This is a genomic window from Paenibacillus tabacirhizosphaerae (assembly GCF_040812395.1).
Lineage (GTDB): Bacteria > Bacillota > Bacilli > Paenibacillales > NBRC-103111 > Paenibacillus_E.
In genome coordinates this window covers 1-57,671 of the sequence record NZ_JBFNXH010000015.1, presented here as the reverse complement: position 1 = coordinate 57,671, position 57,671 = coordinate 1, and the positions used below count along the sequence as shown (strand labels likewise).

27 protein-coding genes and 1 pseudogene are annotated in these 57,671 nt (G+C 46.6%); 1 reads left to right on the top strand and 27 read right to left on the bottom strand.

Translation table 11 applies throughout. The annotated features are described in order from the left end of the window. Position 1 precedes the first annotated feature (1 nt). The 5 genes from ABRS97_RS21860 to ABRS97_RS21840 all read right to left on the bottom strand — a co-directional run bounded on the left by ABRS97_RS21860 (position 2) and on the right by ABRS97_RS21840 (position 5,070). Positions 2–1,162, bottom strand: coding sequence for a sulfite reductase subunit alpha (locus ABRS97_RS21860; protein WP_367817524.1), 1,161 nt, complete (start codon positions 1,160–1,162; stop codon positions 2–4). A 216-nt stretch (positions 1,163–1,378) separates the two neighbouring features. After that, on the bottom strand, positions 1,379–1,981 hold the full coding sequence (locus tag ABRS97_RS21855; RefSeq protein ID WP_367817522.1) for a class I SAM-dependent methyltransferase: 603 nt from the start codon (positions 1,979–1,981) through the stop codon (positions 1,379–1,381). A 115-nt stretch (positions 1,982–2,096) separates the two neighbouring features. Then, a complete protein-coding gene (locus ABRS97_RS21850) occupies positions 2,097–2,849 on the bottom strand; it encodes an SDR family NAD(P)-dependent oxidoreductase (protein WP_367817520.1) in 753 nt (250 codons plus the stop codon). Positions 2,850–2,944: 95 nt separating this feature from the next. Next, the gene (locus tag ABRS97_RS21845) at positions 2,945–3,400 is read right to left on the bottom strand and encodes an SRPBCC family protein (RefSeq protein WP_367817518.1); all 456 of its coding nucleotides are present in this window, start codon (positions 3,398–3,400) and stop codon (positions 2,945–2,947) included. A 32-nt stretch (positions 3,401–3,432) separates the two neighbouring features. Continuing rightward, positions 3,433–5,070, bottom strand: a complete 1,638-nt coding sequence (locus tag ABRS97_RS21840; protein WP_367817516.1) for an FAD-binding protein — start codon at positions 5,068–5,070, stop codon at positions 3,433–3,435. A gap of 269 nt (positions 5,071–5,339) precedes the next feature. On the opposite strand from ABRS97_RS21840, the gene ABRS97_RS21835 reads away from it, so the two are divergent. Continuing rightward, the gene (locus tag ABRS97_RS21835) at positions 5,340–5,990 is read left to right on the top strand and encodes a TetR/AcrR family transcriptional regulator (RefSeq protein WP_367817515.1); all 651 of its coding nucleotides are present in this window, start codon (positions 5,340–5,342) and stop codon (positions 5,988–5,990) included. Positions 5,991–6,173: 183 nt separating this feature from the next. Here the strand turns inward: ABRS97_RS21835 and ABRS97_RS21830 are convergent, their stop codons facing one another. The 22 genes and pseudogenes from ABRS97_RS21830 to ABRS97_RS28235 form a co-directional block, all read right to left on the bottom strand. Further along, positions 6,174–7,118, bottom strand: coding sequence for an alpha/beta hydrolase (locus ABRS97_RS21830; RefSeq protein WP_367817513.1), 945 nt, complete (start codon positions 7,116–7,118; stop codon positions 6,174–6,176). Continuing rightward, a complete protein-coding gene (locus ABRS97_RS21825) occupies positions 7,115–10,087 on the bottom strand; it encodes a type I polyketide synthase (RefSeq protein ID WP_367817511.1) in 2,973 nt (990 codons plus the stop codon). Before ABRS97_RS21825 ends, ABRS97_RS21830 begins: the two co-directional genes overlap by 4 nt. Before the next feature lie 34 nt (positions 10,088–10,121). Beyond that, a complete protein-coding gene (locus ABRS97_RS21820; protein WP_367817509.1) occupies positions 10,122–10,367 on the bottom strand; it encodes a hypothetical protein in 246 nt (81 codons plus the stop codon). 12 nt (positions 10,368–10,379) lie between these two features. After that, the gene (locus ABRS97_RS21815; RefSeq protein WP_367817507.1) at positions 10,380–11,162 is read right to left on the bottom strand and encodes a class I SAM-dependent methyltransferase; all 783 of its coding nucleotides are present in this window, start codon (positions 11,160–11,162) and stop codon (positions 10,380–10,382) included. Positions 11,163–11,168: 6 nt separating this feature from the next. Next, positions 11,169–12,578, bottom strand: coding sequence for an AMP-binding protein (locus ABRS97_RS21810; RefSeq protein ID WP_367817505.1), 1,410 nt, complete (start codon positions 12,576–12,578; stop codon positions 11,169–11,171). A 113-nt stretch (positions 12,579–12,691) separates the two neighbouring features. Then, entirely contained in the window at positions 12,692–13,867 is a 1,176-nt protein-coding gene (locus ABRS97_RS21805) for a phosphoribosylaminoimidazolecarboxamide formyltransferase (RefSeq protein WP_367817503.1), read from the bottom strand. Positions 13,868–14,000: 133 nt separating this feature from the next. Further along, complete coding sequence (locus ABRS97_RS21800) at positions 14,001–18,614, bottom strand: beta-ketoacyl synthase N-terminal-like domain-containing protein (RefSeq protein WP_367817501.1); 4,614 nt, start codon at positions 18,612–18,614, stop codon at positions 14,001–14,003. A gap of 31 nt (positions 18,615–18,645) precedes the next feature. Next, on the bottom strand, positions 18,646–24,297 hold the full coding sequence (locus ABRS97_RS21795; protein WP_367817499.1) for a beta-ketoacyl synthase N-terminal-like domain-containing protein: 5,652 nt from the start codon (positions 24,295–24,297) through the stop codon (positions 18,646–18,648). Between the two features lie 31 nt (positions 24,298–24,328). After that, complete coding sequence (locus ABRS97_RS21790; protein WP_367817497.1) at positions 24,329–40,096, bottom strand: SDR family NAD(P)-dependent oxidoreductase; 15,768 nt, start codon at positions 40,094–40,096, stop codon at positions 24,329–24,331. An 18-nt stretch (positions 40,097–40,114) separates the two neighbouring features. Next, positions 40,115–40,864: a polyketide synthase gene (locus ABRS97_RS21785; RefSeq protein WP_367817495.1), complete on the bottom strand. Its 750-nt coding sequence runs from the start codon at positions 40,862–40,864 to the stop codon at positions 40,115–40,117. A 58-nt stretch (positions 40,865–40,922) separates the two neighbouring features. Continuing rightward, positions 40,923–42,182 carry a hydroxymethylglutaryl-CoA synthase family protein gene (locus tag ABRS97_RS21780; protein WP_367817494.1) on the bottom strand — a complete coding sequence of 420 codons (1,260 nt, stop codon included), beginning with the start codon at positions 42,180–42,182 and terminating at the stop codon, positions 40,923–40,925. Positions 42,183–42,198: 16 nt separating this feature from the next. Next, a complete protein-coding gene (locus ABRS97_RS21775; protein ID WP_367817492.1) occupies positions 42,199–42,960 on the bottom strand; it encodes a 4'-phosphopantetheinyl transferase family protein in 762 nt (253 codons plus the stop codon). Between the two features lie 25 nt (positions 42,961–42,985). Further along, positions 42,986–43,756 carry an enoyl-CoA hydratase/isomerase gene (locus tag ABRS97_RS21770; RefSeq protein WP_367817491.1) on the bottom strand — a complete coding sequence of 257 codons (771 nt, stop codon included), beginning with the start codon at positions 43,754–43,756 and terminating at the stop codon, positions 42,986–42,988. Then, the gene (locus ABRS97_RS21765; protein WP_367817489.1) at positions 43,756–45,015 is read right to left on the bottom strand and encodes a hydroxymethylglutaryl-CoA synthase family protein; all 1,260 of its coding nucleotides are present in this window, start codon (positions 45,013–45,015) and stop codon (positions 43,756–43,758) included. The genes ABRS97_RS21770 and ABRS97_RS21765 overlap by 1 nt, the downstream gene beginning before the upstream one ends. A 15-nt stretch (positions 45,016–45,030) precedes the next feature. Next, positions 45,031–46,338 carry a beta-ketoacyl synthase N-terminal-like domain-containing protein gene (locus ABRS97_RS21760; protein ID WP_367817487.1) on the bottom strand — a complete coding sequence of 436 codons (1,308 nt, stop codon included), beginning with the start codon at positions 46,336–46,338 and terminating at the stop codon, positions 45,031–45,033. Then, a complete protein-coding gene (locus ABRS97_RS21755; protein WP_367817485.1) occupies positions 46,313–46,564 on the bottom strand; it encodes an acyl carrier protein in 252 nt (83 codons plus the stop codon). The genes ABRS97_RS21760 and ABRS97_RS21755 overlap by 26 nt, the downstream gene beginning before the upstream one ends. Then, positions 46,565–47,341, bottom strand: a complete 777-nt coding sequence (locus ABRS97_RS21750) for an alpha/beta hydrolase (RefSeq protein ID WP_367817483.1) — start codon at positions 47,339–47,341, stop codon at positions 46,565–46,567. It abuts the gene before it with no gap. Positions 47,342–47,344: 3 nt separating this feature from the next. After that, entirely contained in the window at positions 47,345–48,331 is a 987-nt protein-coding gene (locus ABRS97_RS21745; RefSeq protein WP_367817481.1) for an acyltransferase domain-containing protein, read from the bottom strand. A gap of 23 nt (positions 48,332–48,354) precedes the next feature. Further along, positions 48,355–49,041: an MBL fold metallo-hydrolase gene (locus tag ABRS97_RS21740; protein WP_367817479.1), complete on the bottom strand. Its 687-nt coding sequence runs from the start codon at positions 49,039–49,041 to the stop codon at positions 48,355–48,357. Positions 49,042–49,091: 50 nt separating this feature from the next. Beyond that, positions 49,092–50,333, bottom strand: a complete 1,242-nt coding sequence (locus tag ABRS97_RS21735) for a phosphopantetheine-binding protein (protein WP_367817477.1) — start codon at positions 50,331–50,333, stop codon at positions 49,092–49,094. A 5-nt stretch (positions 50,334–50,338) separates the two neighbouring features. Next, on the bottom strand, positions 50,339–53,095 hold the full coding sequence (locus tag ABRS97_RS28240) for a type I polyketide synthase (protein ID WP_483312512.1): 2,757 nt from the start codon (positions 53,093–53,095) through the stop codon (positions 50,339–50,341). Between the two features lie 834 nt (positions 53,096–53,929). Beyond that, positions 53,930–57,421 (bottom strand): annotated as a pseudogene (locus tag ABRS97_RS28235) (SDR family NAD(P)-dependent oxidoreductase); the annotation flags it as partial. Between the last annotated feature and the right edge of the window lie 250 nt (positions 57,422–57,671).

Here is a 57,671-nt window from a genome sequence, read left to right as displayed (position 1 = left end):
ATTAATAAACATCACGTTGGTAACGCCCTTGCTCTTGCATATCATTTAGATAAGCTTCAGCTGTTTCGCGGGTCATCCTACCTTCTTTTTCAATGACATCAATAAGTGTGTTGTGGACATCTTTTGCCATGTTTTGCTTATCTCCACAAACGTAGAAGCATGCTCCATTTTCCAGCCATTCAAACAATTCTTTGCTGTTCTCAGTCATTTTATGTTGTACATATACTTTTTGCTCCGAATCACGAGAGAACGCAGTCTCTATTCTTGTCAATACCCCATCTTTTTGGTATTTTTCTAACTCGTTCTGATAAAGGAAATCCGTCTCTGAACGCTGGTCCCCAAAAAATAGCCATGATCTGCCTGCTGCTTTACTCACTGCACGTTCCTCGATAAAGGAACGGAAGGGTGCAATCCCAGTCCCTGGACCAACCATAATAATATCTTTATCTTGAGACTCCGGCAGATGAAAGTGTTTATTGAGTTGAACAAATACTGGAAGTGTATCCCCTTCTTGAAGGCGTTCTGAAACGTAAACAGAACAAACTCCCTTTCGTTCGCGTCCGTGAGCCGTATAGCGTACAGCGCCGATAGTTAGATGCACTTCCTCAGGATGCGCGGCAATGCTGCTTGCAATTGAATAGAGCCGTGGTGTCATTTTTCTTAAAAGAGCGACCATTTCCCCAGCCGAAGCTTTCCATGGTCCGAAATCGCGCAACATATCAAGCAAATCACGCCCATTGGTATATTCTTTCAGTTGATCTGCCTGTTCAGCTAACAAAAGGTTTTGCAGCTTTTCATTCTCTGTGAATGCCACTGCCTGCTGTAAAATCTTTTTCGACAGTAACGTAATTTCGAAGTAAGTGGTTAACGCTTCCTTCAATGGAAGTGTATCACCTTCCTTATTTATTGTTACTATCGATAATTCATCCCATTTCATTTCCCCAAGAATGGAAGTCACTAGTTCAGGATCATTTTGGGGAATAACACCGAGAGCATAGCCTGGGAGATAGGAAAGGCCAGATCCATGTAAAGATAACTCGATATGTCGGGTTTCTTTACTGGAACCTGCTCCATTTAAATTTACATTTTTGATAACTTTCGCTTGAAACGGATTTGTCCTTGAAAATGTTGTTGGCACCTTTTTGGCATCTGTAGTTTGCATGTTCTTCACCTCAAAAATAATATTTATTTAGAATAGCACATAAAGTAAAAGCAATATATGCTTTTTTGTTTTTTTCATTAAAAATTCTAATACGGCAATAGAAATATCTTAACATTTATTATTGAACAGATCATCACTTGAATCCAAACCGTGATGACATAGAGAAAAATGAATGCATGGGATGGGGCGAATCCGTTCAACCTTTCTCTCTACGGTTTATAGCGAATTCTTGGCCAGAATGACTTGGATCACATGCCCCATTCCGCTATGATATAGACCTTCGTCTCTCCTTTGTTCTCCGTAAAAAAAATGCGGCAACTCATAACCCTTAGTCCATGCCAGTACATCTACAGGATTATAGAGCATATCGACTGATTTTGGGCCGCCGGTTTGATAACGAATCTGTTCTTCCGAATAGACCTCCAACATGACAATGCCACCTTGTTTTACGACACCGAGCAATTTGTCAAGTACTTTCCTTTGATCTGCTTTTGGAAAGTGACCAAATATCATAATGGCACCATCATAAGACTCCGAAGGTACTGGATCATGCAGTAAATCCTTTAGCCCGGTTTCCACCTTCACTTGGTATCGTTCCGCCAGCATTTCTGTTTTCTTCAACCCATTCACCGCATAATCCCATGCCGTCACCTGATATCCCTGCCTTGCCAGAAATACCGCATTCCTGCCCTCTCCTTCCGCAAAAGCGACGATTCGCTTCCCTTTCAATCGGTGTGCTTGATCTTTGACAAAGGCATTTGGTTCCTCGCCATATATGTACTCGTTCGATCCAAATCGCTCATTCCACTGATCCATCAATTTTCTTCTCCTTAGGGCGGTCAATTAAACCACCATGTTATAAAATCTGCGCCCCCAGCAGCAGAAAGGGCTTTTCCAATGTGTGGAAAAGCCCCATTTGTTGTTCCGCTATAATTTATTTTGCAATTACGCCGCCATCAACAGGCAATTCGACACCCGTAATATAGGCAGAAGCATCAGATGCAAGGAACAGAACGGCCTGAGCAACTTCTCGTGCTTGTCCAATTCGGGGCAGCGCGGTTTGCGATAAGAACCATTCCCGCATTTGATCATTATTCACGAACTCAGCGCTCATCGGGGTTTCAATGAAACCAGGATGCACGGAATTAACGCGAATATTGTCCTTGCCGTAATCCACTGCAGCAGCCTTGCTCAGCATGCGAACAGCGCCTTTGGAAGCCGTATACGCCCCAGCGCCGCTGCTGCCAACTAGGCCCGCGATCGACGAAATGTTGACGATCGATCCGCCTTTATTTTGCTGCATATGCGGAACTACCTGCTTCATTCCAAGGAATACGCTCGATAAATTAATGCTCATGACACGATCCCATTGCTCGATGGAAGTATCCAGCATTCCTTGTGCAAAAGATATGCCTGCGTTGTTAACCAGCACATCGATTATATTGTATTTTGCAATAGTTCCTTCTACGACTCTTTTCCAATCTGCTTCGGATGCAACATTGTGTGCGAAAGCGATCGCCTCGCCGCCTGCTGCTTGAATTTCGCTCACAACAGCCTGTACAGCGGCTTCATTGATATCGGTCGCTACAACCTTAGCTCCCTCTTTGGCAAACAAAAGCGCTTCTTCACGCCCCATGCCGCTCCCTGCCCCGGTAATAATAGCTACTTTATTCGCCAATTGTGCCATGTTCTTATCTCCTTTGTTTCTGTATATGGTTAACGTCCGGCCCAGCTCATTGGGATGAACCCTGCTTGGAATTCAGATTAGTATTCGCTCCCGAATCATCCTTTAACCGTCTCAATTTCAATAATCTTGGAAGAAATAGCCTGGGTAAGCTCCTCAGCGGTCTTCGGCACGAAGGATTTCAAGATCGTATTGATCATTGGTCCCATCGCGCCTTTTGCTGTGATATCCAGATGGCCTGTCATTCTTGTGTGGGTGTCGTCGATGGCTTCCGCTTCAAAATAGCCTCCCCCAGTAAAATTATCGGAAATTCCCTTCAGATCGAACGTCACTTTGGTCGGTTCAATCCAATCCGTAATATCGATCTTTAATTTAACCGTCTTCTTCATAAAGCCAAGGTCTCCCTTAAAGGACCACGTCGATTGGCGATCATTCAGAATCTCATGCTCGATATATCCTGGGACCAACGGAGCCCATTTGTCCATATCGCTTACAAAACCCCATATGTTCTGAATGGAGACGGGAAGCTCCAACGTATGCGTGCCATTTGGCATGTGTCTCACCCTACCTTCCGTAGTATTCGATCTTAGATGCTCTTCGATGCAGATTTCCCAACTGCGATTCCGGCCAAATAGCCGAACGTCATCGCTGGACCAATCGTTCCGCCTGCGCTCATATAGGACTGTCCCATAACTCCCATCGCTGCATTGCCCGCTGCGTACAGACCGGAGATCGGTTTGCCGCGAAGGCTCATTACTTGGCCATCGGCATTGATTCTAGGACCGCCGCTTGTACCTAGCGATCCGAAATAAATCGGCAGTGCATAGAATGGCCCCTTCTCAATTGGGCCCAGGTTCGCTTCCGGCGATCCTCCGCCTCCCGCTAAATTCTCGAAGAATGTTGTCCCGCGATGGAAGTCGGGATCCATCCCCTTCTTCGCATTCTCATTATAGCGTTGGACGGTCGCTTCAAGGCCGCCTGCGTCTACGCCGATTTTCTCAGCCAGCTCTCTGATCGTATCTGCTCGATCCACCCATTCCGGGGTATCCTCGCCAGGCATCATCGTAATGATCATTTGGCTGTCCTTCAACTGCTGGTCGAAGACCATCCATACCGGTGGTTCATTCGGCCACTCCAGCGCAACGGGATCATATTCATAGAAAGCTTTAGGAAGGTCGTTATACGTGGTTCCTTCGTGAACGAAGCGTCTGCCGTGGCGATTGACGATAATGCTGTTTGGTCCCATACGTCCGCCGCCGAGCTGGTTCATTACGCGATCTTCGTATTCGAAGGTTGGATCCTGCATAGCCGGATACCACCAAGCCTCACTCATATTCCCCAGGGCAGCGCCCGCTTCCATCGCCATGATAAGCCCATCACCATCGTTGCCTGCCGGAGACATCGGATGGGTAATTTCCCCCTTGAGGAACGTCTTCACGAGTTCCTTGTTCCACTCGAAGCCGCCGGATGCAAGAACTACCCCTTTTCTCGCACCGATATACAGCTTCTTGCCGTCTTGTTCGGCGACAACACCGATGACTTCGCCATCATCGTTCAGCACCAGTTCCTTGCCAGGAGTTTCAACCAGGGTTTCAACACCACGGTCCAAAAGCCCCTTAAACATCGAAGCAATGAGCGAGCGGCCCATCGTTACAATGTTATTCTCCATGCGTTCTGCAATTTTACCGAAATCGATGCCTCCTACAGCTCCGCCTTCCTCAAGGGTAAGTGGAGGGAAAATCGGGTTCTGGCGAATCTTATCGCCCCATTCACCAATTTCATTCATGTCGTAAGGCACGGGGTCGAGCGAACGGCCGCTCCTGGCTCCCGGCAGATACCCGTAATAAGAAGGATAGGACAATGGTACCGCAAATTTTAACGGTGTATGCTCATGCATGTAATCGATCATTTTGTGGCCATTGTCGACAAAAACCTCTAACAACGCTGGATCCGGTTCTTTACCTCCGGTCAGACGCCGGATATAGGTCAGCGCTTCCTCGCGGCTGTCCTCAACTCCCGCTTCTTTCATATAACGGTTTAACGGAATCCATGGAATACCGCCCGAGAAAGCCGTTGTTCCGCCAATTTGCGACGCTTTCTCCAAAACGAGGACTTCCGCGCCCTGATCATGAGCCATAATAGCGGCTACCAGCGCGGCACCCCCGGTTCCCATAACAACAACATCTACTTCACGATCCCACTGTGCTGGTCTTTTTACTGGCATGGCTGCATCTCCATTCTGTTCCCATTTATTCATTACACCTGGCAAATATATATAAGGTCTCACAAGCAAGTGCTGTCGGCTTCCGATGTAAGCGCTATCTAGTGTAGAAATGCACCGCCTCCTCACTACTACTTAGGCGCCGACTGCCAGGAATGATAGATAGTCTATCAACCTGATATTCATCATATCAAACCGCGCGCATAAATACAAATACTTGTTCAATATGTTATAATACAAGCCATTGAAGAATAAGAAACGAGAGGTCTCAAATGGAACCTAAAGTAAGATACGAGAAAGAAATACAGAGTTCAAGACATAATCGGACACTCCATATTATGGAGGCGGCAGAACGCGTATTTATTGTAAAAGGGATTGAAAAAGCCACCATGCAGGACGTAGCGAGGGAAGCCAATCTCGGCGTCGCCACCGTCTTTCGTTTTTTTCCAAGAAAAGATAAACTGATCGTCGCGGTCGCCACGAGTATCCTCCAAAAGATTCTTCAAGCCTTCCAATCCTTCGCCGCCATGCCGATCCCCTGTCTAGAGAAAATTGAGCTGCTGTTCGATCGTTCCATATCCCTTCTCCAGAACCAGAATAGCTCCGCCGTCAAGCTCATGGAGAACTTCGAAAACTATGCCGCTCACTACACCGAGCCTCTCGAAGACATGGAAGCCTTTAACTCCGTGTACCGGGAGATATCGAAGGTGTTCTCTTCAATTATCGAGCAGGGTGTCCAAGACGGATCCATTCGTCCTGGCCTGCCCATACAGGAAACTCTAGTTACTTTTATCAATACGTTCAGCATTTTCGCCCGAAAGCTATCCCTGCAGAAAAACATTCTTCTTTTAGAGCAGGATCTTCCTGCAGAGAATCAGCTTGCTATCCTTAAGATGACCTTAATTGAGTATTTAAGGAATTGAGGATCTACGAACAGATTCAGGATAGGATTCTGCATGCACAACAAAAAAATAGCCGAACCCCAATGTACGGATGGGTTCGGCTATTGTCGCTGAAATATTAGGTTCCGTCATCTTAATCGGCGAAAAGTCAGGCTCTTACCGACAAGGAATTGGGTTTTAGTATTGAGATCTTTGGTCGACATTTCAATCATTGTTGGGATTTAAGGCACGTGCAAGTGCATTTATGTATTCATTTCTCGCCTGTTTACTAATCTCCGTGTCGTGAAAAATTTTCTCAAAACCATGGAAACATCCCGGGTACAGATGGAATTCAACCGGAATGCCTGCCTGAACCAATCGATTCACATATTCTATCGTTTCGTCTCTAAAAAGATCCAACTCTCCGACACAAGTATACGCAGGCGGCAGTCCGCTCAAATCATTGGCACGTGTAGGAGCTGCATATGGCGTAACCTCATCGGAAGTCATGTTGCCAAGATACATACTCCAGGCAAGCTGATTCTGTTCCCTGTTCCACAATTTCGGGAAAATTTCGTTATTAATCTCATAGCTTGATGCTGTTATATTGCGATCGTCAATCATCGGGCATAGTGGCATCTGAAACGCAATCTTCGGTCCTCCTTTATCACGAGCCTGAAGAGTAAGGGCCGCAGTCAATCCACCGCCTGCACTTGTGCCGGCAATCGCTATTCTAGACGTATCAATATGTAACTCTTCTGCCTGAGCCACCATCCACTCCAACCCCGCATAACAATCCTCAACAGCCGCCGGATAAGGGAATTGCGGTGCAAGCCGGTAATCAATGGAGACTACAACACAGTGGGCCGCTAATACAAACTGTTCACACAGACCATCATCTAATTCATAATTACCCAGTACGTAGCCTCCTCCATGAATCCATAGCAACGCTGGTAACGCTGCACTAGTTCTGTTCACAGGCTCATAAATTTTAATCTTCAGTTCCGACTCCGGGCCTTGAATACCGCGCTTCGTACTCTTCACAAGAGGTGATTTATCGACCTTTGGGATCTCTACCCCCTTCGGAATCTGTGGATTATGCAAATCAAAGACAGGGAGCCTGTCCATTATCTTTCTTAATTCCGGAAGCACATCATTTACACGTTTCATCGTAATCTCCATTCCGCCGCTGTAGCTGTAATATTAATTTGATATAATGCTTGTTCAGCCTTTTCTATGTCTATAGTCCCTTGATAAACTTGTTCTAACACCTCATGTAAAAATTTTTCAGAAACCGGACTTGAAGGCGCATTTTGTAATACTTTTCCGGGTCCGTTCATTTCCTTTTCTAAAAAACCTGCGAATTCACGGATGGTTGGGTAATCATACACCATAGTTGCCGTAATTGAAGTACCATGCTGTTTATTGATGCCCCTTATCCATTCTACCGCTATAATCGAATCCAGCCCTACGTCAATAAATTTTTTGTCGATATCTATATCGTTCTGATTCACATATAAAACATCCGCAAGACTTTTTGCTAGTTCTTTTTGCAAAGTTTCCAAGGATACGCCCTTCTGTTCGGCAATAGTGGGCTTTATTTCACTATCAGACCCGCTTTGCGGCAATACCACGCTTACCGGCGGCAATGTGATCGGCCGCCTGGTTTGCAAGATCGGCTCAGTTGCTTGTAATTCCTGCCCGTTTAATTCCTTTTCCAAAAAACTTACGAACTCGCGGATGGTTGGGTAATCATACACGATAGTTGCCGAAATTGAAGTCCCATATTGTTTGTTGATGACCCTTATCCATTCTACAGCTATAATCGAATCCAACCCTACGTCAATAAACTTTTTGTCGGAATCTATATCGTCCTGATCCACATATAAGACTTCCGCAAGACTTTTTGCCAGTTCTTTTTGCAAAGTTTCCAAGGAGATACCCGTCTGTCTGGCAATCGCGGATTCAAGTTCACTAACAGCCACGCTTTGCGGCAATGCCATGCTTGCTGGTGATAAAGTAAGGAGTCGCCTAGTTTGCAAGTTCGGTTCAGCGGCTGAACTTTTCTTATCCGATAGGGGTTGCGGCAAAGTCCCGTTCTCCTTGCTAGGATTGGAACCCCGTATCCCAGTATCTATTGCCAGCTGGACGGAAGGTGGGGAGGCTGGCACGCTTTCCTGTTGTAAAAGATGAGTTGGAGCAGCATCCTCACTGTTCTCTGCCCCGCTGGTTTCACGTTTGATCTCAGTTATCCAGTGGCGTTCCCTGGCAAAAGGATATGTGGGTAAGCTAATGCGTTGGACGCCGCTTCTCCCATAGAGCATTTCCCAATCTATTTGATAACCCTTCACCCACAATTCAGCTATTTTCCCAACCTTTCCTCTGGCAACCCATTTATGAACCAACTCCTGCAAATCCTCATCTTCAGCCAAAAAGTTGACAATTTCCTTTCCCTGCTTGATATTCCCCTTCCAGTAGTTTCCAAGCCCTTTTTTCCCTTGTAGGAAGTGTTCCATCTGTGCAATCAACTCCCGGGAATCGCCAGCTAAGAATATCACGCGTTCATCCATCGCTTCTCGCCCTACCTGAAGAGTGTAAGCAAGATTTCGTAATTTGCGCCCCGCATTAGAGGATCCTTCTTCCTCCATACAAAATCCCTTGATATATTCTAAATGCATGCGTACATATTCATTAAGGCGTTCAGAGTTCCGGGCAGATACCGGAATTAATAACTTGTCATCTGCGGCATGAATCCCCGTTTGATGAGATTCCTGTAACCGATCCGGAATATGTTCCTCCAAAATGATATGCGCATTACTACCACCGAAACCGAAGGAACTAACGCCTGCCCGTCTGGGAAATGAGGAATCACTATGATTAACCTCCCATGATGTTGTTTTGTCGACAATATAAAATGGACTATCGCTCATGTTGATTACAGGATTAAGCTGCTCGAACTGAACACATGCAGGTAATGTCCTGTGTTTCATTGAAGCAATAACTTTAATAACTCCCGCAATACCTGCCGCAGACTCTAAGTGCCCGATATTGGTTTTGACCGACCCCAAACCGCAGGTTGACTTTTCCATCTTCTTATTAAAGGTAGTATATAATTGATGAAAAGCCATCTTCAGACCATGGATTTCGATCGGATCACCGAGCGGCGTACCCGGACCATGAGTTTCAATATAGCTCACTGTATCAGGACTAATCCCGGCTTTTTTGTATAAATCTGATATTAAATCCGCGTGTGCTTTAGGATTTGTAATGGTTAGAGAATTGGTTCTTCCTCCGTGATTCGTGCCTACTCCTTTAATAACGGCATAGATATGGTCCTGGTCCTCCACTGCTTTATCCAAAGGCTTAAGCAAAAGAATGGCTCCGCCCTCGGCGCGGACATAACCGTCAGCTTTTTCATCAAAGGCTCTGGACCTTCCTTCTTTGGAAAGCATACCTCCCTGGCTGAGTGCAATAAATCGCCTTGGAGACCAGCAAATATTCACGCCTCCAGCCATAGCATAGTCACATTCATCGTTTTCAAGCGAACGAACGGCCTGATGAATCGCAACCAGTGAACTGGCACAAGCTGTATCAAGTGTGATACTGGGTCCGTAAAAATCAAACCAGTACGAAATCCGATTGGAAATGATTGCATTGGAGGTGCCGGTGGGTATATATGCATCAACCTCTTGAACGTATTTTTCAATAAGTTCGGTATAATCCGTGTTGCAAACTCCCATGAAGACGCCAGTCTTCGAACCCTTCAACGAGCTGGCTTTGTAGCCTGCGTCTTCGATAGCCTTCCATGCAAGTTCAAGGGCAATTCTCTGCTGCGGATCCATTGTCGTGGCTTCCCGGGGAGAAACATTAAAAAAAGACGCATCAAAACAATCAGCGTCGTCAATAAATCCTCCCCAAACACTATTCGTTTTGTTAGCCTCACTCCTTGGGTCACCGAAAAACTTCGCTTTTTCCCACCGATTCGAGGGTATTTCCGTAATAAGGCATTTTTCGGATGCCAAGTGCTCCCATAATTCATCCATATTTTCGGACTTAGGAAAACGAAGACTTACTCCAATAATTGCAATCCCATTCTTATCCTGTGTTTTGTGATTTGTATTGTTATTTTCTGCTCCCATAGTTCCCCCTTCCGGACTGTATCCATCCAAGCGGCTATTCGCCCTGTTTTTTTTCAACAAAGTCAACAATATTGGTCAACGAAGCAAACACATTCATGAACAGGTCTTCATCCGTCATCTGAATATGTAAATCGTCTTGTAAAAACCGGATAATCCCCATGTATCCTTTCGACTCGATGACCCCCGCCTTAAACAGGTCCGTGTCCTCTGTTATATCCTCGCCAAAATTAACTAAAAACCGTTCTTCAAGAAATAATTTTACTTTCTCTGCATGATCCATTTGTTCAAGCTCCTATTCATTTATTTTTTCATCCCTGTGCCCAATAATGGTACACACTTTCCTTTTCCATAATAGACGTCCATTCTGTTCCTCGAAGCAGGACGCTATCTCTGGATCCTCAAGTCCCATTTCAAGCAATTCCTTAATTTTTTGGCTGCTCGATTCACTCTGTACTACATGGTCCACATAATCATAAAAATCCAGTTTGGATTCAGATTCAAAAACGCTTGAAAGCTTTAAGCCGCTTTCTTTAAAAAGATTGAAAAATTCACGTTTCGAGTACGTTTTATAATGACTAGCGTCAATGAGCAGTTCCATTTGTTCAAAAAAACGGTCCAGCTTTTCGTTATCATAAGCCATAATATCCTGTATACAAATGCGCCCCCCTTCTCGGCAATAATGTACCATGCAGGAAAACACTTTTTGATAATTTCTCATATGATGGAAAGCTGATCTTGAAACAACAATCGAAAATAGATGATTCTCAAGATCAATGTTTTCTACATCCTGGCAATGAAAACTTACGTTGTTCAGATTTCGTTTCATTGCATTTTCACGGGCGATACCTATCATCCCTTCTGAGATGTCAACCCCTTTTACACGCTCAACCGTCCTGGCGGAAAACAGCGAAAATGCCCCTGTGCCGCATGCGACATCCAACATACGGTCCTCTTGTGATAAGCCACAAAAGTCGGAAAGCCCTTTCAACATTTTTTCATCTTGTGTGACCGACCAGCTATCGAAATTTTGTGCGCCTTTATTAAACTGTTCTATAATAATTTGATTTTCGCTCATATCAGCTCACCCTATTTTATAGTCAGAAAAAATCTCCTTATATCTGATTTTCCCGCTTGAATTTTTTTTGATTTCTTCTACCTCGAATATACGAGTATTTTCATAATCAATCTTAAATTTCTTGATCATAATTTCCCTGATTTTTCGTGTACACTCAGGGTTGGTTACCGCAATCAGCAGCAAATCGTCAGATCCGCCAACAGCACAATCAAAGCCCTTCTGCCACAAGTATTGTTCAACTTCATCCAGACTGATCCGTTTCCCAACAATTTTAATAAACCGGCTGTTTCTGCCGACAATATAGAAAAAACCGTCTTCATCCAAATAGGCGATATCCTGTGTGTTCAAGCATCCATATTGTTCATCTCCCTTAGTAAGATCATGTCTGTTGTTCGCGTAACCGAGCATGACATTCGGCCCTTCATAATAAAGCGCACCTTCCACGCCTGCGGCCGTAATCTGTCTTCCCTCAACATCTTTTAAGTAAAGCCTGCCGCCCGGAATCGCCACACCGATACTTTCCTTTTTTGCAGAATTACACTCTGGAGGCAAGTAACTGATTCGCGCAGTAGCCTCCGTCTGCCCGTACATAACAAAAAACCGAATACCCTTATTCCTCGAATATTCAGCATATTGCGCGACCTGTTCAGCTCTCAATTTTCCGCCTGCCTGAGTGAGACAGCGAAGAGACGGAAGTTCCATATCAAAGAAACGTAATGTTCTTAACATCTCATACGTATAGGGAACTCCTGAAATAGAGGTTGCTTTATGTTTTTTGAAAAAGTCCCAAAAATCCTTATTGATGATGGAATGACCTACTAATAAAATAGTTGCCCCGACATACAAATGGCTATTAATCACCGACAAGCCGTAGACATAATTCATAGGCAAGGTCGTAATTGGCCTTTCGGATTCATTCAGCTCCAAATACGCTGCAATGGACTTTGCATTTGCATTGATATTGGCCCGTGTCAGCCGCACCCCCTTAGGAGAACCAGTTGAACCGGAGGTCAGCATCACTAAGCTCAAATCCGGATAAATCGGGTGCTCGCTGCGATAGCTGGTTTTAACCAACTCATAGGCAGGATGGCTGAAAGCGTGCAGTTGCCTTTGATCCACCGGCTGCCAAAAATATTCCGGCTGATAAATCTCAGTAATACTGTCCAAAAGTTCACTGTCAGTAGCGTTGTCTATCAACATGACAGCATGTCCGCCAGCGATCCCCCCGAGGTACCCTATCAATGCTTCTACCGTATTTGTACATTTAACGAGGATAAGCACCTTTTTTTCTTCTGGAATTCGATTTTTAAATTCCTGAACCCTATTGGATAATTCTTGGTAGGTATAGCTGTTCTCCGCCTCATCCATAACAGCAATTTTGTCTTTATACTGATTTAAATCATAAAACAGGTCCATGTTAGTCTCCTTATTCATTCTGGAAACAGGATCAGATTTAAACATCCGGGCACAAGAACAAACACACCCTGAGATATGGTTCCAATCAGGGTGTGTCGGCCAAATTTATAAAATTAATGATGGAATAGTCGAAAATCGGAATTGGCCATTATGATGCCATATTCTTCACAAGCTTTTATTACGCTGTCATCCCGGATTGAACCACCAGGCTGAACAATATATTGGACCCCGCTCTGCGCAGCCCTATCAATATTATCTCTGAATGGGAAAAAGGCATCTGAACCTAAGGAAACATGGTTTAATCCTGACAACCATTCTTTTTTCTCATCAGCAGATAGCTTTTTAGGGATTTGTTCAAAAATATTTACCCAGTACTCCATTTCCCTCGGCGTTACATCATCTCTAAGATACTGGTCGATAGCGTTGTCACGCTCCGCCCTGGATATTCCATCTTTGAAACGTAAAGCGGCGACTGCAGGATGCTGCCTCAAATACCAGGTATCCGCCTTGGATGCCGCCAGCCTGGTGCAATGAATGCGGGACTGCTGGCCTGCTCCACAACCAATAATTTGCCCGTCATATGCAAAGCAAACGGAGTTGGATTGGGTGTATTTTAATGTCACCATCGAAATAATTAAATCCCTTTTGGCTGATTCAGGTAACTCCTTGCCGCCTGTGATAATATTGTCCAGCATGTCAAACCGTGGCAATTCGTTGTTCCTTTTTTGCTCAAAGGTAATTCCATAGACTTCTCTTTTTTCCAAATCGACTGACTCATAGGAAGGATCTATTTGGATAATCGTGTACTTTCCGTTTTTCTTTTTTCGCAGGATTTCCAATGCTTCACTGCTGAAAGAAGGCGCAATGACCCCATCGGAAACTTCCTTGCTGATCAATCTTGCAGTAACGGCATCAACCGTATCGCTCAAAGCAATAAAATCCCCATAAGACGAAACCCTGTCAGCTCCTCTGGCTCTGGCATATGCCGACGCAAGAGGGGAAAGCTCGGGTTCATCAACAAAGTAAGCCTTTTTCAAGGTATCGCTCAAAGGAATGCCAATGGCTGCTCCGGCAGGGCTTACATGCTTAAACGAAGCCGCTGCAGGCAAATTTAGTATTTGCCGCAGTTCCTTCACCAACTGCCATGAATTGAACGCATCAAGAAAGTTAATGTACCCCGGGTTTCCATTTAATATTGTAAATGGCAGTTCACCTTCTTCCATATACACCTTCGCAGGCTTCTGATGAGGATTGCATCCATATTTTAATTGAATTACACGTTCCGACATTACATCTCATCCTTTGTCTCGTATTTAATGGTATCTTTCAGCAAAGCCGTTATGCGGGCTCCGCACACGAAAATGATACCTTATAACGGTGGACTTTTCAATTATTATCCATATTTCTAGTAGTTTTACCTTTTCATTTGAACATAGTATTCAATATATATTTTTTGAGTTCTTGTGATAGTATGGTCAGCAATTGTTCCTGATTCTGGTCTTCGCGGAGGAATAAATGGTCTCCAGATACCTCATGAAGTTGGAATGTGCCTCTGGTCAGCTCATGCCAAGCACTCATTTCCTGTACTTGAACCTTATCATCCCTTTGGCCGTGAATAGCTGTGATCGGAACGTCAAAACCAGCTCCCCCGGCAGCTTGATAGCTATTAACCATTTGCAATTCCGAGAGTCTTGTCGGCAAATACAATCTGACCAACTCCTGGTTCACATCATTCTCCGAAGTAATGACGTTCACAATGGCCTCATATTGTTCCGGTGTTATATCAGATAGAATATCTGGTCCGGGAATATCCTCATACCCTATGCTCTTAAACTTTTCCCTGGTGAATGAAATCAACGGATTGGGCAGAATCGTCGGCGACGAATAGGCTCCAACAAACAGATGCGTCGGTTTATTCGCTATTTCCTCCCACAATCTGTAGGCCAGACAGTATGCGAGTAAAGCGCCTGCGCTGTGGCCATAAAAGGCATACGGTCGGTCAAGTTCAGGCAGAAGGATCTCTTTCAATACGTCTACGGCCCTATTAATATGGTCGAATGCTTTCTCTTTGACCCTGTTCTCCTTTCCAGGCAATTGAATAGGGCAAACCTCTATATAGTATGGCAGCTTTGCCTGCCATTCGCGGTATAACGAAGCTCCTCCGCCGCTGCCATACGGGAAGCAAAACAATTTCATCTTAGCCAGCGGATTGGACTTCCGGTGCGCAATCCATAATTGAGCATCCTTCTTAACATTCAATTCAACCGTGTTCTCTTCCCTATCGACAGCCCTGTCCGGTTTTACCGGCAATAGCGGAAGGATGAAAGCTGCCATTTCACTGATGCTTGATCCCTGAATTAATATTTCAATGGGCAGGAATATGCCGAGCTCTTTTTCAATCTTAACCTTGGCCTCAATTCCCACGAGAGAATCCATGCCTAAATTCATAAGAGACTCATTGATATCAATTTCAGAAACCTGCATCTCAAATATGGAAGCAAATACTTCCTGTAAATATTCTTGTATGATTTCTTCCCATTGTTCTGATCCTGTATGCTTCAATTTTTTTATGACTTCAGATTCGTTTGGTGCTTCCATGATCTCATCCGCTTTTTCCAGATGTCTCTTAAACGCCTTCTCGCGCTCCTTGCTCAATCCCTTCATATAACCGCTGTTGATTCGAGCAATCAAATTTCCGTTTTGATCAAAGAGCTTATATGTTCCTTTCAGCTCTTTTGACGGGTCCTGGACTTCCTCAAGATCTACATGGCACCATAACTCCTGGATGTCCAACTGGTTATTAAAGGAAAATCCATCCCACTTCGTAACCATATACTTGAAGTCTCTGCCTCTATCCCTAGGTAAAGCGGCATGGAATAATTGGGCGCAAGCATCCAGCACACCCGGATGAATTCCCATTTTGTACTCATTTCGCATTGCAATTCCATGCGGTGGTTGAAATCTTGCCAGTGACTCTCCCTCTGTTGACCAAACATGTCCGATCCACTGCACGCTTTTCCCCAGGGCAAGCCCTCTTTCTTCTTGGACTTGCTGATAAAACTCGGAACCGGAGTACTGCTCGGTGCAACGTTTTTTAATGTCTGCCAACAAATCCTCTCTAACCGGCAGCATCAATTCCTTCTTACCCAATAACAAACTTCCATTCACATGCTTGTTCCAATTGCTTCCATTATCAGAACTATAAAACGCAAATTCGATTTCCCCATTTTCTCCTTGGAGCAAGGTTAAGATGAGGTTCACCCTGCCATGTTCAGGAACAACCAAAGCACTTAAAAACTCCATTGTATTCACATGAAAGGAGCTGTTATAGATTTTGCCGGCGGCCCGGCACAGAATTTCAAGATAATACCCTACGTGCATGACCCCATGGGTGTCTTTTAAATCCGGAGCCCTGTCTAAACTTAGAAGATATTCGAATTGTTTTTCCTTTAATGGAGAATAGACGATTCTTCCATCTAAGAAACTGTCTCCGCTTTTTTCTTCATGATCTGCCGTCGTTCTCAACCTGGAGCTTACATCGTAAGGGAGAGTTTCGCGCCAGTAATGCCTTCTTTGAAACGGGTACGTGGGTACGATTACCTTGCGTCTGGTATAGCCCCGGTCAAAACCATGCCAGTTGATATCCATCCCCAGGCAATAGAGCTGCCCCAACACATTCAACAGACTTTCCCAAATGTTCCCCTCTTCATCGCAAGTAAAGAACTGGCTGCCGGAATGGGAAAGAATATGCTTCAAATCGTCCGAAGCGTTTGCCCGCCCTATCTCCAAAAAAAGTTTGTATCCCTTATCAGCAAGGGATTGCAACCCTTTACGGAATTCGGGCTCAGTATCCAAAACTTGTTCCCAATATAACTCCGACACGGCCTCCTGCTTTTCAACAGGTCTTCCTGTACTGCCCGAGATCAAACGAATACGGGGCTGGTCCAGCGTTTTACTACCTCCTGCTCTTATCTCAATCCCCTCATGCTCTAAAATGAAGGCCAACGCAGTTTTCATGCTCATGATCCCTGCTGCACAAGCAGCTGCGAACTCCCCGCTGCCGCTTCCCAGAACAGCTCCAGGCTTGACTCCCCAGCTTTCCCATAAATGCAATAACGCCAGCTGCAAAGCGAACGAAATCACTTTATCCATATATCCTGGAGTACCTGAATGTAACAGCAAGGAATCGCTTAGGATATACGCCAAAAAAGATGTGTCGGTCATTAGCTTCTGTTGTTCATCGCACATCAGCAATGTCTCGCGGAAAACCGGCTGTGTCTCATATAAAGATATAGCCGCATCCTTAGAAATTCCGCCATTGCATAAAAAGACAAGCTTTGGATTGGATTTATCCTTACTTTTATAATCTGATCTTCCTGCTTCGAGCTTGCTGCAATATTCCGAAAGTTGGCTTTTCATATGCGCCAGGCTTTTGGCAATAAAAGCGGTTCTATGTGAAAAATGATTTCTCCCGGCATTGGCCGTAAAGCAAATATCCGCCAGCTTCTCTTTCTTCTGTCCCTCAAAATAGTCCTTATATCTTGCCGCTAACTGCAACAAGGCATTGTCGTCCTTTGCAGAAAGAGCCAGAATATGCAAGGGTCTCTCTACGGAGGCCCTGTCTGAATCTTCACCAGTATCTGCGGCTCTCGGCGGTGCAGCAACAATGACATGAGCATTGGTGCCGCTGAACCCATAGGAGCTGATTCCGGCAATCAGCGGCTTTTCACCCTTGTCCCACGAAATGGCGCTGCTCGGTACAACCGCAGGAATCTTTTCCAGATGAATTCTCGGATTTACTGTATGAAAATGACGATTGGCAGAAATCGTTTTATTCTGAATGCATAAGACCAGCTTGATCAAGCCTGCAATTCCGGCCGCCCCTTCCAGGTGACCTATATTGCTTTTTACTGACCCTATGATGAGCGGCTCTTTTCTCTTACTATCCTTGCCAAACACCTCGGTCAATGCCTGGAATTCAATGGGGTCGCCCAGAGGGGTTCCTGTCCCGTGCGCCTCAAAGTAACCGACCTCACTTGGTAAAACGTCTGCTTTCTCGAGTGTTTTTGAGATTAATTCCTTTTGCGCCGCACCGTTCGGAACCGTCAGCCCGCTCCCGGGCCCGTCTTGATTCACGCCGCTCCCTTTAATGACAGCCAGAATCGGATCCTTGTCCCTTATTGCGTCTGAGAGTCTCTTCAAGACGACTACCCCGCAGCCCTCCCCCCGTCCGTAGCCATCGCCGCTTGCGTCGAAGGTTTTGCATCTTCCGTCCTCGGCAAGCGCATTCAATCCGCAAAGGGAGACGAATCCCTCTGGCGACAGCAATAGATTGACCCCTCCGGCCAGTGCCAGAGAGGTCTCTTCTCTTTGCAGGCTTTCGCAGGCAAGATGAACAGCCACCAGCGAGGATGAGCATGCGGTATCTATGGAGATCGACGGGCCGTTTATGCCTAACATATACGAGATCCGTCCGGAGGCGATATTCGACATAACGCCTGTCAACGTGTATGGGTTATTATCCTTTCCGGCACGCGGTAAAAGAGCATATTCCGAACCAATAATTCCGACAAACACACCCGTTTGAGTTCCTCTGATGCTTTCAGGGCTAATCCCGGCCGATTCCAGCGCCTCCCATGAAACTTCCAAAAGCAGCCTTTGCTGGGGGTCCATTTCGGAGGCTTCGCGTGGAGAGATTCCGAAAAAGCGCGCGTCAAAAGCGCCTACATCCTCTTGCAGAAAGCCAGCCTCTTTGAGGTACATTTTTCCAGAGACATCCCGATTCTGATCGTAAAATTCCTCAACGCTCCACCGGCTGCCGGGCACCTCAACGATTCCGTCGCCATTCCCCTCCAGAAAATTCCAAAATGATGGAGGGTCCTGACATCCTCCCGGAAACCGGCATCCCATACCTATAACCGCAATGGGCTCCCTGCCCTTTTTTTGCTTATCGAGGTCTGCCTTTAATTTTTTAATGGTCTGCAACGAACTATTCAGCAATGATAAGTAATCGTCCTGTTTGACCCCGGTCCCCATAAAACCGAACCTCCTTCAAGATTATTCGCTGTTAATCATCCATGCCAATGAGAGCCAACAGGCCTCTCAATTCATTTGCCACATGCTCCAAATCTGCCGAAGGGTCCTCTTGCGGCCCATCTGAAGTTAGAAGAGCTAGTTCGTCAAGAAAGGCTGGTTGCTTATCCGATGTGCCGCTGCGCTCACTTTGATACTCCAATTCCGAAAAAGGTATGAGACCCAGCACATATTTGGATAATTCCGCAATGTTGGGGTAATCGAATATCGCCGTATCGGAAATCTCGATTTTCAGGCTGTCTCCCAGTGTGGTTCTGAATTGTTCCGTCATGACCGATTCCATTCCCATATCGAAAAAGCCCCGGTGAAGCTCCGGTACATCCAGGGGATTGAAGGCAAGTAATGCCGCAATTGATTGTTGGATATATTCCTGAATCATTTCCAGCCGCTCCCCTTCCATAGCCATGCACAGTTCCGTCAAGAACTTTGAATGGTCAGAGGAGCTCTGATTTTCCTCTTCCTGAACGGTTATATCCTCTATATCTTCAAAATCTTTAACGTTCTGGGTTGCATCCGTCAGATCCCCGACCCAATAACTTTCCTTAGAGAACGGATATGCAGGCAAAGGCACTCGGCGCGGCGTGCCTAGCGGATAAAGTCTTTCCCAGTCAATTTCCATGCCGCCGGCCCAGAGTTCCGCTATTTTGTCAGGCTCTATGTTCCGATAGGAATCCGCGGAAAAGCTGTCAGCAGCGGAGGCAGGCACATCATGTTTTCCTGCCTCGGTATTCCCGAAATAAAATCCTGATTTTTCATCAACATTCCTTGGATTGAGGAATATCTCAAGCTTTGTTGCGATTTCGCCAAGCCCCCTGGCAGTAAATGCAAGCCTGAACGGCATGGGGTCACGCCCTGTTTGCAACGTGTAGACGATGTTTTGAAACTTGGTATTCTCCCCCCGCGCCCCGATATTCTTTTCTGCATATTCTTTCAGCAGTCGGACATATGCGCGCAAGTTATTTTCCTTTTTTGCCGACAGTACAAATATGGCAGGGTTTCTGTCCTCATCAGCCCCAAATCCACTTTCAGGCTGCGCGTCATACTCCTCTACGATCATGTGTACATTAACGCCTCCGGCTCCAAAAGAACTGATCCCGGCACGCCGCGGAACCACTTGTTCTTCACCGTCAATACGGATGACAGGCTGTTTCCATTCGCCAAGGCTTTGTTGGACAAAAAACGGCGTTTTCTCAAAATGAATATTCGGGTTTAATTGATCTGAATGTATCAAGGTTGCCGCCAGTTTCTTATGCTTCATTTGGAGAAGAACTTTCGTCAACTGGGCAATCCCGGCCGCAGCTTCCAAATGGCCTATATTGGACTTCACCGAGCCAATTGCACAGTACTGCTTATCTGCCGTGTAACTGCCGTAAGCGTCGCTCAATCCTGCAACTTCAACCGGATCGCCAAGCTTCGTTCCCGTCCCGTGAGCTTCAACGTAACTAATCGTACGAGGATTTATATTGGCTGTTTCCAGCGCCTTTTTGATTACTTCCGCCTGGGCAACCGGATTGGGAACATTGTATCCGAACGTTTTTCCATCATGATTTACTGCCGTTCCCTTGATTACGCCATAGATATGATCAGCGTCGGCTATGGCCTTGTTAAGCGGTTTCAACAAGACCGCTCCGACGCCCTCCCCGGGAACATAGCCATCCCCGTCCTGACCAAACGAACGGCAGCGCCCGTCGCTTGCTGCAAACTGGCCAAAACACAGCGCCATGTATTTACTAGGGTGCAGGGACAGGTTCACACCGCCGGCGATGGCCATCTTACATTCACCTTTTTTGATACTTTCACAGGCCAGATGGATGGCATAAAGGGAGGAGGAGCATGCAGTATCGACACTCAAGCTGGGCCCACTCAAGTTGAAAATGTAGGATACCCTGTTCGCAATCGAATAAATCTGGGAATTAACCGGAGCCATATTCCCTTTTTCAAATTCCTTTAACACATGTAATTGATAGTTGTTGAAAGTTACACCGGCAAAAACGCCTACCGGGCTTCTGCCATCGCCCGCGCTGTCGTCTCTTAAGCGCTTTTTGGTATATCCGGCGTCCTCCAAACAGGATGCTGTTGTTTGCAGGAACAACCTTTCCTGCGGATCCATGAAACGGGCTTCAAGCGGTGAAATATGAAAGAAGGACGGATCGAATTTGTCCACATCCGGCAAAAAGCTGCCCCATTTACAGTACATTCCCCCGGATTTTTTACTGTTCCCGCTTTCCTGCCTGTAGTATTTACGATAGTCCCAGCGTTCCCTGGGGATCTCGATAATGCAGTCCATTTCAGCTTCAAGGTTTTTCCAGAATTCATCCATAGTAGCAGCTTGCGGGTATTGGCCGCTGATTCCGATGATTGCAATATCCGCACTATCATGATTTACAGCAGGAGTGTCATGGATTTGAATGCGGGCCGGTTTCTGATCCCATGGCTCCATGGATCCGTTATTGGGCTGCCGGGCTTGAGCGTCCTTTTCCTCTTGATTCTGGTGCTGAACATTCTCTTCTATTTGCTGTGCATTGCAGATAGCCGCTTTTTGAACCAGCAAGTTAACCTTTTCTTCATATTCCTTGGAAAAATGCTGCGCCAGCGCTCTAATGCTCTTGTAAGTAAAAAATAGGGTCGAAGGAACCGCGCCAAACTCTTGCTCCATGTTCTCGTTTAACTGCTGAACTACAATAGAATCTACCCCGTACTGGTCAAAACCTGTATCGGGATCAATCCTATCAGGCCCTATTTTTAACACATGCGACAGCATGCTTACAAAATAAGCTACCATGAAGGCAAGCATCGCTTCAGGTTCTCCCTTATCCCGAGCATAACGCTGCTCAGACAAGTCCCTTATATTGGGCGGTTCCTGCAGAGCCATGCCCCCGCTAACCGGGGGTTGAACTGCAACACTGGTTACGGTACTCTCTCCAGGATGCCAATAACTCTCTCTTGCAAATGGATAACCAGGCATGCTGATACGGCGAGGCCGGGGCTCATCATAAAGTTTGCCCCACTCAAGGTCCAACCCCTTCACCCACAGCTCCGCAATGTTTTCCAGCTTTCTTTTTTGAATCCATGTCTCCAGTATGGCCCTGGCGTCTACGTCACTTTCAAAAGCCGCCACTTCGGCTTTATTCTTATTGACCTGGGCAACACAGGTTGCTGCCGTCGGATTGCCAAGAATAAAACCTTCCATTGCCTTCAACAAGTCCTCTCTTGAATTCGCCGGAATGGCCAGACGATACTCCATCGCTTCCCGTCCCGCCTGCAAGGTATAAGCCATGTCAGCCAGATTGAGGCCGTCTTGCGCTTCGATCCAGCCCTTTATAGATTCTGCATAAATGGTTAACTGCTGCTTGCTTTTGGCTGACAATACAAAGAGCACAGGATCTATGTTCCCATAACCCCGTGTATCGTTCCGTTCTTCAGGAAGGTATTCTTCAATGACGATATGGGCGTTTGTACCGCTAAAGCCAAAGGCGCTCACAGCCGCACGCCGAGGGCTTCCCGAAGAAGTTTCCCAGGTCTGCAGACGGTTATTGATATAAAAAGGGCTGTCATTTAAGGAAATATGCTCGTTCAGTGAATCAAAGTGAACTGCAGGAGGCAGCAACCTATGCTTTAAAGCCATCAGAACCTTCATAACCCCAGCTGCTCCTGCCGCTGTCAACAGGTGACCGATATTACTTTTAACCGAACCTAAAGCGCAGTAACTTTTTTTATTGGTAGAGGACTTAAACGCTTCTGAAAGCGCCTCCACTTCAATCGGATCGCCAAGCTTTGTCCCTGTCCCGTGAGTTTCTATCAGTGAAATGGTTTCCGGATTGATGTTGAAGCGTTTATATACATCCTGTTCCAGTGAGATTTGAGAGTTTACACTAGGCGCAGTGATTCCGTTGGTTTTTCCATCCTGATTGACTCCCCAGCCGCGAATGACCCCATAGATGGGGTCGCCGTCCCGAACAGCGTCAGAGAGCCGTTTTAATAAAACAACACCTACACCCTCCCCGGGAACAAATCCATTGGCTTTGGCATCAAAGGTGAAACATTTTCCATCCTTGGATAACATTCCTGCTTTGCTGGTCGCAATATGCATGGACGGCCCGATCATTACATACACGCCGCCAGCCAATGCCAAGTCACTGGTTCCCAATAGCAGGCTGTTGCAGGCTTCCGCGATCGCCACTAGCGATGAGGAGCAAGCTGTATCAATAGCTAAGCAGGGACCTTTCAAATTTAACAAATATGAAATCCTTGCACTCAAAATTGCAGTCGAAGTCCCGGTAAAAACCTGCGCATTAATGGCCCGGTTGTCGTTGGATTGTCCGTAATCATTAGGCACACATCCCACAAAAACGCCGCACTTGCTTCCGGATAGGGAATATGGGTTTATCCCCGCATCTTCAATACTGTGCCAGCAGTTTTCTATGAACAAGCGCTGCTGCGGATCCATCCATTCTGCTTCTACAGGTGAAATATGGAAGAACAGGGGATCGAACTTGTCCACATCCTTCAGTAGCCCCATCCATTTGCTATAGGTTTTTCCCGGGACCTTCGGGTCAGGATGGTAATGGTCCTGAACATTCCACCGCGTGGGTGGAATTTCAGATATACAATCCTTTCCCTGAGCAAGGTTGCTCCAGAACTGGTCGAGATCCTTTGCTTCAGGAAATTGTCCCGATATTCCAATAATTGCTATGGAATCTTGAGAAACTTGGTTCCGGCGTGCATCCGATTCTTTTTCCGGAGACTGTTTAACCTCGGTTTCTGTCTGATCTTTTTTGAAAATGGATTCTATCCTGTCTCTTACTTCTGGCTGATTCACAAAGGTTCTTTGATGCATTTGCAATTCATGATCAAACGTTGGGCGCACCTTGTCCCGAATGGATTTCGCCAACAGGTCTTTTAATGCAATCAATGATTCCCTAGGCGCTTGGGCTAGCTCCTTTGCCAGCTGTACCGCATAGGGAAGCACCTCATTTCTTGGCAAAACCGGGAAGGCAACTCCTTTGGCCGCTAGTTCCGATCCGCGGAACTGCCTTCCGGTAAACAAAATTTCCTGTGCAAGGACCGTCCCGAATTTCTCCGGAAAAATCAATGTCGCTCCGGCTCCAGGCGTAAAGCCATACTTCATATAGTTGCTAGAATAGTAGCTCTCTCTGCTCATCACAGTAAAATCACAAAACATTCCCATGGCCCAGCCAGCGCCAATTCCATGCCCCTGCATGGCAGCGATAACAGGAATCCTGCAGTCTAGTGCAAGGCTATATATATTGATATCGGTAAACTTTACCCTGCCTTCCTGTATGGCCAGCAGCCCCTCTTTGGTGCCGCCGGAGGCAAAGTAGCTGTCATACCCGGTCAGGATTACTACTTTATAGTCGGATCCAGCTCGGATCGTTTCAAAAGCCTGAACCAGCCCGTCGGCAAGTTCCTTGGAGAACGTATTTTTATTGGCGCGATCCTGCATCGTCAACAGGACAATCCCCGGTTCGATGACCTGGAAATCAACTGCCTTCTGCTGCAAAGGTTGATCCGGGGCAGTACCCATGAGCTTTTTCAATTCTTTCTCAGCACTTTCAGCGCTTAATTCACCTTGTTGAAGAGCACGGAAAACATCTTTTGCATTCATCAATAATCCCTCTTTACAAGTATTGATCGTATTATTTGGTTTGATGAAAAAGCCGTTCTGCCAGATCTATATCCAAAGTGCCATGCTGAACATTTTGTATCAGCTCATGCAGAGAAAGAGATGAAGTTGGCTGCAAAGATGCCTGGCTCCATCCATTTCCATGCTTATCCAGATCTTTTTTCATAAATTCGGATAACTCCCTGATCGACGGATAATCATAGACCCTGATTGCCGCAATGGACAACCCATACTGTTTATTGATGATTTGAATCCATTCCACGCCGATAATAGAGTCTAGTCCCATATCGGTGAATTTTGCATCCATGTCCACATCAGACTGTCTCACGGACAGTATCTCGGCTAAGCTTTCCGTCAGCTCCTTCTGCAAATGCTCCAGAGACATCTGTACGTGTACGGGCTGCTCCAAAGCCGTAACCAGCGGCGTACTTTTAGCCTCAGCCGAACTTAAGGGCTTCAATTCGACAGATATGTGTTTCGCCTGAGGCAGGCTCGAACTGACACCCTCCGTACTTTTGGTCACAGCGCTGTCTTTCTTGCCCATCTCTTTCTGCAGGAATTTTATGAATTCCCGGAGATTCGGATAATCATAGACTCTGGTTGCGGCAATGGACAGTCCGTAGCGTTTGTTGATGGCCTGAACCCATTCCACACCTGTAATGGAATCCAGCCCTATTTCCATAAAGCTTTTATCCATATCTACATAAATCCGATTGATGGACAAAGTGTCCGCCAGACTTGCCGCCAGCTCTTCCTCCAAGTGATCCGCCCAAACCGCTTTTTTAGCGGTAATAGGGACTGTCTGATGGGTCTTCGCTTGCTGCCCTAATGAAGGGTTTGGCGATGACAGCGCAATGGGTTGACGGCTTTGCTCTTTCGGTCCTCTTACCGGTTTCTGCCCTCCGGATAAAGGCTGAAGAGATATCCCGCTCGGTTTGACTGCCGCCGCTTGAGGCGCTTCCGCACTCGGGGAAACTCCCGTTTCGATCGCACGAATCCAGTAACGTTCCCTGGCAAAAGGATACGTAGGCAAACTAACCCTGTGCGGCTTCTCGTCTCCATACAGCTTGTTCCAGTCGAAACTGAGCCCCTTAACCCAGAGCTCAAGAAGCCTTCCGTATTTCCTCTTGTTCATCCACGCCTCAACTGCACGTTGTAAATCCTCGTCCGCTGCAAACAGCGTCACAGTCTCTTTATTCCGTTTAGCCTGTCCCCTGTACAGCCCCTCAATGCCATCCTGCCCTGCAACAAATCCCCTCAGCTTCTCCTCCCATTCCTGAAAGGACCCGGCCATGAAAGCCAAGCGTTCTTCCATAGCTTCGCGCCCCACTTGAAGCGTATAGGCAATTTCAGTCAGGGAAGCATCGGTAAACTGTCCTCCCGCGACTAAATCCAATAACTGCTGTGCCTGAACTTTAAGCCGTTCTTCACTTTTGGCCGAAAGGACAATCACTGCGGGGTTCTGCGTGCTGACCGCTGCTTGAGGCCTTTCTGCTTTTTCCGGAATATATTCTTCGATGATTACATGGGCATTCGCTCCTCCGGCTCCAAAGGATGAAATCCCTGCAATTCTAGGGCATTCCACCTCTATTCCGTTAAGCTCAACCACAGGCCGCTTCCATTCCGTCAGTTCCCTCTGGACGGCAAATGGAGTTTTTGCAAAATGGATATTGGCATTTAATTCCTTGGCATGCAGGCTCGGAACAATCTTCCGGTGCTGCATTTGCAATACAATTTTAGTGACTCCGGCTATACCCGCTGCAGCCTCAAGATGGCCGATATTGGATTTAACCGAACCTATAGCGCAAAAACCAGTATCCTGGGTATCCTTGCGGAAGGCTTGAGTAAGCCCTGTGATTTCGATGGGATCACCGAGTTCCGTTCCCGTCCCGTGGGCTTCGATGTAACTGACTGTGCGGGCATTTACTCCCGCTTTATCCAGCGCTGCCCTGATGACCTCACCCTGTGCGTTGGGATTAGGCACGGTGTAGCCGTTCGTTTTTCCACCGTGATTAATACTGGTACCGCGAATAAGCGCATAGATATGGTCTCCATCTTTCAGCGCCCGGGATAGTGGTTTCAGAAGCAGTACCCCTGTTCCCTCACCAGGCACAAATCCGTTAGCGCCCTGTCCGAAGCTTTTGCACTTGCCGTCCGCTGAAAGCATTTTCTGGGCACACAACAGGACATAGTTTGAAGGGTGAAGATACAGGTTAACCCCGCCTGCAATCGCCATTTCGCAATCTCCATGGCGGAGGTGCTCGCAGGCTTCATGAATCGCCGTTAACGATGCCGAACACATCGTGTCTATCGGCATGCTGGGACCCTGGATATCGAGCATGTAGGAAATCCGGTTCGCCACCGAGCTAAAAGAAGTGGTCGGATAAAGCCTCTTGCCCTGCTTCCACAGTTCGGCGCCATATAAATCGAAGCCGGTTTTCGTAATTCCCGCGAAGACGCCTACTTTTCGTTTATACTGTACCGCAAGCTGCTCTCTGGTATAACCGGCATCCTCCAGCGCTTCCCAGCAGGACTCCAGGAACAGCCTCTCCTGGGGATCCATGCCCATTGCCTCGCGGGGCGAAATATTGAAAAACAACGGGTCAAAGTCCGCAAAACCATCGACGAATCCTCCCCACTTGCTGTAGCTTTTACCTTGCGCGACAGCCTCCTGGGAATCATGATGGTAGAATCCTTCCAGCGGCCAGCGCTCTTGCGAAATCTCGGTGATACAATCTTTCCCCGCCTGTAAATTCTCCCAATATTCTTGCAGATTTTTTGCCTGCGGATAACGTCCCGAGATACCGATGATGGCAATAGGCTCCCGATCCCTCTTTTCTGATTCTGCAGCGGAAAAGACAGGAGCTGTTCGCTTTTCCGATTCTGCTGAAACCGCAGAAGGAGATTGGACTTCGGCATGTGGTCCGTGAGAGTCTTTACCGATCGGCTTATTCTGTTCTTCAAGCCCCGCCCACCGAGTGCACTCCTGTGCATATTCAGCTATAAGGTATTCGGCCAAAGCTTGCAGAGTCTTATATTCAAAGAACAAGGTTTTTGACAATTCTCCAAAGAAAACACTGAGCTTTTGATTGAGCTGCATGATCATAACCGAATCCACTCCGTAGTTCTCTAAAGGTTCATCGGCATCAATCTGGGAAACACTCAGCTTGGTGATTTCTCCAAAAATAACTTTCATTTTGTGGAGAATTCGGTCCTGCAACATTCCTTGTTCCATACGCCAGCCAGTTCCATCACTCGGGTGCAAATGCGCCTTTGGTGAATCCTTCTGTACATGTTCCCGCAGTTTTGGCACATCGCCTTCAACCACCAGCACCTGATTTTCTCCCGAAGCCAGCCCCTGATACAACGCCTGGACACCGCTCGACGTCTCCATGGCAACCATTCCAGTACTTTGCCGCATGATCTCTTCCATCTCTTCGTTGATCTGCATGCCGCCTTCCCGCCACAGCGGCCAGCCGATGGAGAGTGTTTTTCCCCGGCGCTGGCCTGAAATTGCCAAATTGTTGCGGTACCCGGCATAGGCATCCATAAAAGCATTGGCTGCGGAATAGTCAGCCTGACCCACATTGCCCCATGCACCCGTACCGGATGAAAATACAACGAAAAAGTCAAGGGACAGCTCTTTGCTGGCTTGATCCAGATTCACGAGTCCGGTGACCTTAGGTGCAAGAACTTGCCGGATCTCATCGCTGTCTTTTTTAAGTATAAAGCTGTCACGAATGACTCCAGCACTGTGGATGATTCCATCAAGGCTTCCATATTTCCCGGTGATATCGCGGATCAGTCCTGCAACCGCCTCTGTCTGCGCCATATCCGTTTGCCTGTATTCCAACTTGGCGCCTAGTGCTTCCAGCTCCTTTAGTCGAGCTTCTTTCTCTTTGCCCAAATGGGATCTTCCAGTAAGAACCAATACGGCATCTTTGACCTTTAAAGCAATATCCGTGGCAAAAATGAGTCCCAGCGCCCCGGCTCCCCCCGTAATCAGATAAACACCCTGATCTTTCCACGGCAGGGCCGCCTCCTTCTGGGGAACTTCGACTTCGCTCCACCCGGCAACGCAGCGCTTTCCGCGGCGATAGCTGATTTTATGGTCACCAGGGCAAAGGCTGTTTTCCATCAGTTTCTCCGCAACGCTTTCGTCATTCTCCTCGATCCCGATGATCTGCCCCACAAGCTTGGGATTTTCCAAGTGCGCCGTTTGTAACAATCCCGACAGTCCGAAAAAGACCTGCTGCTCCTCCTGGCTCGGAATTACAATCTGCATCAATATCTTACCCAGAGGTTTGACTTCAAAAATGCTGCGGATTTCTCTGAACACCCGCAAGGTATAGTCCTGGAACCTCTCGTCCATTCCCTTCTTCTCCGACTGCAAGGAAATGCAGCGCACGCCGTCCATTCGATCCAAGACAGCTTCAAGGGAAACCCCGCGAGGTTCGCATAGTATGACCAAATGCTCTTCATAACTTGGAACTGCTGCCTCACGGGAAATAGCGCTTTCCTGCCAGATCGGCCGGAGCATCAACTTGCCGGACGCTGGCGGTGGTTGTACAGTAGCGGAAGCCGCCGCATCATTACCATACTTGGCCACATTCCCGGCTGTCCAATAGCGCTCCCTCGCAAAAGGATAGGTTGGCAGGCTGATACGGCAAGGTTTTGCATCTCCATACAACCTGTTCCAATCCAATGCCAGTCCCTTGACCCAAAGCTCCATGAGCTTGTCATATTTTTTATGATCAATCCATTTGCCGATTACATCCTGCAGTTCTTCATCCGATGCAAAAACGGCCAAAGCATCCTTATTCCGTTTGAATTGACCACGGTAGAGGCCGTCAGCTTCATCCCCGCCTTCCAGGAAGCTCTTCAATTTCTCGGCAAGCTCCTTCAATGACCTCGCAGACATGGCCAAACGCTCTTCCATCGCTTCTCTTCCTACCTGAAGCGTATAGGCCATATCCACCAGGTCTTCATCTGTGAGCTGCTGCTTCCCGATTGCAGCTAATAACTGGTCCGTTTGTTCCCGGAGCCTTGCTTCGTTCTTGGCCGACAGGATGATGATTGCAGGGTTACTGGAAACATTTACAAGGCGCACCCTTTCCCGATGCTGCGGTATATACTCTTCGATCACAATATGAGCATTTGCTCCCCCGGCTCCAAAGGATGAAATACCGGCAATTCTCGGGTATTCCCTGACTACGCCGTCAATCCGCGCTACCGGCCTTTTCCATTCCGCCAGCTCCTGTTGGACATTAAATGGCGTACTTCCAAAATCAATGTTTGGATTGGGAACCTTCGAGTGAAGTGAAGGCACTAGCTGTCGGTTTTTCAACTGCAGCAATACTTTTGTCATCCCGGCAATTCCTGCCGCACTTTCACAATGTCCGATGTTCGATTTGACCGAGCCGATTGCGCAAAACTGTTTTTCCTCGGTATCCTTCTCAAAGGCTTTTGTCAATCCGGCAACTTCAATCGGATCTCCCAGCTCCGTGCCTGTTCCGTGAGCCTCCAGGTAACTGACTGTCCGTGGATGAACTCCTGCTCGCTTCAAAGCATCTACAACCAACTGGAACTGCGCATGGGGATTGGGCACCGTATATCCATTGGTCTTCCCACCCGCGTTCAACGCGCTTCCCTTAATAATTCCGTAGATGTGGTCTCCATCGGCAATCGCCTTCGCCAAAGGCTTTAATATAACGGCCCCTACGCCTTCTCCGTCAACAAAACCGTCGGCTTGGGCTCCAAAGGCCTTGCACTGGTCACCCGAAGAGATCATGGTCATCGACGTCAGCTTCATGTAGTGAACGGGGTCAACAATTAAATTGACTCCGCCTGCAATGGCGCAATCGCTCATGCCGCTGTACAAGCTTTCCAAGGCTAAATGGATAGCTGTCAAGGATGAGGAACATGCGGTGTCCACCGCCAAACTCGGCCCCTGGAAGTTAAAGAGGTACGAGATTCGGTTTGCAATGGACCAATAGCTGGCCCCTGTCGGGTAGTTCGCATTCATAACCCCGGCAAAGACCCCGACTTTTCTGCTTTCGCAAAGATTTAACGAGGTATAACCGGCATCTTCAATGCATGCATGCACGACTTCCAAAAACAGTCTCTCCTGCGGATCCATCATCTCGGCTTCTGCGGGGGAAATTTTGAAAAACAAGGGATCAAATTTATCGATATCGTCAATAAACCCGCCCCATTTACTATATATATATCCCTTTTTTCCTTTTTCTTCATGATAGTATGGCTTCCAATCCCAGCGCTCCTTAGGAATTTCAGAAATGCAATTGCTTCCCGACTTTAAATTTCCCCAGAGTTCGGTGATATTTTTTGCCTGGGCATAACGCCCTGCAAGGCCGATAATAGCAATATCCCGCACTTCCGAAACTTGCGGCGCGGTTCCTTCATTCCCTGCAGCACTGCGCTGCAGGAAACGTCCACCTCTCCTTGGCATCGGCACCGGCAACTGATTCGCCAGCGGAGCGGCGGGTTCAGCCTTCTCCGAAATTCCCTCGGAAGGTTGAGGTTCTTCCACGCCTAGCAGTGCTATTAGCACATCCTTTTGCGTTTTCATAAGATGTTCAACCAAAGCATCAATCGTTTGGTACTCAAAAAACAAGGTGCTGCTGACATTGCTGAATACCTTCCGCATCGCATTGGTTAATTGAACGACCAAAAGCGAATCGATGCCATACCTTTCCAGCGGCTCATCTGAATCTATTTTGTGGGCAGGAATCTTGAGCGTATCAGCTACCAGTTTTTTCATATATGCAGTGCATTTCTCCTGCAATAAATCCGTTGCTTTCCCGGTTGCATTCTTCACGTTCTTTTTCTGCGCAACCTTTATTTCAGTGGAAACTGCTGCTACGGAAGCAACCTTCAAATCTTTCTTCGCTGCAGGCAATAATTCCGGCTTGAACAATTGCTTTTGTCTCACAGCTCCATTACTTGCGGCAGCAATTATCTGCTGACCCAAACCGTATGCCTCAGGAATCTGAAAAAATACCGAATGGAATCCTTCGTCTTCCAGCACCTTCCTCCAAGTTTGAGCAGATAACCCCGGACAACCCGGAATGCGAACTGCAGGATCTTCATACAGCCACCATCCTTCCAGAAGGCCAAAGGTCAAGTGGGCAAACAACGAATTGGCAATAAGCTCGTTTAAAAGAAGATGGCCGTTCGTCCGCAGTACTGCCTTTGCGTTGCGCAAGGTCTGGCGAATATTGGATGTGGCGTGCAATACATTGGCAGCAATCGCCAGATCGTATGTACCCAATTCAATATTCTGTTCTCCAACCGGCTGTTCCACATTAAAAAGCCGGTAGGTCAAGTACGGATTTCCCGGTCCATACTCTTTTTCCGCATGGATCAGAAAAGCCCTCGAAACGTCGGTATAGCAATATTCACCTATGTGTTCCCGGTAACGGCTCAATTTCTTCAGCACCTTGCTGCTGGTTCCCCCCGTGCCTGCCCCGATTTCAATGATCCGCACCTGTGCAGACGGGTCCTGCTTCATTCGCTCTTCCACATAGGCTGTCACCGTATCCGATAATACCTCGTTATAGTAATCCGCAGTCGGATTGTTCTTGTAAACCCCCTCCACTAATTCCATGGAAGAGTTAGGGAACATAATGTCTGTGGGCTGGACTTTTCCGGTAAGAATTTGCGGCAAAGAACCCAGCATGGCTTCTAATAAAACCACCTGGGCTTTCATGTCGGGATTTTCCAGCCATTCGGCCTTTTTCTGATTCCACTCTTGCCATGCTGCCTCAAGATCCGCCGGATTTCCATTGGCAAGTACCTTGTATATCGCCCCATCTTGCCTGATATAGTTATTCCGGGCTAAAACAGCGATACTTTCTTCCAACCACCTGTCATATAAGCCGCAAATCCCGCTTTTTTCCTTCCTATCTACTGCAGCCGTATCTTCTTCGGCAAATACCCCCATGGACTGCAGCTGTCCCCAAAGCAGCTTGCACAGAAGCCTGTCCAGTTCTTCCCTTTGCTTGTCTGTTTCCTCTTGTTGATCCTCCAGTTGGAGCTCTCGTCTAGCCAACACATTCCTTTGCTCTTCTGCCAAATACCCTGATAGTTTGTGGATGGTTTTATTTTCAAAAAGTGCGGTGCGAGACAGCTCAAATCCATACGCTTCACGGAGCCTGTCGGCAAACTCTGCCGCTTTGAACGGGTCAAATCCGTATTCCGTCAAACTAACATCGGCATCGATATGATCCTCGCCGACATGGATTAATTCCGCTGCTACCTGGGTCAAGGCCGCCTTTATTTCATCCAGCGCTCCCTCTGTACCCATCTTACTGGCAGGTGGAACCGATTTCTGCATCAGCCGAATGTCTGCTTCAGGACCATCTTGGTAGACTGTAATCGAGTCCTGTGCATCCATTCCTTCCAAGACCAGTGGTTTTGTCGTTTTCATGAAAGCCATTTGGTTGATTGGAGCAGCAAAAAGAGCTTCCAAAGCCTTCCAAGCCTCCATAGGCTCAATTGAGCCTATGCCCGCCTGAACCATTCGTTCCTGGTAGGACTTTGAAGCAACGATTCCCACACTTCCCCAGTATCCCCAATTCATCACCTTCACCGCACAGTCCCGTTCAAGCGCGAGCTGATTGGCAAAAGCATCCTTAAAGGTACACCCGGAAGCATAGTTGCCCTGACCAGCAGATTTCAGGAATGAGATCATCGAAGAAAAGAACAGCACAAAATCCAAGGGTTCATCTCGCATAACCTGAGCTATGCGCACACTCACATCCACCTTGGCGGAAAGCCCGGCCCTAAACCTTTCCTCATCCATATTAGCAAGGCTTTGGTCGAGCAGCACAATGGCGGAGTGAACCACGCCATGAATCTTGGGATGCTTCTCTTTGATTTCTTCGTAAGCCTTTTGAATAGCCTTCCGGTCGCTTACATCAGCCGCTATATATACAGGCGCCGGCCCCAGGGCCGCCAGTCTGTCCAACTTAGCCTGGATAGACGCATCCTTTTCCCGCCGACCGATCCAAACAACCTGCGCCTGCCAGTTACGGATGACATATTCGCTCCAGACTTCCCCAATGCCGCCCGCTCCTCCAATGACGACATATACGCCACCATGTCTATACATAGTCTCGCCCGAAGGGATATCATGAACAGGAACTAGCTTCTGCCTGTACCATTCTTTACTGCGGTATATCCATGCCTCCCCGCGAGGGTCTGAAGGCAGGGCGAACATGTCCTGAACCGGCCATTCACAGCCGGCTTCCAAATCTACCAGCCTTGTTTTCCAATTCGGATATTCCTTGGCCATGGAGCCTATAAGCCCAAAAACGCTTGCATGCGCGGGGTTCACCGCGTCATTCTTATGGATAGGCTGTGCCTGTATGGTCATCACGGTCCAGCCCAAAACCCTGGCGTCATACCCCAGATGAAGCAGCGCTTTCATCACTTTAAAAAGATGTATAACTCCCCGATCCTGGTCTGCAATACATGCTTCACTAGCTGCCGATTCTAAAGTATGGGAAGGCGCAATCCACACAATATGGTCTATCGAACCATAGCCCTCCAGTTTTTCTGCCATTTCTTCAATAGTTTCCCCGTATTGGGTCACCAACACGTCCATGTTCGGGCAGCAGCGTTCAAGTATCTCCCTGTTGTCTTCATCCCCGCCTATAACCACTACGCGATCGGCAGCAGCCGGATAGCTCTCCCCCTTTTCCGCCAAGACAGCATCCCACACGGGAGCAAGCATGACCGGGCCTGTTGCCGTCCAGCCTGCATGTTCAGCAGAAACCGTTTGTGGTACATGGCCGATTTGCAGATCCTTTTCCAGCACCCGGGACGAAACACCTTTCATCCTTACACAAACCCTGCCTTGTGCATCGCATAAATCAATGTCGGTTTTCTCCAATTTGTCCCCCGCAGCAGTACCGTCACTATACCGGATGAGAGCCCACATCGTTGATTGGCATTTATCGAAAATCTCAAGCTCCTCCATAGCAAAGGGCAAAACCGGCTTATCCCAATGTCTTAGATCTCCATCAGCATACATCATTAAGCCTATGTACGACTGCAAGGCCGAATCCATTAAGCTGGGATGCATAACAAATTGTTCCTTCGTACTTGAAAGGAAATCGGGCAGTGACAGTTTTGCAAGCACTTGCTCAGCGCCTTTATATACTTCTTCAATGCCACGGTAGGCCGGACCATAGTCCATCCCTGCGGCTCTAAACGCTTCATAACATGGGCCAGACAAAAGCTTGCCCTGCCCGCACTCCGCCTGCAAAGCCCGCAGATTCAGCAAAGGAGACGTTGTTTCCGGGATGAATGCCGCACTGCCCTGACTGTGTATCACACAATCCTCACCGTCTTTTTCGGGAATACTGTAGATATCGTAATCAATAGTGCCATCATCCTTGGGGTACAGTCCGATATGGATCTGCACCGGCTGGTCAGCAACCACGACAGGCCTTATCCAAACCACATCTTTGAGACGAACCCGAGTCTTCCCTTCGTACAGTTTTCCTGCCGCCTGATTGACCGCCACCCTAGCCATCTCCAAATAAGCCACGCCCGGCAGTACCTTCCGGCCTTTTACCCTATGATCTGCCAGGAAAAATTCCTGCCCGTCAAAGGTTGCGCTGAACCTCATCTCGGATAAGTCCGATGTGTTCTGGTGCAGGAGTGGGTGGATAAAAGCCGCCCCTCTGTCTTGCATGATGTCTTGTTCAGGAATCCAGTAGCGCTCCAAAGCAAAGGGATACGTCGGCAAACTGATTATGCCAGGCTTGGAGCCCTCATAGAGTCTATTCCAATCATAGTTCAAGCCCTTGACCCATAGGTCTAAAATCTTTCCATATTTACTCTTTTGTGTCCAAATCTCTATTATTTCCCCAAAATCTTCATCTTCCATGAATACAGCAACATGTTCTTTGCTTTGCTTCCCCTGAGACCTGTACACGTCCTCGGCATGATTCGATTCTTCCACAAAACTTTGCAGCTTCTCTTCAAGCTCGGCAATTGAACCCGCAATCATGCCCAAGCGCTCTTCCATGGCTTCTCGCCCAACCTGAAGTGTATAGGCGATGTCCGTCAGATCCCTGTCGGAAACTTGCCCTTTCCGTATGAAATCTAATAGTTGCTTAGCCTGCGCCTTAAGTCGTTCATCATTCCTGGCGGAAAGTACAATAACAGCAGGCGTATGGGAAATCTCCACAGCTGCAGGCTTTACTATTTCCTGGGGAATATATTCCTCCAGCACGACATGAGCATAAGCTCCCGACATGCCAAAAGAACTTATACCGGCGCGTCTCGGCGTGCCTTCGGGGGACTTCCATTCTTCTAACTCCCGATTTATATAAAGTGCCGACTTATCCAATTCAATATAGGGGTTCAGCTTATTGAACATGGGCAGAGCCGGAATCTGCCGGTGTTTCATCTGGAGAATAACCTTCACTATGCTTGCTATCCCAGCCGCACCTTCGGCATGGCCGATATTGGCCTTTACAGAACCTACAGCGCAGAATCCTTCTTTGCCTGTAAAATGCTTGAACGCTCTTTTTAAGCTGTTAATTTCGATAGGATCTCCTAACTTTGTGCCTGTACCATGAGCTTCAATATAACTTATGGTTTCAGGCGGCACTCCCGCATCCTCCCAAGCTTTTAAAATTACATTCTCTTCACCTGCTACGCTCGGCGCAGTTATAGAAGGAGTATATCCTCCATGCAGCGCTGCCGAACCTTTGATAATCGCATAAACGCGGTCTCCATCTTCAATGGCCTGATGCAGCGGTTTCAACAGCATACTGGCAATGCTTTCCCCTGGAATATAGCCGTCTGCGGCTTCATCGAAAGTATGGCAGCGTCCAGTAGGCGATAATGCGCCCATACTGCTGAAATAGCGGTAATGCCAAGAGGATAGAAGCAGATTCGCTCCCCCCACAAAAGCCATGCTGCACTCTTTATTTCTTAGTGCTTGGCAGGCATAATGCAGGGCAAACAAGGAGGATGAGCATGCCGTATCTATTGCAATACTGGGACCCTTTAAGTCCAGGAAAAATGAAATACGATTGGCAAGTATCGTCTGTGAAGTACCTATGCCGACGTAAGGATCAACGGGAAGATTTTTTTCGGCAATCAAATCTTTATAGTCATGGCAGCAAGCCCCGATGAAGACGCCTGTGTTTGTGCCTCTTAGCCGCTTCATGATGCCTGCGTCTTCACCTGCCGCATAAATACTTTGCAGCATGAGCCGAAGCTGGGGATCCATCCACTCCGCTTCGCGGGGGGAAATATGAAAAAACTCTGCATCAAATTTATCTACATGATTAATAAATCCGCCCCACTTGCAGTAGGTCTTATCTGGAGCTTCGGTATTTTGATCATACCAGGGACGATAATCCCAATGGTCCATAGGGATCTCTGTGATTACGTCTGTTTTCTCCCGCAAATTGTTCCAGAACTGTTCCAAATCCGATGCCCCGGCAAAGGTGCCATGTATCCCAATTACAGCAATCTCATCCCTGATAGGATCAGAAAATGTCTGGCTTCTCGACGTTCCAAGTACGTTAATATTCGTGTTCGCAGCTTCTTGTGCTGCCTTCCTTGGTTGGCGGACGATCTCAGGCTCCGCTTGATTCCCTGATCCGGCTTCAAGAAGTTGAACGAACGCTTCCCTGTGATCTTGTGAAAAGAACTTTGTCAGTTCTTTAATATTGGGGTACTCAAAAAACAATGCAGGACTCAACTCAATGTTCGCTTCCTTTTCAATCTCGCGGGTCAGCACAATGAAGTCTGAAGACCCCACGCCCAGATCCATTAAATTGATTTCGATATTGGTAGTTTTCGAGTATTCAGGTATGATGCTGCACAGCTTGTCTCTCAAATATTTTTGAACCTTGCCTGAAAGGCGGGATGCCGATGCAGTCACGACAGATGGGTATGAATCCGAACTGCGTAGGCTTTGTACTTGTGACTTCGCACCCTCTTCCTGAATCCGGCTGCCGGCATGGTCTTGCGACGTAGATCGCAGCCGTTTCGAGGAGCATCCCGAAAAACTGGCAATAACCGTTGACTGATCATTCATCACATCTGTATCGAAAATGACCATTTCCCCTGAAAACTTCTTTAGCCTTATCAGTAACCAAAATGACTCCAGTCTGCCGGTCTGCTGAACGTACATATCTTTGATCCCGAAGGGCAGAAATCCGTCCTTCATGTCCTGCTGCCCCAATAGCGGAACTACCGCCTGGAAAGCGTTATACACCATGAGCGGATGCAATGCATACGCATGCCTTTCTTCCCGAAGCGCTTGAGTCAAATCCACTCTGGCAAGCACACGGTCATTTCCAGCATAAATCCGGCTTATGTTTTTAAAGGTATCCCCTACCTGGATGGCAGGATTAGCGGAATACATATGCTCAAAACCTGTCAGCTCCTCCAACTCGCCCTTTAATTCCTCCAAATTGATGCTGCCGCCTTCATAAGAAGACTTTCGTAATGTGCCACTCGCAGTCACATCCCACGCCTCATCCTGGCCATGACGGTATAAAACACGGAAATCGGCCGTAGCCCCGTTTTGTACAGAAGACTCAATGACAACTTCCGCATGCTGCCCTTTTTTGATTGCGACAGGTTTTATAAAATGAAGTCCATGGAGATGAACGTTGTTTTCCTCTGGAAATGCTCTAAAAAAAGCATTGATAGCCAGACTTGCGTGCGTCATTCCAATAAGAACAGGTTCGCCCCCAACCTTGTGATCCTGTAGATAAGGCTCGTCATAGACATATACCTCCGGTACGGTACTATTCACATTTTCGGATTGAGGGGAAGCAGCGTTACGTGTACTTTTTATACCGCCCATACCGTTGTGAAGTTCACTAACCCAGCAGTATTCCTTGGCAAAAGGATACGCAGGCAGATGAACCCGTCTAGGTTTTGGATCTCCATACAAGCAGTCCCAATCGAACTGTAAACCGTTCACCCATAATTCCGCTATTTTCCTCCAGTCTCTATTCTGAATAAGAGAAGTTACCTCGTCTTCACCCGCTTCATTCCTATTCAACTGCATAAACAGCAGGCTTTCAGGCTGACGGTTTTCGTAAAACGCTTCCAAAGCCTCTGCTACAGACTCTCTCGAATCCGCAAAAAAGGCTATGCGGTGGTCCATCGCCTCTCGACCTGCCTGCAACGTGTATGCGATATCTACCAGTGCAAGCTCTGTGTGAGATTCGATACAATTTTTCATGGACTGCGCATATACTTGCAGCTGTTTCTCGTTTTTTGCCGACAGCACGAACAATAGCGAGGTATCGGATTTGCTGCCGGAAAATGGTGAGGCATTGCCGTCTCGAGCCGGATACTCCTCAATAACAATATGAGCATTACTACCGCTAAATCCGAATGAACTCACACAAGCCTGCCTCGGGATACCTGCAGGGGATTCCCAAGCTTTCAATTCGGTATTTACATAAAATGGGGAATTTTCGAAATTGAAGTGCTCGTTAGGGCTTTTAAAATTCAATGTCGGCACCAGCATCTGATGTCTCATACTCAGCAGTACCTTCTGGATGCCTGCAACCCCGGCAGCTGCCGATACGTGCCCGATATTGCCTTTTACCGAACCTATCGCACAATAGTTCCTTCGGCTTGTCCTTTCCTTAAAGACCGCCGACATAGCTTCCAATTCGATAAGGTCTCCCAACTTCGTCCCTGTCCCGTGCATTTCAGCATAGCCGATACGGTCTGGATCTATTTGATAGTTATCATAGATCTCTTTCTCCAGCTGCATCTGGCTATTCTTACTTGGGGCGGTAATTCCGTTTGTATTGCCGTTCTGGTTAATTCCCGAACCAATAATAACACCGTAAATAGAGTCGCGATCCGCCTCAGCGTCGCTTAGCCTCTTCAGCACCAATGCTCCGGCACCTTCGCCCGGCACAAAACCATCGGCATGATTGTCAAAAGCTTTGCACTGCCCGTCAGGTGACAGCATGCCGGCCTCACACATGCTCATATATCTATCAGGCGTCAGATACAGGCTTACGCCTCCCACTAATGCCATATCAATTTCGCGGTTTACTAATGCCTGGCACGCCAAATGTGCTGCAACCAAGGAGGAAGAACATGCTGTATCTACCGAAATGGCAGGCCCTGTTAAATTCAAATAATAAGCTATACGTGCCGCAGCTATGGCGGAACTGTTGCCGGTTGTGTCCATTGCTTCGGCCTTGTTTTTATAAAGCATCATGCCGTATTCATTACCTGCAATGCCAAGATACACACCGCATTTTTTGCTGCTAAGCAAACGGCGGCTGTATCCCGCATCCTCAAACGCCCTGTATGCCTCCTGCAAAAAAATACGCTGCTGGGGATCCATCGTCTCCGCTTCCGCCAGAGGAATATGAAAAAAGGCAGGATCAAAATATTCGATCCCATTCAACATTCCCATCGAGTTACAATTTAATTTCCCCCGTTGATTAGGGTGCGCATCATAATACTCATCCACATCCCAACGGGATGCCGGAATTTCACGGACAGCATTGTGGGCTTGGGCCAGGTTATTCCAATATTGGCCTAATTCGTCCGCACCAGGATACCGCGCAGACATCCCGACAATGGCGACGGCTTCCTTACGTTCCACGCTGCGAGTGGGCTCCTTGCTCCCTTGTTGCTGATTTTCCCGATCTTTATGCAGGGTATTTGCTAATTCTCTTTTTGCATCTTCAAGACTTATTTCACGTCCCTGCAGCGCATGCAAAATATCTCTAGGATTCATCAATAACCCCTCTCTCCGTTAATTGCCGAATAATTCAATGATCCGATCTTTAACCTCATCTTGATGAAATGTTTTTTCATGCATGGCAATTTCCTGTTCAATCACTGCGGGAAGTTCTTCCCGGATCGTTTTAACGAGATGGTCTTTTAGAGTAATTAACGAAATTCTCGGCTTTTCAGCCACTTGCCTAGCCAATTCCAACGCCTGTCCCAGAACCTCATCCCTCGGAAGCACCCGGAATGCAATCCCGCGTTTTTCAAGCTCTGCTCCGCGATAACCTCCGGCGCTTAATAGCAACTCTTCCGCCAAGCTAAAACCCAATTTCTTAGGCAGTATATACGTTGCACCCATGCCAGGCGTAAACCCGTATTTCATAAAGTTGGCCGTATACATACTTTCCCGGCTGAGGATCACGAAATCCGAATATAATCCCAAAACAAATCCGCCGCCAATTCCATGCCCCTGCATAGCAGCAATCACAGGTATCCTGCAATTCAGCGGAAGACTGTAAATATTGACGTCGGTAAACTTTTCCCGGCCTTCGTATATGGACAACAGCCCTTCCCTCGTTCCGCCGGAAGAAAAATAGCTGTCATACCCGGTCACAACCACAACCTTATAGTCTGGGTTTGCATGGATCGATTCATAGGCTTGAATCAAGCCGCAGACCAGTTCCTCTGAAAACGTATTTTTATGAACCCGGTCCTGCATCGTTATTTGAACAATACCCGGTTCAACTTCACATACATCAACAACAGATTGTGACATTGTCAATCTCCTTACTTCCACAATATCTATGCTTGTAACAAATTTACGGCTCAGCTTCCTAGGTCCAGCTGTATTTGCGGTGAAATTCTTTGATTTCCTTCAGGACCAGAAGCCCTTTTCCCTTGCAGGCATCCAGAACCCCCGGTATCCGTCCAAAATCCAATTCGATATTCCGGGTGCCGAATTTCACAGCACTGCTCTCGTTCAACAGGGCCTCATATGCTTTTATCGTTAATTGGCAGCGCCCGTTTAATTGTTCCTCTATTCGAAATCGAGATTGAAGCTGCTGCCCTTGCGCTGAAACAATACCGCTGTAGAACTCCGCACAGCAGCCTGAGCCGTAAGAAAAGCAGCCAATCCGCTTTGGCAACTCGTAGGATCCTTTATCTATTATGCTTGCAAGGGACATGAACATGGAGGCTCCCATCACATTGCCGACACGCTGGCAATAGATCAATCCGGGCGCCACCCGCTTCTCGAAATCGGGTTCTATCTCTTTAGGGCTGACTTGAACCGTCTTCCTCATCATGGTCCGATGAGCGATTTTCACCATCCCGCCGAATGGAGTATGAAACGAAAGGTATGCAAATGTATCTCGATAATTCACATCGCTTACTCTTTTTTGATATTCCAGGAACGAACGCTCGCAGCAGTCTAAATAGGACATTAAGCCCAAATCCGCATCCCCGACTTCGCCATCAGGTGTAGGCCGGCAAGTATCCATCACCTCAAAGCCATAATATCCGTTTGCTCCTACATCGACTTGAAACACATAAGGGGTATCACTCACCAGAATGGCAGCCGCCCCCGCACCTGAAGTAGGTTCCGCAAAAGCCCAGTCCATGTTCAGGGCATCTCCGCCCTCTGCCAGCGAAAATCGTGAAATATCTGTCACAATCACTAAAGCCTTTGCCCCCGGCGAAGTCTGTGACAAAATAAAATTGACCGCCATCTGTAACCCTGCGGTTCCCGAATAACAGGCATTCTTAATTTCAAATAGACGGCAATTCCTGTTTAATCCCAGATAATGATGAATATAGGTGCTTATCGATTTCCCGAAATCCACGCCGGATTCGGTACAGGTTATCAATAATTCGATCCGGTCTTTATCCGCTTGTGAAAGCGAATCAATCAACGGTTTGGCCGCATTAACGCCAAAGGTGATCGGATCTTCATAAGGCATAGCCACAGTCTTTTCTTTCATTAGTAAATTTTCAAATCTTGAAGTATCCATGTTTCGATACTTGGCTAACTGCATGACATCCATGTATGCAATTCCGCCAAATACATTCATTGCTTCAATGCCAACAGATATCATATTCATCTCCCTTCCGCTATCGAGATAACGATTCTATAGAAGTGAACTTTCCCTTAAAGGAGCAAATATCTAGATTCATTTCCGTTTTTAGCGGGCACGCGATTGCGCATATATGACTTCCAACCGTAAAAGCAATCGCTTTATATTGCTTAAAATTTTTATAAAAGCAAATGAAATGATCATCATACAGTTCTATTTTCGAAACCTCGAAAACCTTAAATGAAGTCGTCAAACCCGTTTTCAGAACTTTGGACAAAGCTTCCTTTGCCGACCATAAAAGTGTAAGCGCAGTATCCAATGAGATGGGCAACGCGTTGATATTTTCTTTTTCTGCCAGTGTGATCTGGCTTTCAAAAGCGCTTCTCTTTTTATCATCTATCTTTTCAAAATCAATGCCCATAGGATGCGCCTCTGGAAACGCGATAGCCGCTCCATAGTCGTTACAATGGGTAATACTGACCTGAGTATTCCTCGTCGTTGACGAAAGGATGGGTTGGTCAAATATACCCGCTTGAATATGGATATATTCAAGTTTTTCTTCACCGGTTAAAGCCGCTACCGCTTGTTTGGCGGCAAAGCGGCCCAGAAGAAAACTTCTTATACGTTTTTCGAATTTTAAGGTATCAAAATAATTGCGCTCTTCGATATGCAAATACGGGATTATACGTTCAAACTCGGCCATGTTCTTAACATAACAGCAGCATATCGAAGCCTTATAGATATGCTCTGGCCTAGTCAATAGAATCTCATTGATAAAACATTGACCTTCAGGAGCCAAAATTCACTGATACCTCCATGCTGTTTTAATTTGCATCCTCCCATGGAAACAGTCCTTTTTCCACATATCGAAAGATCAATTCTAAATTCCGGGGATCTGAAAACACTTCCAAATTGCTCGAGATTGCTGCTGATTTGGATTGCAGGAGTGACCCATTCAATTGATTCAAGTATTTTTTATACCGGGAAATGCCTGTTTTAGGTAAATGTTTTAATCGCATTAAATGCTTGCGGAGCAAAATATCGCTCTGTGCATCACACGCATCCACCAGCCCCCAGGCACTGGCCTGTAGGGCGGATATCGGTTGGGTCATCAATGTTAAATAATTGGCCTTTTGAAACCCGACCCGGCGAATCAGAAACGGCAGGACACAGGATGGTAAAAGTCCGAATAGCAATTCCGACAAGCTGAACTGAGCAGTCTGGTCCGCAATTACAATATCACTGGCGGCAACAAAACCAACACCTCCCGCATTTACCTTTCCTCTTACGTGAGAAACGGATATGTACGGTCCGGTTGCCAGCTTCATCCACAGATCATAGAGAGGCTCTGGGTTTTGCCCGCTGTGCTGTCCCATTGCCATTGCACCATGAAATTCTTGAAAATCAGCGCCGAAGCAAAAGACTTCCGGCAGACCTTCCAGCACGACGACAGTTATGGATTCTTCACACAGCTCCAGGACATGGCGGCATTCCTCAATCAAACTATCATTGATCGTATTGTTGGCCTCCGGACGATGGATCTGCAAAAAACAAATCGGTCCCTGAAAGCGGACCTGAATCGTTTGATAGTTCATCACATCCACCTGTATTCACGATGAAACTCCTTAATTCTCTCCAGGAACAACCGCCCCTTTCCCTGACCTGAAGCGATAGCTTCCGGAATCAGTTCAAAGTCCGTTTCCATATTCCGGGTCCCGAATTTCACTGCTCCGCTGCCCGCCAGAAGCACCTCATATTCATTCATGGATAATGGATACCGTTCGTTCAAACGGGCTCCTATCTCGAAGCGCCGCTGACGCTCCTGGCCCTGCGGTGTCACTATGCCGCTGTAGAACTCGGAGCAGCAGCCCGAACCGTAGGAAAAACAGCCAAGCCGCTTCGGAACTTCGAAACTGCCGTTATCGATCGCGCTCGCCAGAGACAGAAACACAGCACCTCCCATGATATTTCCGACACGCTGACAGTAGAGCAATCCCGGCACTACTCGCTGCTGGAAATCCGTTTCAATCTCAGCAGGCTTGGCTTGAGCCATCTTCCTCATCATGGCCCGGTGTGCCCCTTTCACCATTCCGCCGAATGGGGTATGAAACACAAGATATTGGAATGCTTCCCGGTAATCCACACCGGTTACCCGCTTCTGGTATTCAAGAAATGCATTTTCACAACAGTCCAGATAAGACAATAAGGATAAATCCGCATCCCCTGCCTCACTGTCAGGGACAGGCCGGCAAGTGTCCATGACCTCATAACCATAATATCCGTTAGCCCCCACATCGACCTGAAAAACGTGAGGAGTTTCACTCACTAGCAGCGCCACTGCTCCCGCCCCTGAACTTGGCTCGGCAAAAGACCAATCCTCAGTCAGAGCTTCTCCTCCCTCGGCTGCCACAAACCTTGAAATATCGGTTGCAATAACCAGGGCTTTGGCTCCTGGAGAGGTCCTGGATAAAATAAAATTAACCGCCATCTGAAATCCGGCAGTTCCTGAAAAACAGGCTTGCTTGATTTCAAATAAGCGGCAGTTCCGATTCAATCCCAAATAATGATGTATGTACGTGCTCATTGATTTCCCAAAATCTATTCCGGATTCGGTACATGTAATCAGCAATTCGATCCGGTCTTTCTCCGCCTGCGGAAGCGAATCAACGATTGGCTTAGCCGCATTGACGGCATTGGTAACTGGGTCCTCGCAAGGCAAAGCTACCGTCTTTTCTTTCATTAACAAATTTTCAAACCTGGCTGTATCCAGATTCCGGTACTTCGCTAATTCCATAACATTCAAATAGGCGGTACCTCCAAACACGTTCATTGCTTCAATTCCAACAGAAATCAAATGGATCGTACCTCCTTAATTTATGCCTCTTAGGACTATACTCGTATTGATGCCTCCAAACCCGAATGAGTTGCTCAAAGAAGTTTGCAGATTCGCTTTCACCGACATGCCTCTACTGAATCTGCACGCCTGGTCAATCGGTTCTTCCAGGTTCAGATTGGGATGAACAAAGCCTTCTTTCATTTGTATGATTGCTGACAAAGCCTCTACAATGCCGGCAGAGTACAGACAGTGGCCCGTAAGACTTTTGGTTGAATTCATCCATATATCCCCCAGGCGTTCTTTAAATAGCCTTTTTATTGCCCTAATCTCAGTCATATCGCCAGCAGGCGTCGATGTACCATGTGCATTAATGTAATCGATATCTTTTGATGAAAGACCCGCTTGTTGCAAGGCTTGCTCCATAGCGCGTACTTCGCCGTCTTCATTCGGATCGGATAACCTGTTACCGTCCAATACCAGCGCTCCTGAAAGGAGTTCTGCGAGTGGTTTCACACCGCGCTTTTCAGCGGACTGACGGGATTCAAGAACAAGGCATGCCGCTGCCTGTCCGTATATGAATCCTTCGTGTTTCTTGTCAAAGGGGCGGCAAGCTTGATCAGGCTCGCCTTCAAAGCTCTTGCCGCCCATAGCCCCTAGATTGCTGAAACTCATCAATTCCATTGGTGAAAGATCTGCAACTGTTCCCGCTACGATGCATAGATCAACAAGTCCGAGCTGGATCAACTGCATCGCCTTGATAATAGCAATATTACCGCTTGCAGATGCGCCGCCAACATTGAAACCTTCCCCCTTAATGCTGCATATATCACTGATAGTTCCGACGTGGTCCGTATCCATAAAATGCAGCGCGTAGCTTGGTGAGAGATATTCAGGAGCTTCTTCAAACTTTTTATACAGGGAGTATGCATAGTTTTGTGAAAGATTGCTTCCTGAAACAACGATTCCTTTACGCTCATCCGCTACTGGATTCGTATGGAGTTCAGCTTGTACCCATGCCTCCAGTACAGCCAGTACTGAGCATTGTACGGAAAAAGGAGAACGTCTCGCACTCAGTCTGGCTCTATTTGCAAGTTCTGCGGGGAAAGCGCACTGCTTGATCAATTGGTCAAATGAAAAATCACGGATTTGTGCTCCTATTTTCACAGGTGCAGCAGATCCAGGCGGGCTCTGCCAAAAGTCGATGCCGCATCTTCCCGACTTCAAAGATTCAGCGAATTCCTCTGTACTGTACCCAATCGGGCTTATGATTCCAGTTCCGGTGATAACTACATGGTGTTTCATGCCTGACGCTTGATCAGACAAGTTCAACTTTCTTTCCATAAAGCAAATTCACCAATTCCTGTATGTTTTTTACTTGCCCAAATTCGACCATTGACATTTTAAGTCCAAGGGCTTCCATGGAATTTACCGCTATATCCGCACGGTCAATAGAATTCGCCCCTAAATCCTTAAGGGAAAGTTCAATTTTAATCTCATCTTCACTCAAATCTGGCAGAATCTCCAAAATGCAGCCCTTTACCTTTTGAAATACTTCGTCCTTTGTCATCTAAATAGCCTCCTTATTATGTTCTTCCACTGTCATAAACCATCTTTCTTTTTTCTCGTTAATCCAGCTGACAAGCATCTCATTAAAATGATTGCAAATATAAGAATCAACGTGTCTCCCTTTATCAAGAATAAGTATGTTTTTCTCACAGGGGCTCTGTAAAAAGGTTTTGAGAATCAAATCGACAGGCATGATATCATCATTTTCAAAATGAATTAAAAATACCGGCAAACCTTCCAGTTCATTAAGCACATCCTTGATATCGTTTTTGCGGAAATCCTTGAGCAAACTATCCTGATCAAAAATACAGTGATGCCCTTCTCGTTTCGAATTCAAAACTTCAACAATGAATTCCCATTTTTCCACGGTGATCGCCGTTTCCAGCAATATGGACATACCAAAAACAGCTGTCACATTTTTGTTTTGCGCAGCTGCTTGAAGTGAAAAAAGGGCTCCCATACATTGACCGCCGAGTATGATCGGCAAATCAGTTGAAATATAGCTCCTCGCATAGTCGATCGCTGCAAAAATGTCACTGACCATTTCATGACCGGCAACGCCTTCACTGCCGCCATGGCCTTGATAGTCATAAGTAAAAACGTGATTTCCGCCTTCGCATATATCAATAGCTTTTTTAGCAAGCATTTCTTTTGTTGCGCCAAAACCGACAGATAATATAACAATGCTTTTCTTATCGTTATCATCCAAATTCAGATAAAATTTCCCGCTGAGTTTAATGTCCCCATTATTAAAATAAACATCTTTTGTTTCATGCATTTGTCAGTTCACTCCATTCATCATTTTAAAATCTGCTACCTTTAGTAAGCTTTCAATCTTCATAACATTTTTCATATCCTGACCAAACGGCGTAACGATTGAATAACATTGAGACATGGAATCCTTGGGAAGATTATATTTTGTGAAATTTGCCAACGTTCCCGCAGGCCCTAAATCCAAATACGTACACGCTGACCTCCTTTCTAGTCCTAGAAGAGCTTCTTGAAATTGAATTGGACTTCTCACGGCTTCCCATAAATAATGGTTCGGTATTTCCACCAATTGCGCTCCAAACAGACTAGAAATCGTGGGTATAACGGGTTTACGAAATGACTTTGCTCTTAAAAAGGTTTTATATGTCTCTTCCGCGGGATCCATACATGAAGAATGAAATCCATAGGAAACCGGCAACGATTGGTAGAGGATATTGTTTTCCGCTAAATAACGAATAACTTCGGTTAATCTTTCATTCTCGCCTGAAACAACAAAATGCGAGTGATAATTCATCGATGCTAACTCAATATGCTTAAACAACATTTGGTTTTCATGATAAACACTAATGTTACCCAGAATAGCTAACATCCCGCTATTTTTACATAGGGATTCAATAGCTTCAGCTTGTTTGATAATGCACGCCAGTACATCTTCAACACGCATGCATTCGGAAACAGCAATTGCTGTAAACTCGCCCAAACTTGTACCTAAAACATAATCCGGCTTTATCCCGCTTTCTAATAGAACTTGAGATAACGCATATTCCAACATGAAAATGGCCGGATGCGTGATTAACGTGCGAACAAATTTCTCCTCTTTTCGCCTTTGTTCATGATAAATTTCTTGAATGACAGATCTGCCGATAAGTCGTTGCGAAATATCATCCATGTGTAGCATCCATTTTCGAAATACGGGATGGTTATGAAATAACTCCTTTCCCATGTGATAATATTGAGAGCCTTGTCCAGAAAACATAAACACAATTGGTTTCTTCATTTCGACCCCCTAATTCGAATGATTCAGCAAAAGTTAAACAGATTTTTTTGACCTTTTCTCATCCTGAACATAATAAAATGTTCTTTGTTTATGAATTGAAAGTAAATATTTTGCTTTAACAGGTAATCCAACGTATACCCGGGATTTTTCCCAAATGAATGTCCGGGGAATATTTGAACCTTTGGGTTAATGGCGGATTTTATCCTTTGGATACTATGAAACATCTGTTCCGGATCTCCCCCAACCGTGGTGCAAATCCCACAACCTTCGATAAATATCGTGTCTCCGGTAAATAAGTGATTCGATATGAGGAAACAAGCGCTTCCATATGTGTGCCCCGGGGTTAGCATACATGAGATTTGAGTATCGCCAAGCATGATTACTTCGTTATCTTCAAATGGATGTAAATTGTCACACTCGAAGTTATAAAAATGAATTTCTTGTTGAGACAGATATACTTGCGGGTTGTACTTTTCCAACAATCGATTAACTAAATTAACATGATCATAATGAGAATGAGTCAATAATATCGTTGTAAGATGGCCGTTCACCATGTGCAACGTTGATTCAATTTTATCCAATTCCCACGACGGATCTATGATGGCTACTTGTCTGGTATGATGATCAACGATAAGATATGTAAAATTGATCGCCTTTCGGTTTCGTAATTTTAACGGGTACACCGTATGGGTATCCATAAGATACTTCATCCCCCCTCCTTTTCTACAAATTTTCATTCGATTGAATCAAATGCCCCATCCTAATAAAGCAATTCCGATAGTTTCTCTTGATGTTTCGAATCCATTTGTTCGTTCGTTTGCTTGATCTGGCTGTATCTACTAAATTCCGAGGCATAATTTTGAATCAGATAAGCTGCTAATTCAGCAATGGTTGTGTACTCAAATAACAAAGTCGGCGGTAATTTGACCTTGAGGTTAGCTTCAATGGCATCGACAATTTCCATCAATCCGGACGAATCCAATCCCATTTCATAATATTCCATCCTTGTGTTAATGAAATGGGCTGGTTTTTTCACCTGATTAGCTAGCAATTGCTGCAAGAAAATCTCCACTTCCGCGGATGTTAGTTGAACACGTTCTGCGCTGGCGGGTGTTGCCAGAGGAGCTGAAACAGGCTGTTCCAACAATGATGATGCGTTGTTTGTGCGGTTAGCTTGTAATAAACCGGGTTCCCGGACTCGTTTAGCCGCCAGGTTACTCAGTTCGCCTGCTTTATTCCCGAATTCGTCAAAAAACTCCAATGTAAAATAGATCAGTTCATTTTTTGACTGGATGGATGAAAGCGGAACTCGGGCCAAGCATGTATTTTGCAGCAATGCGGAAGCTCGAAACGATTTATAAAACAGCGGCAAAAATAGCTGCTGGGTCTCGGTAAGCACGCTTGCCATCAAGTCGCTAGCACCAACGCCGCTTCCATCCATGAGGGTAGGATGAAACATAAATTCAGAGGCGCTGGGCAGAGCATGTTGTCCAAGTGAGATATCAAGAATCGCCTCGTTATTCAGGGTATAAATGGTTCCCTCAGCTTTGATGAAACCGGAATGAACCAATTCATGGCAGCGGAATTTTTCATAAATCTCGTCTAAAGATTTAACATTTGCCGATTGTTTTATCACATGTAAATCTAAAATTTCACTAAACGCCACAGGGGCGCACTGATGCATTTCAGCGCTGATGTAATGCTTTTTTTCTACTGATAAAATTCCGTTTACTTGTTCCTGGCCTTCAATCCGAATCTGCCAATGTCCTTTGTGAATTTCCGTGCATTGAACATGAAGCATGACACTACGGTCATGCTCCACAATTAATGGGTTATAAATAGTTACATCACGAAGTTCAAGCTGGGTATAGTCAAAACCATTTTCGCGGAAAAGTTGATAGAGCATGTCAATATAAGCCAAGCCAGGCAGTAATGCCTGACCAAATACCTTATGGTTGCCAAGTATTGGATTATCGATGCCGATCAGAAATTGTTCATTCATTTTCATTATTCCTCCGCTATTTTCCTTTTCCAGATACTCACGATGTTCGATGCCTGTTGTTGATGGGTCGTTGTTTCAGCAAGAACCGTTGTCTTTTCCTTCCGGACGTCATAACGTTTCAATTCTGGAGGCGGCAGGGGATGTCGCTTAACGGAATGTCCGTTTAACTCTTCAGGCTCTTCCCAGGCCTCCAATACGACATGGGCATTCGTACCCCCATCGGCAAAGCAATTAATGGCCGCAACCCGCGGCATATGGGTCCAACCGGAAAGATTTCGATAAAAATGAAAAGGTGTAGCATTCAAATCATAATGTGTCATAGCCTTCTCCCCCGATAAGAAGGGGACGATTTGTTTGTTTTGGAGCATAAGGATGACCTTAATCAAACTTGCGATTCCTTCGGCGCATAACGGATGCCCGATATTCGGTTTTATAGATCCTAAACCGCATATTGCAGAGTTGGAAGTACGGTAAACAGACTGGATGGCTTTAAGCTCCAGTAAATCGGTAACCTCGGAACCCGAACCATTTGCCTCAATATAGCTTATTTCTTCTGGCTTTTTGCCGCTTTGGGCCAAAGCATTTCGCATGACTTCTTTTTGGGCTTGCAGATTAGGCGTTGCCGGTCCGGCAGTGCGTCCGTCATTATTGACGGCAATTGCTTTTATGGTTGCATAAATCTGGTCTCCGTCCGCCAGGGCCTGTTCAACGGTTTTCAAGAGAACCATCCCTACACCTTCTCCTAGCACAGTTCCTTGCGAACGTTGATCGAATACATGAAATACAGGCTCGGGGCTTAAAATATTCCGTTGTTGAAACAGCCTGTGTGCCGAATCTGTATTCAACAAACTCACCCCGCCTACGACTGCAGAAGTAATCTCGCCGGTTTGCAAAGCTTGCGCTGCCATTTTCATCGCGACCAAGGCGGAGGAGCAGGCCGTATCCAGCACAAGGCTAGGGCCGCGCAAATCAAAAAATTGCGAAATATTGGCAGCCAAATAATTTTGTCCTACAGCCATAATCGGATTTCGGGCATTGCTTAAATGAAGTTGATTAGATTGAGGTTGACTTCGGGCTCCTAAATAAACCCCAATTGGTTTTCCTTTCACTTCCTGATGCGTGTACCCTGCGTGATACCATAAATGAAAGCACTCCTCTAATGCTAACAAGGCCTGTGGATCCATAGAGCTGATATCTTCCCTGGAAATGGAAAAGAAGTCAGGATCAAAATGGTTGATATGATCCACCAAACCGGCATAGAAGTTGGTTGAATGTCCCCATCTTTCCTTTGGCACAGAGCCAATTGCACTCCGCCCTTCCGCTAATAATTTCCAATATTTCTCGAGATTGATGGCCCCCGGGAACCGGCAGGATAGGCCGATTACTGCAATATCTGACCCCGTATGCGATTTCAGGCCGCGAGTAGATAAAGAACTCTTTAGGGATTCTTGCTCAGCCGACTGTTCCGAATGGTCAAGAGATGGGTCGGCATGCAGCGAATCTCGAGCTGAGTCAAGCTGTTCCTCAGATGGAGTGATTCCCAATACATGAGCTAGAGCAACCTGATGAGTATTAGACATCCATTGCGCTAACGACTCAATCGTTGAATGTTCATAGAAAATCGAAGGATCCAGTGAAGCTGAAAGCAATTTGTTAATTTGCTGCAATATTTGAGCCAGCAGGACGGAATTTACTCCATAATCCTGAAAAGGGACATTTACATCCAGTTTTTCTGGATTCATTTTTAATTCCAGGGCAAATAATTCGAGCAAATATTTTTCAGCCGATTTAGCTATCGTACTGGCAACAGCATTTGCATTCGGAACATCTATATGCCGTTGCTGCGGTTCGATGTTCATTCCAATCGTTGTTTGAATGGTTCGTGATAGCAGCTGATCAGGCTTCCATAAATTCTGATTGACTACTGCCGGGAGAATGACCGGACCGATTCTATAGGCTAAAACTTTGTCCAATAGATTCAATCCTTCCCTATTCGTATGGCTTAATAAACCAGTTTGTTCGTAGGCTCGACCCTTGACCTCCCCCATACCGGTTTCTTTCCAATTAGGCCATTGAATACTGATGATTGGGAGTGAATTAGCATTGGCCTCGGCAAAATAGTCCATATAGGCATTCGCCATAGCGTAGTCACTTTGTCCAGTTGCTAAAGTTGGAATCATGCCTGATACAGATGAGAATAAAATAAAAAATTGTAGCGGCTCATTTTTAACACTCTCATTTAAGATTTGCAGCCCGGTTACCTTTGGATCTAACACCCGCTGGATGCCAAGGGACGATTTTCGGATAAAAGCAGGATTATCCCGATCATTTAAACCCGCACAGTGGATGACTCCCCCAATTGGCCCCAAGTTGTCATGGATCTCACTTATACATTCTTGTACACCCAAACGATCCGTCAATTGTACCGATCTTACCTGCACCTCAACACCTTGGGCTTCCAGACTTTCGATAGACCGAATTTTTTGTGCAAGGGGGCTATTACCTTGTTTGACCAAATTCCATTCATCTCGCGGCGGGAGTTGTTCGCGTCCCGTAAGAACAATGCGCTTGACGCCATATTTGGCGGTAAAATGTTGAGCGCATACATAGCCAATACCTCGCGTCCCCCCGGTAATCAAGAGCACATGATCCTCAGGGAATGCTAGTTCTTGCTCTTCATTGTCCTCTCCGTGGTATTCCTGCAAATACGAACGATATCGTTGTCCGTTCCGGTAACAGACTTCCGGTTCTTCGCTTTCCATCAAAAACTCCAAAGCAATCTGTTGTGCCAATTCGCGATCCTGTGCATATGGCTCCAAATCCACGTGACGTGACCGCAGTTGATGATATTCACTTTGCAGCATGCGATACAATCCTGCGTGAGAGGCACCCGATAAGTTGATGGTTGTATGATGGCAAGATTCCAAACCTTTCGTAACACCTAACACCGTTAAGCCCTCTTTTTCACCCTGCTCAATGAATTGTTGGAGAAAGGGAATCCAGTTAAGTGAGTCCGTGTGATCCGTTCCGCATCCGACCAAATCGATAAGGCCATCATACTTGTTCCACTTGGAGTGCGACTGCCGGAGTTCCAGTTCCAAGTCTTTAACATTCAGAATATGGCTTTTTGGAAAATGTCCTGTAATTTGCTTCGCCAACCCTATTGTTTCCTGAGTGGTCAGGATGGCTATGGTTGGATCTGCTTGCCGTATAGGCGTGTTTGAGCATAGTTCCCATTGCTTCTTTAGAAAACACATTTTACGATCGGCAAGGTTTGCTTTATTCCTGGAAGAAGCTGTTTCTGTAACTGGCAAATTACTAGGTTTTTTATCATCGCCAAATAGCCAATACCGTTCTCTGGCAAAAGGATATGTCGGCAGGCTGATGCGGCGCGGTTTAATTCCCGTGTAGAGCCTGTTCCAGTCCATGCTCAATCCTTTAACCCATAAATCAAGCAGTTTTCCATACTTCCTTTTACTTATCCAGGCGTCTATCGCTTTAGCCATGTCTTCATCCACAGTGAAGACTGCCATTGTCTCCTTATTCCGTTTGATCTGCCCCCGGTACAGGTCTTCGATATCGTCTTTACCTTCCAGGAAACCTGTCAGCTTGTCTTGAAGCTCCTCCAGGGAACTAACGATGACGGCGAGACGTTCTTCCATGGCTTCCCGTCCCACTTGGAGCGTATAGGCGGTATCGAGCAAATCCTTTTCAGTGAGCGGCTGCTCTTGAATGGCGTTGATCAACCGCCGCACTTGCTCCTGCAGGCGTTCCTCATTTTTAGCCGACAATACAATAATGGCCGGGTTTTCGGGACTTATCGCAGATTGGGCCCTTTCCCGATGATCCGAAATGTATTCTTCGATGACCACATGGGCATTGGCTCCCCCGGCTCCAAAGGAGGATATTCCCGCCCGCCTCGGGTATTCTTTGGCTTCTCCGTCGATCTCGATCCATGGCCGTTTCCATTCCGCCAGTTCCTGCTGCACCACAAAGGGAGTTTCCTTAAAATCGATATGAGGATTCAGCACCTTGGAATGGAGCGACGGCACGATTTGGCCATTCTTCAATTGCAGCAATACTTTCGTTAATCCCGCTATCCCCGCTGCGCCTTCGCAATGCCCGATGTTGGACTTCACCGACCCTATCGCGCAAAACTGTTTGTCCGGCGTATCTTGTCCAAAAGCCCGGGACAACCCGGTAATTTCAATCGGATCTCCCAAGACCGTTCCGGTTCCGTGGGCTTCCAAATAACTGATCGTCCGTGGATTTACTCCGGCTTCTTTCAAGGCTTTGCTTATTAAATTTCCTTGCGCATTAGGGTTAGGCACCGTATATCCATTGGTCTTTCCACCGTGGTTAATGGCTGTACCCTTGATAACCCCATAAATCTGGTCGCCGTCTGCGATTGCTTTTGATAGCGATTTGAGTAATACAGCCCCTACCCCTTCGCCGGGTATGTATCCGTCGCCGCCTTCACCGAAACTCTCGCATCTTCCTTTGTTGGAAATGAACTTCCCTTGGCTGAGTTTCAAATATTTATTCGGGTGAAGAGAGACATTCACTCCCCCCGCAATCGCCAGTTCACAACCGCCCCGCTGGATACTTTGGCAAGCCAGATGAATGGCTGTTAATGAGGAGGAGCACATCGTTTCCACAGCCATGCTCGGTCCATGGAAATTAAAGAAGTAGGATACCCTGTTAGCAATTGATGCTAAGGTTCCTCCCGCCGTTACCGGTCTTCCCAGAATCTGCTCCTGGGCTCCGTAAAGCTGATACTCTTCATACATGACCCCTACGTAAACTCCGACGTTTCTTTCCAAATCAAACCCACGGTACGCCCCCAATGATTCGCGAGTATATCCCGCATCCTCCATGGCTTCATACGCACACTCTAAAAATAATCGTTCCTGAGGATCCATCACTTCCGCTTCGCGTGGGGAAATATGGAAGAAAAGCGGATCAAATTGATCTACCCCCTCCAAAAATCCCCCCCGCTTGGCGTACGTTTTTCCGGGTTTCGTTTTATCTTCGTCAACGTACAGGCTGGAGTCCCAGCGCTCTTTAGGAATGTCAACGATGCTATCTCGTCCATCCCGCAAATTGTTCCAAAATTCCTGCAGATTTCTCGCCCCGGGATACCTTCCCGAAACCCCAACGATGGCAACGTCGATGGCCTCTTTCTCTTTCTCTTTCTCTGCAGGTGAACCCTTAAACGAGGCAAACCGTTGGCGTCTATGGCTTTTAGGCGCAATCATCGCACTGCCTACCCTATTGTCTTGATCCTGGATAACGGCTGCCGCAACTCTGTCTTCAATCCCCAATATTTCTTGTAATTGCTCGCGGTGCGCCTCAAGAAAATAACCGGCTAATTGCTGAATAGTTTGGTATTCAAAAAACAATGTTTTTGATAACGAACCGAAAACTTTTTCCAATTGATTTGTTAATTGCATAACCATGATTGAATCGATTCCGTATTTTTCGAGCTGGACATCCGCTTCAATTCGATTCGCGGGCAGCTTGATAATGGAAGATAGCATTCTCTTTACATAATTTACGGCTCTTTCTCGAAGTAATTCTTCCCCGGCTGCTTCAGTTCTTTTACTTTCTACTGTGGAAGAAGTCATGTACAAATTCTCGGTCCGATATCTATTTTTGAGTATATCGCCGTATGTTTCGATCAAGTAATTGGTAATATGGCGAAGCGTTGAATGGTCAAATAATATAGTTGGAGAAACCTCAAATGAGTAGTTCTCATTGAGTTTATTGGCTAGCTCAGCCACATGGAACGGTTCAAATCCATATTCAGTCAGCACTACATTTGCATCGATATTGGCTTGATTGACCTTAAGCAATTCCGCTGCAATTTGGATTAGCTCTTGTTGCACTTGATCTTGTAACTTGTTATTAGCCGCTTCCAACTTCATCAATTGTACGGAAGCAGGGCTACTTTCCAACAACTGCTGCCTCATTTTAGCGAGTTGGCCTTCCATCACCATGGTCTGGTCTTTCCCGGATGCTATGCTCTGATATAGAGCTCGGATGCCAGTTTTGGTCTGCATAGCCATCATCCCGTTATTCTGAATCATCAGCTTTTCGCGTTCTTGGTCAACGCTCATTCCGCCATCCTGCCACAACGGCCAATTGATGGATAGCGTTTTGCCGTGGCGTAAGTTCAATTGGGCCAATCGGTTACGATATTCGGCATAAGCATCCATAAAGGCATTGGCGGTCGCGTAGTCTGCCTGCCCGATATTTCCGAATCTCCCTGTTAAGGAAGAAAAGAAAATAAAGAAATCCAGTCTCAAATCCTGGCTTGCCTGATCCAAGATTTCCAATCCAGTAACCTTAGGAGCCAATACTTCTGCAAATTCATCCTTCGTCTTTTTAATAATAAAATTGTCCTTAATCACTCCGGCGCTATGAATAATGCCATCGATCTTTCCGAATTGTTCCTGAAGGCTTCGTATCAATTCTGCCACTGCTTGTTTATCCGTTACATCGACCTGCCGGTAAACGATATGTGCGCCCAAATTTTCAAGTTCTTTCAATTGGGCTCGCTTGGCCTCATTTAGTGAAGAACGGCCGGTTAATACTAAAACCGCTCCCTGGACTTGCCCAGCAATCTCCTCGGCAAATACAAGCCCTAAGCCGCCTGCTCCTCCGGTGATCAGATACACGCCCCGATCTTTCCATGGGAGGTCGACTGCTTCTGGCTGTACCTCGATTTCCTTCCATCTGCTAACCAATCGCTTACCTGATTGATGGCGAATACGCTGTTCCCTGGCGGCGCTGCTGGTTTCCAGGATCTCTTTCAATCCTTCTGCCCCTTCATCTGCCTCCACTTCAATCAATTGCCCGATCAATTTGGGATTCTCTATTTGCGCGGTTTTCAATAGTCCAAGTAAACCCGAGAAAAGCTCCTCTTCTCCTTGATTCGGGACTACAAGTTGAATGAGAATTTCTTTCTTTGGTTTCTCTTTTACCAGGCTTTGAATTTCTTCAAACACCCGGACCGCATGACTTTGGAAACGTTCTGCGATACTTTTCTGCGGCGATTGTAAGGTGACACATCGTACCCCGCTCATTCGCGCCTCCAGAGCTTCGGGGGTGACGCTACGCAGTTCACATAGGACAATCAGATGCTGAGCATACTCGATAGCAGAACTTTGGTGAACAGCCAACTGTTCTTCCCAGACTGGTTCAAGCATGAAAAGCTCTGCGGCTGCTTTGGTTTCTGTAGAACCAGCCTCTCCCTCCAGCCCTCTGGAGGAGAGCTCCTTCATCCGTATGCAGACATTGCCTTGCTCATCGCATAGATCAATATCTATTTTCCTT

Coding starts and splice junctions, on each gene's coding strand:
- ABRS97_RS21850 (WP_367817520.1), bottom strand. CDS start 2,849: ATGGCACAATTGGCGAATAAAGTAGCTATTATTACCGGGGCAGGGAGC.
- ABRS97_RS21745 (WP_367817481.1), bottom strand. CDS start 48,331: ATGAAGAAACCAATTGTGTTTATGTTTTCTGGACAAGGCTCTCAATAT.
- ABRS97_RS21780 (WP_367817494.1), bottom strand. CDS start 42,182: ATGATATCTGTTGGCATTGAAGCAATGAATGTATTTGGCGGAATTGCA.
- ABRS97_RS21785 (WP_367817495.1), bottom strand. CDS start 40,864: ATGTCACAATCTGTTGTTGATGTATGTGAAGTTGAACCGGGTATTGTT.
- ABRS97_RS21805 (WP_367817503.1), bottom strand. CDS start 13,867: ATGTCGGAACGTGTAATTCAATTAAAATATGGATGCAATCCTCATCAG.
- ABRS97_RS21830 (WP_367817513.1), bottom strand. CDS start 7,118: ATGAAACGTGTAAATGATGTGCTTCCGGAATTAAGAAAGATAATGGAC.
- ABRS97_RS21845 (WP_367817518.1), bottom strand. CDS start 3,400: ATGCCAAATGGCACGCATACGTTGGAGCTTCCCGTCTCCATTCAGAAC.
- ABRS97_RS21790 (WP_367817497.1), bottom strand. CDS start 40,096: ATGAATCCTAGAGATATTTTGCATGCGCTGCAGGGACGTGAAATAAGT.
- ABRS97_RS21760 (WP_367817487.1), bottom strand. CDS start 46,338: ATGGAAAGAAAGTTGAACTTGTCTGATCAAGCGTCAGGCATGAAACAC.
- ABRS97_RS21860 (WP_367817524.1), bottom strand. CDS start 1,162: ATGCAAACTACAGATGCCAAAAAGGTGCCAACAACATTTTCAAGGACA.
- ABRS97_RS21735 (WP_367817477.1), bottom strand. CDS start 50,333: ATGAATGAACAATTTCTGATCGGCATCGATAATCCAATACTTGGCAAC.
- ABRS97_RS21840 (WP_367817516.1), bottom strand. CDS start 5,070: ATGCCAGTAAAAAGACCAGCACAGTGGGATCGTGAAGTAGATGTTGTT.
- ABRS97_RS21815 (WP_367817507.1), bottom strand. CDS start 11,162: ATGAGCGAAAATCAAATTATTATAGAACAGTTTAATAAAGGCGCACAA.
- ABRS97_RS21770 (WP_367817491.1), bottom strand. CDS start 43,756: ATGAACTATCAAACGATTCAGGTCCGCTTTCAGGGACCGATTTGTTTT.
- ABRS97_RS28240 (WP_483312512.1), bottom strand. CDS start 53,095: ATGGAAAGCGAAGAACCGGAAGTCTGTTACCGGAACGGACAACGATAT.
- ABRS97_RS21740 (WP_367817479.1), bottom strand. CDS start 49,041: ATGAAGTATCTTATGGATACCCATACGGTGTACCCGTTAAAATTACGA.
- ABRS97_RS21820 (WP_367817509.1), bottom strand. CDS start 10,367: ATGGATCATGCAGAGAAAGTAAAATTATTTCTTGAAGAACGGTTTTTA.
- ABRS97_RS21750 (WP_367817483.1), bottom strand. CDS start 47,341: ATGCATGAAACAAAAGATGTTTATTTTAATAATGGGGACATTAAACTC.
- ABRS97_RS21800 (WP_367817501.1), bottom strand. CDS start 18,614: ATGGGGACCGGGGTCAAACAGGACGATTACTTATCATTGCTGAATAGT.
- ABRS97_RS21835 (WP_367817515.1), top strand. CDS start 5,340: ATGGAACCTAAAGTAAGATACGAGAAAGAAATACAGAGTTCAAGACAT.
- ABRS97_RS21795 (WP_367817499.1), bottom strand. CDS start 24,297: ATGAATGCAAAAGATGTTTTCCGTGCTCTTCAACAAGGTGAATTAAGC.
- ABRS97_RS21825 (WP_367817511.1), bottom strand. CDS start 10,087: ATGGGAGCAGAAAATAACAATACAAATCACAAAACACAGGATAAGAAT.
- ABRS97_RS21755 (WP_367817485.1), bottom strand. CDS start 46,564: ATGACAAAGGACGAAGTATTTCAAAAGGTAAAGGGCTGCATTTTGGAG.
- ABRS97_RS21810 (WP_367817505.1), bottom strand. CDS start 12,578: ATGGACCTGTTTTATGATTTAAATCAGTATAAAGACAAAATTGCTGTT.